We start from the raw sequence: 57130 nt of genomic DNA on the forward strand, positions 1-57130 counted from the left end.
AAGCTGGATTCATAGAGATACACTTCTTTCTATCTATCTTTATTATTGAAACGCTTTATTGTTTAAGTGTTAAATGATTTGAACAAGTCATTTGAGCAAAGGCGGATTATTTAGGATAATCTATATAGTTATTACACAGTAGTTCGTCAAACAGATTTTTATGTATAGATAATCAACTATACTCTCTATAAGCAAGAATGATTTAAAAGGCAGAATTTCATTTTATTTAAAGCAAATTCTGCCTTTTGGATAAGAAATAATTAAAAATAACGCATAATTCATCAAATATCATATTAATTAAAGAAATGAGAATTGAAAAGATCATGAAAAAAAATATAATTCCTATACTGTTAAGATATCTAAGTTTCGTAAGTCTGATTGCTGCGGGGATAGCTATCCTATTAAAATTCGAAAGAAATCTGCAAATCAGCTATTTTCAATTTAGTTTATTTTTGATCGTTTATTCCTGTTTGATCAACATCGCAAGAGAAAAAACAATTTCAAAAAACAGTTATTTATATCTTTCTTATCTAGTTTGTATTATATATGCCATATTTATTATTATCTTATGAACGCTACAAAGAAACGGTGAAATCCAGTGAATAAAAGTTGTTCTCAAAGACGAAACAATTCTTGAAATCTATGTTTCGAAAGAAAAGACAAAGCTTAGCACTGATCAATATATCAATGATCGGAAAATCGCGGATGAAATCAGACAAATAGTATAATCTATACTGAATGATCCGAGAGGTTTGATCTATGCTTACATTTTCTAAAAATAAGAGGTTTCTTTTAATCTTTTCCATAGTTTTTATATCTTTAATTGCTTATTGACTGGACCAAAGAAAAACGAGTGAAGATTCATGCCTTCGTTTTAATAACAGGTTAAAGATCAGGGAATTCAAGAAAATATCTCAAACTCCTGTACGAATTGACTATTCTACTCAATGATAGAAGCACCTTTCCAATAGCTTGAGAATTATAGCTTTTCTATTGAAGTTCGAAAGAAGCCAACAAGCGAACTATTATCAATTTAGTTTGTTTTTGATCGTTTTTTTCTGTTTGATCAATATCGCAAGAGAAGAAAAAATTTCAAAAAACAGCTATTTATACCTTTCCTATCTAAGTTGTATTCTATATACGCTATTTTTTATTTATGATTTAATCAGGAAGAACTAGACTCACATTCGAGCTCGAAGCACTTCAAAAATTGGTATCTTAACAATTGACAAACGCGAATAGGGAATAGTATATTATTTGAATGAAGGAGCGTGATTGAAATGGCAGATAAAGTCACATTAGTTTGTTCAGAATGCTTCTCGCGAAATTATTCCACGACAAAAAACAAGAAAGTCAATGGACAGCGTTTGGAAATGCGTAAATTTTGTCCAAAATGCGGTAAACATACGTTGCATAAAGAAACTAAATAGAGGAATTTGAAAATGAGTAAAACAAAAAAAGATTGGATGTTCTCCCCAAAAGGCGTCTTTGCGGAATTGAAACAAGTGCAATGGCCGACCTTTCCGGAATTGATGAAGACAAGCGGACTTGTGATTTCATTTACGGTCCTGTTCGGATTGTATTTCTTCCTTTGCGAAGTGATCTGCTCGAAATTCATCAGCTGGATCGTAGGACTTTAGCCAAAACGAGGAACCAACAAGCCGGTTCCTTTTTTTTTGAAGTCCATATATGATAAAATCGAAGAAGAATCAGAGTATAGTGATAGAAGGAGATTAGTACGATGAGTCAAGATGCAGAAAAGCTTTGGTACGTAGTGAATACTTACGCAGGACAAGAAAACCGAGTAAAAGAAAACCTCGAACGCCGTATTCAAACGATGGGATTGGAAGATTCCTTGTTCGATGTCGTCGTAGCGGAAGAAACGGTCACAGAATATAAAAACGATAAAAAAGTCGAAAAGACACATAACTTGTTTTCCGGGTATGTGCTAGTACAAATGAAGATGACAGACGAAGCATGGTATGTCGTTCGGAATACGCCAGGTGTGACTGGATTTATCGGATCGAGCGGAAAAGGCGCCAAACCATTCCCGATTTCGCAAGAAGAAATCGAATCTGTATTCCGCCGCTTAGGCAAGAGCGAACAAAAACACGAAGTGGATTTCAAAGTCGGCGATATCGTGAAGATCTTACGCGGCGGATTTGAAGATTCCGAAGGAGAAGTCACCGCGATGAACGATGAAAAACAAGAGGCGACTGTCATGGTCCTGTTCGCGAACCGCGAAACGCCAACCGACATCCCGTATGCTGATCTAAAGAAAGTAGAAGAATGATGAAAACGCTGCTTTTAGATCTAGATGGCACGATGTATCGCGGCACGCAGATCATTGAAAGTGCGAAAGCCTTGATCGACCAATGTGTTGAAAAAGGCGTCCCTTATCTATTTTTAACGAACAATTCCATGCGGACCCGTCAAGAAAACGCGCTCCATATGGAAAAGATGGGCTATGAGCATATCAAGCCCCAGCAATTTTATAACTCCGCTATGGCCAGCGCTCAATACGCGGCAAAACATTTTAAACAACGAAAAGCCTACTACATCGGAGCCAATGGAATGAAAGAAGCATTGGAAGAGTCTGGGTTCACGATCACAGACAAAATCCCGGATTTTGTGTTTGTCGGTTTGAACAAAGAAATGAATTATCATGATTATTCAAAAGGGTTGGCGCATTTGCTCCATGGCGCGAAGCTGATTGGCACCAACCAAGATCGGATCTTGGCCAAACCGGATGGTTTTGAGATTGGAAATGGCTCGATCGTCGCGATGTTCGAGTACGCTTCCAAGCAAGAAAGTCCGAAGATCGCCAAACCACATGCCCCTATCCTTGAATTATGCTTAGAAGCCAATGGCCTTACAAAAGAGGACGTGATTCTTGTGGGCGACAATTTGGAAACCGATATATCTTTAGGCTATAATAACGGTGTAGAAACCGTGTTTGTCGAAAGTGGTGTTCATAAAAGGGAAGACATCGCTTCTTTAGGCATCGAGCCCGATCATGTGATCTCGGATCTTTCGGAATTTCGATTCGAATGGCTCGAAAAATAAGCATGAAGTTGCTATAATAAGAAAGTTATTAGAAAGAGTGAATGAAAATGGAACAAACCCTAAATATAGTATTAATGGTCTTATCTGGAATTATTATTATCCTTACGTTGCTGCAAGGCGGTAAATCCGATGGTCTTTCAGCCGCTTTCACGGGAAGCGGCGATCTGAACCTATTCGCGGTAACGAAAGAGCGTGGACCAGAAAAAGTGATCAGTCGCATGACTTTAGTATGCGGAATCTTATTTTTCGCTTTGGTCATCGCGCTACAAATCGTTTAATTCAAAAAGGCCGAAAGGCCTTTTTTTCTGTATCAGGAGGTAAATTATGCATCAAGAACTCATAGAACTATTGAAAAAAGACAGTCCGATCACATTGAAGGAGATCCAAGAAAAACTCAAGCTCACTTCAAGCGAAGATATTCGAAATATGATGAACGAACTCAATGAATTGATCGAGCTGAAAGAAATATATACAGATCATCACCAGTATTATTACATCGACTCCGAAAACTATTTTATCGGCCGAGTCAAAGACGTTTCTAAATTTGAACTCGCGATCATCAATCCAGACGGAAAGATCTATGTAGAAAAGAAAAATGCGAACGACGCCTTCGATAAAGATGAAGTATTGGTCAAGAAATCGAAAAAAGGAAACGAGATCGTCCATGTCTTTAAACGCGGTATCGAAAATATCACTGGAACATTCTTCAAAGATAAAGAGGGATGGCGTTTCCGTTCCGATGTCGACTTGCATACGACATTTAAAGTAGTCAACCAAAAAGAGTTTTCGCTTTCCAATAATGTCAAAGCGGTCGTGCAGATCGTAAAATACGGACGACCTCTTGAAGTTAAGATCGTTCGTTTGATCGGTCCAGCCAACCAAGCGGGCGTCGATGTCACTGCCATTCTTTATGAAAACAACATTCGTCAAGAATTCCCTGACGAAGTCATTCAAGAAGTAGAAAACGTGCCATCCACGGTACAAAAATCCGATTTAGAAGGAAGGACAGATTATCGGGATCTGTATACGGTCACGATCGATGGAGACGATTCGAAAGACTTTGACGACGCGATCTCGATCGAGCGCACAAAAGATGGATATCGTCTATACGTCCATATCGCGGATGTATCAAATTACGTGAAAGAAAACGCACCCCTTGATCAAGAAGCGTATAAAAGAGGAACGAGCGTGTATGTCGTGGATCGATGCGTACCGATGCTTCCTTTCGAATTGTCGAATGGGATCTGCTCATTGAATCCAGATGTCGATCGCTTAACGCTCACTTGCGCGATGGACATCAACAAAGAAGGTGTGGTCACAGATTATACGATCACACCATCGATCATTCACTCCGACAAACGCTGCACATATGCCAAAGTCAACGCCGTTTTAGATGGCGACGAAGAAACGATCAAAGAATATGGCGAAGCCGTACCAATGCTTCAGCTTTTTGAAGAACTAGCTAAAAAGCTAAAAGCGCAGACCGACAAACGCGGCGCGATCAATTTTGCGACCAAAGAGCCAAAGATCGTCTTGAATAAAAAAGGAAAACCAGTCGATATTTTTGTGAAAGAACGAGGCTTTGCGGAACAAATGATCGAAGAAGCGATGATCCTAGCCAACGTTTGTGTTGCCAACTTCCTAAATTCTCAAAAGTATCCAGGCGTATATCGGGTCCACGAAAATCCAGATCCGGAAAAAGTGGAATCACTCTCTCAAATGGCCAAGATCTTTCATGTTCCATTTGAAGCCGATCTAAGCCATGTCAACGCTAAAGAGATCGAGCATTTCTTAAGCACGATCGATGACCAAAGCGTTCGTGATGTCTTATCGCTTGTCGCGCTTCGTTCGATGGCGAAAGCGCGCTACGACGCAAAAAATATCGGTCACTTCGGCTTATCGCTCGACGAGTATTGTCACTTCACTTCGCCAATTCGAAGATATTCCGATCTGATCGTGCATCGGATGCTTCGACGCTACGCATTCGATCACGAGCAAAGCAAAAAAGTTCTTGAAAAAGATCGGTTGAAGACCCAAAAACAAGCGGTCCATATCTCAGAAAAAGAACGGGACGCGATCAATGCGGAACGATTTGTCAATGACTATAAAATGGCGCAATACATGGAAAAGCGTGTCGGCGAACAATTTAAGGGCACGATCATCAGCGTCATGAATTTTGGCTTCTTTGTCGAACTCGACAACACGATCGAAGGACTCGTGCCACTGCATACACTCATGGACGACTACTATAAGTACGATGAAGGAACGATGTCCCTTGTTGGAGAAACAAACGGCAAGAAATTCCAGATCGGCGATACGATCGATGTGATCTGCACAGATGTCGATGTTCCAAAAGGACAAGTGACATTTGGAATCCTTCAAAACAGCACTCGAAAAGCGAAAGAACCATTGCAGTTTCCAAAAGAAAAAGATCGGAAATCAAAAGCAGTCAACTAAACCGGAACGATTCCGGTTTTTTTGTTTTGACCGATTTGGTATAGAATTTGGCATAGTTGGGTATTGATTTGGCTTCTTCACTGAAAGCGATTACAATGGGTTCAAGAAGAAAAGAGGTGGTCGAAATGACTAAATACAATGCTGGAAAAACTGTACTTGATCATGGATATCGACCTCTTTTTATGAGGAAATAACTGGAATGTCATTGGATCGTTCCAGTTTTTCTGTTTCTGATCATAAAAACGGGAGGAAATAAAAACAATGGATCAAAATTTCAACAAAGTATTTTGGGATGCATGTGCCAATGGCGATTTCCCTATGGTGTGCGCCCAAATAAAAACAGGAGCCGATGTGAATTATCAAAATGGAGATGGACGTTCTGCTTTGATGCGCGCGGCGAAACGCGACCGTAAAGATGTAGTCCAAGTCTTGATCGACAATGGAGCCGATGTCAACCTAACAGATAATAAAGGAAAGACCGCGCTGATGGCTGCCGCAAAAAAAGGAAACAAGACGATCTGTAAAGCGCTGATCGACGCAGGAGCCGATGTCAACGCAAAAGACGACAATGGAAGAACCGCGCTGATGCGTGCTGCTTTATTAGGGCAAGATCGTTGTGTTCAAACATTATTGGATGCTGGAGCGAATATCAATGAACAAGATGAAGCAGGCCGCTCGGCGCTGATGGAAGCATGCATCGCCTTCAAACGCGATACGATTGCTCTTCTTTTGGAAAGAAACGCGGATGTGAATTTATTCGACAACAATGGCTGCACCGCATTGATGCGTGCCGCGTATGGCGGCTATCCTTCTTTGATCGAAAAGCTTTTAGCCTTTGGAGCCGATAAAGATATGGAAGACAAGCAAGGAAATGTGGCTTTAAATTATGTAAGAGAACATTGCAGAGCTCAATTAGAGCCGCTCTTGAAATAAGGAGGAAAGAAGCATGAAAGACTATTTGAGTTCTGAAGTAAGAAACGTCAGCGTCGTAGGACATAGCGGAACAGGAAAAACTTCGGTTCTAGAAGCGATGCTGTATTACACGGATGCGACAGACCGTTTTGGAAAGACGAGCGAAGGAAGCTCTTTGATCGATTTCGACGCCGAAGAGATCCGTCGTGGACTTTCTGTCTATACATCGATCGTTCCAATCGAATGGGACGACTGCAAGATCAACTTTATCGACACGCCAGGCTATCTTGATTTTATCGGGGAAAAAGAAGCCGGGAATTCGGTAGGCGACAATGTATTGATCGTTGTCGACGCCAAAGATCCGCTGCAGGCTGGAACAAAAATGGCATTCAAAGAAGCGCAAAGCCAAAAGAAGCCGACGATCTTCTTCATCAACAAGCTCGATGAAGAACATACATCCTTTGAAAAAGCGTATACGCAGCTTCACGAAACATTTGGAAAAAGCGTCATCCCTTTTGAAGTTCCGATCATTGAAAACGGCGAATATGTCGGCACCGTCAATATCCTCCGCAATAAAGCTTGGTATCATCACGGACCAAAAGCATCGGATTCGATCGCTCAGCCGATCCCGGAAGAAATGATGGATGAAGTTTCAATGTATAAAGACCAGATCGCCGAAGCGGTCGCGATGGGTGATGACGAGTTGATGGAAAAATTCTTCTCAGGGGAAGAATTCACAGATGCCGAATTGACAAAAGGGGTTCGGATCGGGGTCCGTAACGGCGAGATCATTCCTGTCTTTTCTGGTTCAGCGATCGAATCACGTGGGATTGGCCGCTTAATGGATCTGATCGTCTCTTATTTCCCGACATACTCGGAAAAAGGAGTTTATACCGCGACGACGCCAAATGGAGTCAAAGTCGAGCTTCTAACTACAGAACAAGAAGTTTTGACCGCCCAAGTGTTCAAAACGATCGTTGACCCGTTCGTTGGACGCATCTCCTATATCAAAGTGTTGAGCGGAACACTCGCCTCGGATTCGAACGTGGTCAATGGAAACAATGGCAAACCAGAAAAGATCTCGCAGATCTTTATTATCAAAGGCAAGCATCAAACAGCGGTAGGAAAGCTGTTTACAGGCGATATCGGCGCTTTGACAAAACTGCAGAACACATCGACGAACGATACGCTTTGCGAAAAAGGAAAGCTGCTTTCAGCCGATCCGATCGTCTTTACCGAGCCGCTCTATGGCCAAGCCGTATTCCCGAAAACGAAGAACGACGAAGATAAATTGAGCAATGGGCTCAATCGTTTGCAGGAAGAGGATCCAACCTTCAAGGTCGTCAATAATAAGGAAACCAAAGAAACGATCATGTATGGCATCGGGGATCAGCATCTTGATGTGATCGTCAATAAGCTGAAAAATAAATTCAAAGCGGATGTCACGCTAGCCGATCCTAAGATCACATACCGCGAAACGATCACGAAAACAGCCGTTGGAGAAGGACGTCATAAAAAACAATCCGGCGGACACGGTCAATTCGGTCATGTCTTTGTAGAATTCGCGCCAAATCCGGATGTGGAAGAAATGGAATTCCACGAAAAAGTATTTGGAGGAGCGGTTCCTAAACAATACTTCCCAGCTGTCGAGACCGGATTAAGAGAAAGCACGAGTGAAGGAACTTTGGCCAACTATAAAATGGTGAATGTCAAGACCACCCTGCTCGATGGTAAATACCACGATGTAGACTCTTCCGAAATGGCTTTCAAGCTAGCCGCCCGCTTAGCTTTTAAAGATGCGATGAACAAGTGCCATCCGATCCTGCTTGAACCGATCATGAACGTAACGATCCGGGTTCCGGATGAATATACGGGAACGATCATTGGCGATCTCAATAAGCGTAGAGGCGCGATCATGGGAATGACACCGGATGAAAACGATCAGATCATCGAAGCGCAAGTTCCGATGGGAGAAATGGCTCGTTATTCTGTCGAACTAAGAAGCATGACGCAAGGCTTAGGAACGTATACGATCGAAATGGACCGTTATGATCCAGTTCCTGATTCCATCGCGAAACGGATCATCGAACAAGCGCAGCAAAAATAAATCAAATTAACGAGAAATCCAAAACAGATTTCTCGTTTTTTACGTTATAATGGAATATCGAGGTGGATCATGAGAACTTTTCAACATTTTTTATCGTACTATAAACCGTATCGCAAGATTTTTTATCTCGATTTGTTTTGCGCTTTGATGATCTCTGTCATCGATATTTTGTTTCCTCTGATTTTAGATTATCTATCTAATGATTTCTTTTTGCGGGGTGCCAAGATCATTCAAGCCGCACTTCCGTGGATCGCGCTTGGTTTGCTCGTGATTTATACCATACGTAGTCTTTGCCGCTATTATGTCTCCGCGCAAGGGCATATCATGGGTGCCTATATGGAAAGCGATATGCGGGAAGATCTCTTTGATCAATTCCAGCGTTTATCCTTTACCTATTACGATAAACACAATACCGGGATCATGATGTCGAGGGTCACGAACGACTTATTCGATATTTGCGAGTTCGCGCATCATGGACCGGAAAATCTATTTATCTCCTTGATCAAGATCATTGGAAGCTTCGCGATCATGTTTTATTTGAATGGGATATTGAGCATCGCGCTCTTGCTTGTCACCGTGTTGATGCTTCTGTTTTCCTATTCGCAAAACACGAAGATGAAACGTATCTTTATGGACAATCGCAAAAAGATCGGCGAGATCAACGCGAGCCTACAAGATTCTTTAGAAGGAGCCCGAGTCGTGAAATCGTTTGCGAACGAGCCACTCGAAAAAGACAAATTCGCCCATTCCAACGCTCGTTATCTCAAAAGCAAACAGGACAACTATGAAATGATGGGCTTCTATTACGGGGGAACGAATTTGTTTCAAGGCTTATTGTATGTGACGATCGTCGTAGTTGGCGGCTTTTTGATCGCTAAAGGAAAGCTTTCGCCTTTTGATCTAGCTACATTCGCATTATATGTCAATGTCTTTGTCGCTCCTTTAGAGGTCCTTGTCGAATTTACAGAAATGTTCCAAAAAGGATTTTCCGGATTTAAGCGATTTGAAGAAGTCATGGATGAAGATCCTGATGTCAAAAATGAGCCGAACGCGAAAACACTCGAGAACACAAATGGACATATCACATTCAAAGATGTTTCTTTCGCCTATGAAGAAGATAAATGCGTATTAGATCATGTCAATATCGATATTCCATCCGGGACAAAGCTTGCCTTAGTCGGCCCGAGCGGAGGAGGAAAGACGACGCTTTGTTCTTTGATCCCACGCTTTTATGATGTGACTCACGGAGAAGTGGAGATCGATGGAGTCAATGTGAAAGCCTACACGCTGGAATCGCTCAGAAAACAAATTGGTGTCGTTCAGCAAGATGTTTATTTGTTCAATGGAACGATCAAAGAAAATATCGCGTATGGAAAAGAAGGCGCGAGCATGGAAGAGATCGTACAGGCCGCAAAAAACGCGAACATCCACGATTTTATTTGCTCTTTGCCTTTAGGCTATGAAACACCCGTTCAAGAAAAAGGAGTTCGACTTTCGGGCGGACAAAAACAAAGGATCTCGATCGCGCGGATCTTTTTGAAAGATCCTAAGATCCTGATCTTAGACGAGGCGACAAGCGCCCTAGACAACGAGAGCGAGCGAGTGATCCAGAAGGCGCTTGACGAACTTTCAAAAGGAAGAACATGTATCACGATCGCGCATCGCTTATCAACGATCAAAAACGCGGATACGATCGTCGTGATCGATGACGAAGGGATCCAGGAAAGCGGCACCCATGAAGAGCTGCTCGCCAAAAACGGGATCTATGCCAAATACGATCGTCTCCAATTCGAAGGCTTATAAAATGAAATACGAGATCTTGAAGTCGTATTTTGGCTATCCTTTCTTTCGGGAAGGGCAAGAAGAAGCGATCGACGCCTTGCTGCAAAAAAAAGACGTATTGGCCATCATGCCAACGGGCGCGGGAAAATCGATTTGTTATCAAGTTCCTTCGCTTCTGTTTACGGGTGTCACGATCGTCATTTCGCCTTTGATTTCTTTGATGAAAGACCAAGTGCAGGCGCTGAACGCTTCTGGGATCCGGGCGGCCTATTTAAATGGGACTCTGACTTTTCCGCAATATAAAAAAGCGATCCAGCTGGCAGGGCAAGGAGAATACAAGATCATTTATGTCGCTCCAGAACGATTGGATCATCCTTTGTTTTTGAAGATGCTTTCTAAAATTGAAGTGAGTTTGATCGCGATCGACGAGGCGCATTGCGTTTCTCAATGGGGACAAAACTTTCGACCTTCCTATTTATTGATCAAATCCTTTATCGAATCGTTTCCTAAACGGCCTAGGATCGGCGCGTTTACCGCGACGGCCACGCATAAAGTGGAATCCGATATGATCGAACTATTAGGTTTGAAGAATGTTCAAACGATCAATACAGGATATGATCGGAAGAATTTGTTTTTTTCGATCGAACGACCAAAGAATAAAGAACAGCGCTTGTTTGAGATCGTAGAAGCGAAGAAAGATTCTTCTGGGATCATCTATTGCACGACTCGAAAAGATGTCGAGACGATCTGCCAGTCTTTGAATGCGAAAGGGATCAAAGTGACCCGCTATCATGCTGGCTTGAGCAGCGAGGAAAGAAGCGGAAATCAAGAAGCGTTTTTATACGATGAGATTCCTTGGATCGTGGCGACCAACGCTTTTGGCATGGGGATCGATAAATCAAATGTTCGTACAGTGATCCATTATTCAATTCCTGCCTCTCTTGAAAACTACTATCAGGAGGCGGGAAGAGCAGGACGAGATGGAGAAGAGAGCGAATGTATTTTGTTTTATAGCCCAAAAGATGAGCGGACGATCTTGTTTTTGATCGATCATCAAGAGTATGCGGAATCTCTTGATGATCAGGAAATTCAAACTCGACAAGAACAAGAAAAAGCTCGATTCGCGAAAATGAAAGGCTACGCCTTGACTTCGACTTGTTTAAGAGCGTATATCCTACATTATTTTGGACAGCAGACGCTTACTTCGTGCGATCATTGCTCGAATTGCACGCAAGAGCATGAAATGCTAGACGTTAAAGAAGAGACGTCTTCTTTTTTAAAGGCGATCTTAGAGACGAAAGAGAGATATGGGTCTCAATTGATCATGCAGATGCTCAAAGGCTCGAAGGCAGAAAAGATCGTCCGTTATCAGTTCGATCGGCTTCCTTCTTATGGCGCATTGAAAGAAAAGACACAAGATTTTATTCGCTCGCTTTTCTATTTTTTGCAGGAAGAAGGGTTGATCGAAATCGTGGAGGCGCCTTATCCTGTTTTAAAGCTTTCAAATGCGGGCTATCATTTTTTAAAGGAACCTGACGCCTTGTATATGCCGATCTTCAAAGAAGAAGAAGTTTTGCAAGAGAAAGAAGATGCGCTATTTCTTCAATTGAAAGCGTTGCGGATGCGCTTATCCAAAAAATTCAGGATCCCGCCCTATATGATCTTTCCAGATCGAACACTCAAAGAATTGGCTTTCAAAAAACCACTTAATAAAGAACAGATGCTGAAGGTCAATGGAGTCGGGGAAGCGAAATATAAAAAATTTGGTCGATATTTTGTTCAATTCTTTCGTTCTCAAGCACCAAAGGATTGATTTTTTAAAGGAACATTCCTATACTATTCGGGTAGGCTGAAGAATCGTGATCAAAAATGACACGAATTCGTGATTCGGCTGTACTCGATTTTTTTATACATCGCATCCATGGGAGCGAGAGTAGGAGGAAACATGAAAAAATCTAATTCTGTTAAAATGCTTACATTGTTCGCATTGTTTATCGCCATTGAGCTTATGATGCTCATGACGCCGCTAGGCTATTTGCGGATTGGTCCGCTCAGCGCCACCTTATTGCATATCCCTGTGATCTTAGCGGCGATCTTTCTTGGAACGAAATATGGAGCGTTGCTCGGCCTTTTGTTTGGATTGTCTTCTGTATGGAACGCGACGATGCAGCCAACGATCACGAGCTTTGTTTTTTCGCCATTCGTCACGATTGGCGGGATCTCGGGAAGCTGGACTTCTTTGATCATCGCGATCGTACCTCGCGTATTTCTAGGTGTCTTCGCAGGACTCTTGTTCCAATTCTTCCAAAAGAAAATGAATTGTTCATTGGCAGCTGGCCTTTCCGCAGGAATCGCGACGTTGCTGCATACGATCATGGTGCTCTCTTTGATCGTGATCTTCTTTGGCTCCGAGTATTCGAGCGCGTTAGGTGTGGCTCAAAACGCCTTGATCATGATGCTCGGATATACGGTGATCACAAATGGCGTGATGGAGCTTGTTTTGGCAAGCGTCGTGAGTGCGGCGCTCACAAAAGCGATCCCGATGTATTCAAAACAACCGGAGAAAGCGAAAGCATAATATCGTTGTTTAGTTAAGCTCTAAGTTAAATAGGACTTGGAGCTTTTTTTTGCTTTGACTAAGGAGTAAAGAAAATGAAGAAATCTAATTTGTTATATGATGTATGTAATCAAAACGAGATACCGAATCCCCAAATAAAAAAACATTTAGTTGTTTTGCCGAATTGATGAAGGATCTGAAATATCGCGAAATATAAAACGTCCCCACGATTCAATTCAAAAAAGATTTCAAGTCTGCATTGTATTTCTGCTTTTTTTTCATGAAAAAAGCTCTCAAGACAGTCACACTTTGTTTTTTTTTCGTGAGTCTGCCTTGAGAACTTATCGATTCCATAATTATTTATCAAACAAATCGTCGTTTAGATCAATGTCGAACAATTCTTCTGCTAGTGTATAGAAGAATTGCTGTTTTGCGCCTTTTGCCATGAATAAGATCGACTGGCTTGAATAGTTCTTCAGCTTCTGGTGGGCTTTCCTCAAGAAAAAGCCACTAAAGCACAATACGATTGGAAAAAACAAGAAGATCAGTCCACCCATGAAAGCGGAAACCCAATAATTGTGCGTGAAAGCCCAAGGAATATAACGCAACAACAAAAAGCCAAGACCTAAGCCAAGCAGACATAAGATCCAAGCAAGAAATGTGATATTTTGCTTGAGGCGGATCGCTCTTCCATCGATATAGTTTTGAAATTGGTCTTTTTCATTTTGACTCGCTTCATCAAGAGATAGGATCGGCATATTTAAGTGTTCTTCGAGCAGCGCTATCCAAAGCGAGCAGACGGGAAGGGAATTCTTTTTCATATCGATCGTTCGTATTTTTGAAAACGAACGCTTTTTTCGTTTGTACAATTCTGCCCTGCGTCCAAATTCATATAAATAAAGCCCATATTCCGCCTTCTTAGTTTTTAGGATATAGAGCGTGAGCGGATCTAACGTTTCCATGATCAATACCCCCTTTTTTTATATTATACTCCAAAGATGATTAAAATAGAAAAAATGAAAGCGCATGCTTTCGCTTTGGAATCGAATGCTTGTTTTTCATTGTCTATTCCTGTATTCAGTGCTAAAATTGAATTAAATGTAAGCGTATGAAAGCGCTTGATTTATAGGAGGAAAAACATGCTAAAAGGGATTGCGGCAAGTGCAGGCGTAGCGGTAGCAAAAGCGTATAAACTAGAAACACCTGTAGTTGTCATCGAAAAAAAATCAGGGAATCCTGAAGAAGAAATCAAAAAATTCGAGGATGCTTTAGCAAAAACTGTCAAAGACATCGAAGGCGTTAAGGAAAGAGCTGCAAAACGTTTGAGCGACGAAGAATTGGCTGTCTTCGACGCCCATTTAATGATGGCGGGAGATCCTGAATTCGCAAGTCAGATTAAAAATATGATCACGAACGACGAAGTCAACGCGGAATTCGCGGCGGAAATCGTAGCGAATCAAATGATAGAAATGTTCGAGGCGATGGACAATGATTATTTCCGCGAAAGAGCAGCGGATATCAAAGACGTGACATTCCGTTTGAAATGCAATTTGCTCGGTCTTCAAATTCCTGATCTTACAGCGATCGATGAACCAACGATCATTGTCGCGCATGATTTGACACCAAGCGACACGGCTCAGCTTAACGAATGGGTCCGTGGCTTCGCGACTGCGATCGGTGGAAAAACATCGCACTCCGCGATCATGGCCAACTCGCTCGAGATCCCCGCTGTGGTAGGATGCAGCGGAATCATGGAAGCTGTTTCTACAGGTGACATGATCGGGCTTGATGCTTTGGATGGCGAAGTGTTCGTCAATCCGGATCAAGAAACGATCGAAAGATTAGAAGCGAAAGCAAAAGCGTATAAAGAAGAAAAAGAAGCCTTGAAGATCTTGGTGAACGCGAAATCGATCACAACGGATGGACACGAAGTCGAGCTTGCCGGCAATATCGGTGGCTTTAAAGATGTGGAAGGTGTATTGAACAATGGCGGAGAAGGCGTTGGTCTATTCAGAACAGAGTTCTTATATATGGATAACGACCACTTCCCAACGGAAGAAGAGCAATTCGAAGCCTACAAACAAGTGTTGGAAGGAATGAAAGGAAAGAAAGTCGTTGTTCGTACTTTGGATATCGGCGGCGACAAAAAGCTTTCTTACTATACGTTCCCAGAAGAAATGAACCCATTCTTAGGGTATCGCGCGATCCGTCTTTGCTTGAAAGAACAAGATATCTTCAAAACACAGCTCCGCGCGTTATGCCGCGCTAGCGTTTATGGAAAACTTTGCATCATGTTCCCGATGATCGCGACGATCGATGAATTCAGACAAGCGAAAGCGATCTTTGAACAATGCAAGGAAGACTTGATCGCGGAAGGCGTTGCTGTTTCCGACGATATTCAAGTCGGTATGATGGTTGAGATCCCAGCCGCAGCCGTTTTGGCGGACGAATTCTCGAAATACGCGGACTTCTTCTCGATCGGAACAAACGATTTGATTCAGTATTCGATGGCGGCAGACCGTATGTCTGAAAACGTGGCGTATCTCTATCAGCCATACAATCCTTCGATCTTACGTTTGATCAATATGACGATCAAAGGCGCTCATAAAAATGGCAAATGGGTCGGCATGTGTGGCGCAATGGCAGGCGAGCCATATGCGGTTCCTATCCTTCTTGGCTTAGGACTCGACGAATTCTCAATGTCGGCTACGCAGATCTTAAAGGCGCGCAAAGTCGTGACTTCGCTCAGCTATGAAGAAATGCAAAAGCTTGCGGAGCATTGCTTGAATTTAGATTCTGCCGCTGAAGTGCTTGACTACGTCAAGAGCGCGGTAGACAAAGACTAATCACAAAAAAGATTAAAAGAGGGATCGCCCCTCTTTTTTCGTGGAAAGGAAGAATTGATGAAACTCATCTGGAAAACGACGATCCAATATAAAAAACTGCTCCTGATCAATTTTATCTCTGTGTTTGGATTCGCTTTGGCTGAACTAGGCATTCCGACATTGATCGCTCAAATGATCGACAGAGGAGTCAATCAAAAAGATCCAGCGACTCTGCGCTCCGATTTTATGATCATTTTGATCATCGCTTTTTTAGGCGTGCTTGGCACCTCGATCTTAGCTTTCACCTCCACACGGATCTCCACCAATGTCACCTACGATTTAAGAAAAAAGATCTTTGATCATTCGATGGGATTTTCTCATAGCGAAATGGAAAAATTTGGTATCGCCAGCATGATCACCCGCACCAACAATGACGCCTACCAGATCATGCTCTTCTTGAACACCATTTTAAGAAGCGCGATGATAGCGCCAGTCATGATGATCGTTTGCGCGATCTTGATCATCAAGACTTCGCTGCCGCTCTCCTCGATCATTTTTGTTACGATCCCGATCATCATCTTTGGCGTAATCTATTTTGCGAAAGTGACCGCTCCAATTTCTGAAAAACAACAAAAAGCGCTTGATTCGATCAACCGCATCCTGCGTGAAAATATGTCCGGGATCCGTGTGATCCGCTCATTCAACAAAGAAAAGGAAGAAGAAGCACGCTTTCAAAAAGAAAACGCCTGGTACACTTCTTTGAGCACGCGCTTATTCAAATGGATGTCTTGCTCCGAGCCCGTTTTCTTCTTTTTGATGAATCTCGCATCGGTCTTGATCTACTATTTCGCTTCGATCATGATCTCAAACTACACGCTACAAATTGGACAGCTGATCGCTTTGACCGAATATTTATTCCACGCCATGATGTCGGTCCTAGTCTTCTGCATGGTTTTCATGATGTATCCTCGAGCCAACGTATCCGCTAAACGGATCCAAGAAGTGCTCGATACAAAAATAAGTATCCAGGACCAAGGAGAGAAAAGCTTAAAGGAGGTCAACGAACTCACTTTCTCACACGTATCCTTTCACTACACAGGCGGCGAAGAGAAGGTGCTCGATGATCTGTCGTTCACGATCAAAAAAGGTGAAAAACTCGCCGTGATCGGCTCGACAGGATCGGGAAAAAGCACGCTCGTCAAATTGATCCCCCGCTTTTATGAACCAACCAAAGGCGAGATCTTGATCAACGACATCAATTATGAGCAATACGATCTGCATTCACTACGGAAACAGATCGCCTTCATGTTCCAAAAACCACATATTTTTAAAGGAACGATCCGTGAAAATATCTCTTTTGGAAGAAGCGACGCAAGTCGTGAAGAAATCGAAGAAGCCGCCACTTTAGCGCAAGCTAGATCTTTCATCCTAGAAAAAGGAGATGGATTCGAAGAAGAGATCGATGAAGAGGGAGCCAATCTTTCAGGGGGACAAAAACAAAGACTCTCGATCGCAAGAGCTCTGCTGAAACAAGCGAGCATCAATATTTACGATGATTCTTTCAGCGCGCTGGACTTTAAAACAGACGCTATGCTTCGAAAAGCGATCGAACCCCTTCAAAAAGATTCGATCTTCATCATCGTCGCCCAACGCGTAGGAACGATCCTGGATGCTGATCATATCCTCGTTCTCAACGAAGGAAAGCAAGTCGGATTTGGAAGGCACGAAGAACTTTTAAAGACATGCCCGATCTATAAAGAGATCGTCTTATCGCAAATCAGCGAAGAGGAGGTGGAAAAGTATGTCCAAAAAACTGCGCTTTCGTGAATGCCTCGAACATCTTTATCCGTATTTAAAACGACATCAGCTTAAATTGTGGATCGGACTTTTTCTTGTCGTGCTCATGCAAGTGATCTACGCCATCATGCCCAGCGTAGAAGGACAGATCACAAGCCAACTTCAATACGATATTATGTACCGCGACTCGCACATCCAGATGGATAAGATCGTTCATATTCTAGGGATCTTGCTTTGCATCTTTTTTGTGAAGATCACCTCTCAATTCGTTTCCGCTTTTTTCTTGACGGACTCGATTCAAAAGACGATGGAGGATATTCGACAAAGCGTTCAAGCCAAGATCAACCATTTGCCGGTCCAATATTTCGATCAACAAGAAACGGGAGATCTTCTTTCCAGGATCACCAACGATGTTGAAACGCTCTCCAACGCCCTCCAACAAACGCTCTCCCGTGTGATCGGAGCCGTATGTACCTTTTTCTTCGTGTCGTTTATGATGTTTCGGATCAATTTGACGATGACTTTGATCGTCTATTTGGCGCTTCCGTTGATCGCTTTGATCTCTTTTGGCTTGATCAAGCGTTCCCAGCCACTCTTTGACGCCCAGCAACAGTCGCTTTCGATTTTAAGTTCAAGTGTCAACGAGCTCTACAGCGGATTTGATGAGATCATGGCATACAACCAACAAGAGCAAGCAAAAAAAAGCTTCGATATCGCCAATGATGAAATGCGTAAAACCGGATTTCGGGCCCAATTCGCCTCCGGACTCATTTCGCCTTCGACTTCGCTAGTCACCTATATCACGATCGGCTGCGTTGCGTGGTATGGCTGCTTGCAAGTGTTGAGCGGAACGATTTTATTAGGAGAGCTTCAAGCTTTTATTCGATATATTTGGAATATCAACGATCCGATCGCGCAGCTATCCCAGCTCTCTTCGGCTGTTCAATCCGCATTTTCCGCGATGAACCGTCTATTTACTTTTTTAGCGATGGATGAACTTGAGGACAAAGAAGAGCTCGTTTTGATCCATGAAGTGGATACGATCGAATTCGATCACGTCCGCTTTGGTTATGGCGAAGAAGATTTGATGTCTGACATCTCATTTCAAGTTCATCGAGGCGAGCGGGTAGCGATCGTAGGACCTACTGGAGCGGGGAAGACGACATTGACCAATTTATTGCTTCGCTTTTACGATGTAAAAGAGGGATCGATCAAGATCAACGGAATCGATATTCGACAATTTTCCTATCATCAGCTCCGTGACCTGTTCGGACTTGTTTTACAAGATACATGGCTTTTTGAAGGAAGCATTTTCGAGAATTTAAAATATGGAAATCCAAAAGCCGATATGAGCGATGTCGTGAAAGCCAGCAAACAAGCCAATGTGCATCATTATATCCATACACTAAAAGGCGGATATGAGTCGATGATCAATGAGTCTGGATCCAATATTTCTCAAGGCGAAAAGCAGCTTTTAACGATCGCAAGGGCTCTGCTCAAAGATCCGCAGATCTTGATCTTGGACGAGGCGACAAGTTCAGTCGATACCCGGCTTGAAGCGCGCCTACAAGCGGCCATGGAAGAGGTGATGAAGAAAAGAACGAGTTTTGTGATCGCGCACCGACTTTCGACGATCGTTAATGCGGATCTGATCTTAGTGATGGAGCATGGAAAGATCATCGAAACAGGAAGACACGAAGAACTGCTCGCAAAAAAGGGCGCCTACTACACCTTGTACAACGCCCAATTTTCACAACAATAACTCTTTTCTCAAGAAAGCACTTTCGCCGCGTAGGAGCAAGCCGGGATGATCGTAAAACCAAGCTGTCTAGCTTTGTCGGCGACCATCAGCACGAGCTCTTTGGCAATACCGCGTCCGCCAAATTCTCTTTGCACTTCCGTATGCGTGATGATCCAATGATTTCCATCGACTTGATATTGACACAAGCCGACGAGCTGACCATCGTTGTACGCAGCGGAACGACTTTTCGTGCCCTCAAATACATAATTTATCATATCGGTCTCCTCTTTTTTCTAGTCTTATTGTACGCGAAGAAAGGCTTGGAAAAGATCGATTTGCTCAAAACAAATGAGGTTGAATTTGGGTATTTCGTGTGATAGACTAGTGGAAATGGCGATGAGTAAGAGGAGTATTTCTGTTCTTTTTTAAAGAGAGTTTTCGTTTGGTGCAAGAAAACAAAAAGGCGGAAAGAAGGTAGCTTATGAGCCGTTCTCTGAGCTGAGTAAGAGAATCCGTGTTCCGCGTTAAGGATCAAAGGCATTTGTTTTCGAATGCGAATTAAGGTGGTACCACGGCTAGCACGTCCTTAGGGATGTGCTTTTTTTTATAGAAAGGACAAGAAAATGTTAGAAACGAAATATGATCACAAAAAAGTCGAAGCAGACCGTTATCAAGACTGGATCCAAAAAGGCTATTTTACAGCAGGCGATTTGAGCAAAAAGCCATACTGCATCGTCATACCGCCACCCAATGTTACAGGAAAGCTCCATCTAGGACACGCGTGGGATACGACGATCCAAGATATTTTATCTCGCTACAAACGGCTACAAGGATTTGATGTTCTTTGGCTTCCGGGAATGGATCATGCCGGCATAGCGACCCAAGCCAAAGTCGACGCCCGCCTAAAAGAAGAGGGAATTTCCCGCTACGACATCGGCCGCGAAAAGTTTTTGGAACGAGCATGGGCGTGGAAAGAAGAATACGCTTCTACGATCCGCAAACAATGGGCCAAACTCGGCTTGTCTCTTGATTACACTCGCGAGAGATTCACGATGGATGAAGGCTTGAGCGAAGCGGTCAAACAAGTGTTTGTCGATCTCTATAACGATGGCTTGATCTATCAAGGAGAGAGGATCATCAACTGGGATCCAGAAGCGATGACCGCTCTATCCAATATCGAAGTCGAACATAAAGAAATCATGGGCTATATGTACTATTTCAAATACAAAGTCCAAGAAACAGGCGATACGCTGATCATCGCTACGACCAGGCCAGAAACGATGTTCGCCGACCAAGCGATCTTCGTCCATCCCGATGATACGCGTTATACCCATTTAGTTGGTAAACATGCGATCAATCCGGCCAATGGAGAAGAGCTGCCGATCATGGCGGATGATTATATCGACATGGATTTCGGGACAGCCGTGATGAAATGTACGCCAGCGCATGATCCTAACGATTTTCAGCTCGCGAAAAAATACAATTTGAAAATGCCGATCTGTATGAATCCAGATGGAACGATGAACGCTCTGGCTGGTAAATACGAAGGCATGTACCGCTTCGAGTGCCGAAAAGCGCTTGTGGAAGATTTCGAAAAAGCAGGTGTCGTCGATCATATCGAAGAACATCCACACCAAGTTGGACATTCGGAACGCACAGGTGCGATCGTAGAACCGTATCTTTCCAAACAATGGTTCGTTAAAATGAAACCTCTTGCCGAAGAGGTCCTCAAAAACCAAAATGGCGAGCAAAAGATCAGCTTCGTTCCTAGCCGCTTCAACCATACGTTTGAGCAATGGCTCGAGAACATCGAAGACTGGTGCATCTCCCGTCAATTGTGGTGGGGACACCGTATCCCGGCATGGACCAACCAAGACACAAAGGAGATCTACGTCGGGAAAGAAGCCCCAACAGAAGGGAAGTGGATCCAAGATGAGGATGTCCTCGATACGTGGTTCTCTTCTGCACTTTGGCCATTTTCTACGTTAGGCTGGCCAGAAAAAACAGCCGATCTAGAACGGTATTTTCCAAACGATGTTCTCGTGACAGGCTATGACATCATCTTTTTCTGGGTCGCGCGAATGGCGTTCCAAACTCGCTATATCATGAAAAACCGTCCTTTTAAGGATGTACTGATCCATGGATTGATCCGAGACAATCAAGGAAGAAAAATGTCAAAATCGCTAGGCAATGGTGTCGATCCGATGGATGTGATCGATCAAAAGGGCGCCGACGCTTTGCGCTTCTTCTTGACGACCAACTCCGCCCCTGGATTGGATCTGCGCTATGACGAAACGAAGATCGACGCTTCTTGGAACTTCATCAACAAGATCTGGAACGCTTCTCGCTACGTATTGATGCAGTTGGATGAAAATAATACTTCGTTCTCGAAAGAAGACTTGTCGATGGCGGATAAGTGGATCCTAGAAAAGCTCAATGAAACGATCAAAAGCGTCCGCCTCAATATGGATCGCTATGAGCTCTCGATCGCGGGAAACGAGCTCTATGACTTTATTTGGAATGATTTCTGTTCCTGGTATATCGAACTTTCGAAGCCGGCTCTCAAAAGCGAAAACAAGAAAGAAGCAGAGACGACAAAAGCCGTATTAGCGTATGTCCTTAAAAACATCTTGATCCTTTTATCTCCATTCACGCCATTTATCGCGGAAGAGATCTATTTGCAGCTGCCAGGCCATAAACAATCGATCAACCAAGAAAACTGGCCAGAACTTATCGAACTTGATTATTCTCTGGATGAAAAAGAACAAATGGAAATGCTCATCTCGGCAATTCAGGCTGTTCGCGAGATCAAGAACGAATACCATCTCAAGCCAAGTGCCGAGCTGTGGATCACATTGAAAACCCAAGATGGAGAGCTCGCCAAACTTGATGAGCACTTAAAAACGCTTCTTTCCGGAATGGCCCACGCGAGCATTGCTGACGATCTGCATACCGACGATGTATTGCAGCGTACGATCTCTCACGCCCTTCTTGAAGTGGCGATGAACGAGCTGATCGATCTTGAAGAAGAAAAAGCCAAATGGGAAAAAGAGATCAAAAAACTGAACGGAGAAGTGATGCGAGGCGAAAAAATGTTGTCAAATCCAAATTTTGTCAACAAAGCGCCAGCTCAAAAAGTCGAAGCCGAGAGCAAAAAATTAAAAACATATCAAGAACAGCTTCAGATCGCCCAAGACGCCTTAGCTCAAATCATGGAGAAAATGCATGGATAAGAACGGCGAAGCTTCTACGCTCGATCTTCTTTTAACGGTTCTTGCCAGGGTCAGAAAAATATGGAAAGACGAGCTCTCCGTCTATCCGTATTTAAAAGCGCGGGACTTGACGATATTAGATTGGGTGTATCACTCTAAAAGTCCGATTACGATGCAGGATCTCGCGACCCATTTACACGTCTCACCCGCTGCTGTGACCCAAATGGTCGCCAATTATGAAAAGCGGGGTCTGCTTCAAAAAGTTCCTAGTCAGATTGATCATCGAATGAATACACTCCAGCTCCATCCTGAGCTTGTCAAACGCATCGAAGGACAAAGACAACTCCTAAAAAAACAGCTTGAAAACTTCGAAGCCTTTACAGACCATGAATTTGATTTGAACAAGCTTTTAAGCAAGCTCGCCGAGTTTTTCGAGCAAGAAGATGAAAAAACAGATCCTCGACCTTAAAAGCACGAAGGAGCCGATGAAAGAGCTGTGCGTGCTTCTTAAGATCGATGAAAAAAGCATCCACGATCCACGTACGATTTTTTTAGAAGAGTATGATCCGATCGTGATCGAGGTACGGCATCGAAAAGAAGGGATGGAACGATTTCCTGAATTCACAGATTATTTAGAAGAGCTTTCTCAGAAATCGAAAACAGTCTTTATTATTTGGGGAGCGAAAGAAGAAGAAAGCCGGATCATGGAAGAATTGAGGCAAGGGTAAAAATATGAAGAATGTCATAGAATGGATCAAAAAACTCAATAAGAATAAAAAATTCAAGTTGATCATCTCGCTAGGAATGGTGATCATCAGCGCGCTTTTGCAAGTCTATATTCTGCAAGTGTTCATGGCACCATGCGATCTGATTTCTGGCGGATTTACTGGAATCGCGTTGTTTATGAACAAGGCGCTCAAGCTCATTCACATTGATTTCTCGACTTCGCTTGGAATCTTGTTGCTCAATATTCCAGCCGCGCTCTTGTGTGTCAAAGGGATCTCGAAACGCTTTGTTTTTTTGAGCTCTGTACAATTCACGCTCGTATCGCTCCTATTACAAAGCCTAGAATTCAAACCATTTTTTGATGATATGGTCCTTAATATTTTATTTGGCGGTGTCTTATGGGGCTTTTCGATCTCGCTTGCCTTGCGGGCTGGGGGATCGACGGGAGGAACCGACTTTATCGCGCAATATGTTTCCAACAAGATCCATAAAGGGATCTGGGATTATGTCTTTTATTTCAACTGCGTCATGTATGTTTGTTATGGATTTATGTTCGGATGGATCCATGCCGGATATTCGATCATCTTTCAGTTTTTATCGACAAAGACGATCTCATCGCTCTATCAACGATACGAACAAATGACGATCGAGTTCACGACTTCGCATCCGCAAAAAGTCATCGACGCCTTCATGCTCTCGTGTCGACATGGGATGAGCGTGATTGAAGCGTATGGAGCGTATTCGAATAAAAAGTTTTACATCTGCAAGACTGTCGTCAACTCCTATCAAGCGCGTGATGTGATCGAAGTCGTGCGTCAAGCCGATCCTAAAGTCATCGTCAATACGTATAAAACAGCCAACTTTTACGGCAACTTTTATCAACCGCCTCTCGATTAAAAAAAAGAGCGCGAGCGCTCTTAGAAAAATAGAGAAGCGATCATACCGCTTAGAACAGCGATGATCCATAAGATCAAGGCGATCGTCAAGATCGTCTTTTTCTTTTCCCCATATTGGAACAAGACTAGAAAACCAAGACCAGCATTCGTGATCAAGCCAGCAAGAAGCGAGCCAAAACTCAATTGACCTAGCGCGAAAAGCTGACATAATACAACAGTCGCCGCACAGTTTGGAATGAAGCCAAAAATCGACGCGAGAATCGGCTGCCATATGCTGTTTGTCAATAAGAACTTGGATAAGGTCGCCTCGCCGACGACATGAATCAAGATCGTAAAGACGAAAGTGACGATAAAGATAAAGAGATAGATTTTCACGCTCCGAATGAGCGCCGAGAGCCAAAGTGGATATTGCGGATAGCAACAAGGACAGCTCGATGCCGCCTGTTCATCCTCATCCCATTCCTCATCCTCTTCTTCCTCCATATCTTCAAAGCGTGCGATCTTTTGATGCTTGAAAATCAAACGATCCACAAAATAACCGGCAATGATCGCGATCAAGAACTTGCACACCAAGAGCAAACCGAGCGTTCCAAATAAGCGGGGCTCGGAAAGCAGGATTGGGATCGCTTCATCGCTGGTCGCGATAAAGACAGCCAATAAAGTCCCGATCGTAATGTTGTTCTGGACAAAAAGCATCGCCGCTAAGATCGAAAAGCCGCATTGCGGGATCAAGCCGATCAGAGCCCCGATCAAAGGACCATACTTTTGTAGAGCGAAAAACAAAGAATCGTCTTGATTGTCCTTTCGCTCGAAATACTCAATGATGCAATAGGCAATATATAATAATGGGAGCATGAGCCATGTGTCTTCAAAAGCATGATGCACCCCTTCTAGAATAAGTTCCAAGATATCCCTCCTCGTGCCAATTTTAGAGGCTCAAAGCCAAAAAAGCAAAAAAGAAGCTTTCGCTTCTTCTATTCGATAATCCCTGTTTCATCGTTGATTTCAATGTTTTTCTTTTCTAGCATGATCTGGGAGAGGTCTTTTAATGACGCATACAGCAAAGCGAAGATCGGAACCCCTAAGAACATGCCGATCACGCCAAAAAGCGAACCCCCGATCGTGACTGAAAACAAGATCCAGAATCCGGAAATGCCAAGTTTATCCCCTAAGATCACTGGCTTGAGGATATTGCCATCGATCTGTTGCAGTACCAAAATGAAGATCGCGAAGATCAGGGATTGCCACGGGTTGATCAGCAACAAGATCACGATCACCGGGATCGCTCCTAAAAATGGGCCAAAGATCGGAATGACATTGGTCACCCCTACGATAAAGCCGATCATCGGCGCATACGGAAAGCGCAGCAAAAGCATCACAAAATAACAGACGATCCCAACGATAAAGGAATCGAGCAAATTGCCGACGATATATTGCTCGAATACAGTTTTGGCGTCATGAGAAAACAAGGTCAAATAGTTGGCGATCTCTTTGGAAAAGATCGAGTAGTTGATCTTCTTGACAGCGCGGACGAGCGATTCTTTATCGAGCAAGATATAGAAAGCGGCCGCGATCGCGATGATGATATTCATGAGTTCTTTCACGAAACCAAACGAGAAATCGGCGATCTTCGGGATATAGTTCTTGATCCAAACGGAAATGCTTGGCAGCAAGTCGAGCTCGCTGAACCATTGTTCGATCGTTTCGGTCGAGATCTGTAAGTTTTTCGCTAAAAGCTCTAAATACGATTGGAGCGTGCTCGAATACTCTTGCACATTGCCCATGAATGTTTTAAGCGAATCGACAAGAGAAGGAACGACCATGCTCACGACCAATACGAACAAGCCGATCGCTAAAACGAAGATCACGATCTCCGATAAGATCCGCTTCGCGCTCGTTGGCAGCTTTGTTTTTCCCAGCACTTTTTCTTCAAAAGTCATAACGGGCTGATTTAATATAAAGGCGATCGCAAACCCAAGGATAAAAGGAAATAAAATATGAAAAAGCCGGCCGATGATCGAAAGGACACCATCAAAGCGGCTGATCAAAACAAACACGAGGATCGCGATCACAAGAGATGAAGAATACACGATGATCTTTCGGCGCATCTCTTTGGTGACTTCTATATGCATTTTAACCTCCACTTCTTTCCAAAATATAGTAGCATATTTTTTCGAAGAATGAACATTACGGACAATGGGATAGAAAAAAAGAATAAAACAAGCTACAATGCAAAGTATGGAAGCTATTTATCAAGGAACGATCTCATGCAAAGCGATCATTGAAGAAGCCAAAAGCGAACCGATCGCCCTCTATGTCGATCCTCTTAAAAAAACAAAAGATATCGCCTACATCATCGCCATCGCCAAACAAAAAAAGATTCCCGTCCTCTATAAAACAAGAAAAGAGCTCGATGCGCTCGCCTCTTCAAAGAGCCATGGCGGCATCGTTTTGAAAGCCAGGCCAAGAAGTTTACCTACGCTTTCAACACTTTCAAAAAAAGAAGGCATGCTTTTTTATGTAGAAGGAGTCGAAGATCCTTATAATCTAGGCAGTATTTGCCGAACGCTGTATGCAGCGGGCTGCAATCTGCTTATCCTGCCAAAACGCGATTGGACTAACGCCTATAGTACGATCTTAAAAGCAAGCGCTGGCGCATTTGAGCGATTAGAGATCGCGATGGCTAGCGAAAAAGAAGTCGTCGCTTATTTGCAGGAGCACCAAATTCCTTTATATTGCGCCTATCGGAACAATGCCCTTTCGATGGCTTCGTTCAGCTATGAAAAAACGAACTGTATCGCAATCGGTGGCGCGCTTCGCGGCCTTTCTAGGACGATCTTAGAAGCGAGCGATCAAAATTTATATATTGAATATGGACGGGAGTTCCGCAATGCTTTAGATAGCGCAAGCGCCGTAGCCGTATTCGCTTTCGATGAATTGAGCAAGGAGAAAAAAAATGAGAACCAATCAAGAAAAACTAGTTAAGATCGCAGTGTCTGGCACAGTCGATCATCCTCGTATCGGAGGGTATCGAGTTGGATACGATGGAAAAGGAAGGATCCCGATCGGAACAGGCGGGATCGTCTATTCGCATGCGATCGGCGATTCTTGCATGGATGTCGTTGGCGATCATATCGAACCTGGCATCTCTTTAGCCAATCCAAGTCCGAAAGAAAACCACGCCTTGGAGACTTTCGCTTGTCTAGGTAATGAAGTCAAAGTGCTCAGCGGCCCAAAAAAAGGAGAAAAAGGCTATGTGACTGGCACGCATGGAGGAATCGATCATACGATGGTCTACTTTCCAAAGGAAGTGCTGGAGGAAATGGATGGCAATGAAACCTTTTTAGTCAAGGCTTTCGGACAAGGTTTGAAGCTTCTCGACTACCCTAGCATCTATATGATGAATATCGATCCGAATCTGCTTGAAAAAATGCCGATCCAAGAACGAGAGGATCATATCGTTTGGCCAGTGGTCACGATCGTGCCTGCGTATTTGATGGGCTCTGGTCTAGGCTCTTCGACATTGATGGAAGGCGATTACGATATCATGACCCAGGATCCTAAAGCCAATGAACGCTTTGGATTAAACGATCTGCGCTTTGGCGATTTTGTCGCGATCCAGGATCATGACTGCACCTATGGACCAAACTATCAAGAAGGCGCTGTGAGCATCGGCGTGATCGTTCATTCCGATTCCTTTACGAGCGGACATGGACCTGGGGTGATGGTTGTCGCCACAAGCAAAGAGGGAAAGATCGAGCCGATCATCGATCACGAAGCCAACTTAAAGAAGTATATGGAACAATAAGCATTCATTCTCTACGTGAATGCTTTTTGCTTGTCGAGTGTTGTATAATAAAAACATGCCTTTTATCCAAGTATATGTAGAACCACTCGCTCTATCTTTGAATCAAATGTTCACCTATCATTCCAAAGAAAAATTAGAGCGAGGAATACGAGTCAAAGTTGAATTCAATCATAAAGAAATGGTGGCGATCGTCATGGGCGAATGCGAGAAGCCCACGGACTTTCAAGCCAAAGAGATCTTGGAAGTTCTTGATGAAAAACCGCTTTTGAACGACGAGCTCTTCGAACTCGCCGAATATATGAGCAATACGTATGTCGCCAGCAAAATGAGCTGCTTCAAAACGATGCTGCCTCCCTCTTTACGTGTTCAATCCAAAACAAAGCCGATCATCATGGAAGAATGGTTTGAACAAGGAGAAGGGATGTCTTCTTTAACACCAAAAGCCAAAGAACTCTTTGAAAAACTGCAGCCGATGCTTCCGATGCGCTCTTCTCTTTTCCGCAAACAAGCCAAGACCCATACGAAGCAGCTTTTAGAAAAAGGCTATATTCGCTCCATCAAGCGCGAAAAACAAGAAGAGATCGCCTCGGATTATGAAGAAGATCGACCTCCGATCTTAAGCGAGGATCAAGAAAAAGCGATCGAAACGATCAGAAACGAAGAAAATAGCACGTTCCTTCTTCACGGCGTGACAGGCTCAGGAAAAACGGAAGTTTTTTTACAGCTGGCCAAAGAGACGATCGAGCAAGGCAAGCAAGTGCTCTTTCTCGTTCCGGAAATCGGATTGACGCCATTGATGATCCAACGCGTCAAAGCCCGCTTCCAACAAAAGATCGCGATTTATCATTCTCAACTTAGCGCCTCCGAAAAATATCAGCAATACCAAATGGTCAAAAACAAGGAAGTGCAGATCGTTGTCGGGACCCGCTCGGCCTGTTTCATGCCCTTTCATGATCTAGGCCTCATCTTGATGGATGAAGAACACGATACAAGCTATAAACAAGACGCGATGCCAAAATACCATACCCGAGATATCGCCTTGTTTCGCAGCGCCTACCATCACTGCAAACTCGTTTTAGCAAGCGCCACCCCTTCGCTCGAATCGTATGCAAGAGCATATAAAGGTCTTTATACGCTTGTCGAATTAAAAAGAAGGATTGCTAAATCGATGCCAAAGATCGAGCTGGTCGATCTAAGGGAAGGCGAGGTAGAGGGTGGTCTTTCAAAGAACTTGCTCGATAAGATCCAAGATAGGCTCGCAAAAAAAGAACAAACGATCCTTTTGCTCAATCGAAGAGGCTATTTGCCGGTGATGAAATGCAGAAAATGCGAAGAGACGATCCTTTGTCCAGATTGTGGAATCGCCCTCTCGTATCATCGAAGCGAGAACACGCTAGTATGTCATTGTTGTGGAAATACATATCCTAACACGAACACATGCCCGAAGTGCGGCTCTCACGATTTTTATCAACATGGCATGGGAACAGAGAAGCTGGAAGGATCGATCCAAACCAAGTTTCCGGAAGCCAAGATCGTTCGCATGGATGCCGATACGACCCGTAAAAAAAACGCCCATCAAAAACTTTTGAAAGCGTTTGAAGAAGAGGGGGATATCTTGATTGGTACGCAAATGGTCGCCAAAGGCTTAGATTTTCCGAATGTCACGCTTGTTGGGATCCTGCAAGCCGATGCTGGACTTGTCAGAAGCGATTATCGAGCCAATGAAACGACGTATGAGATGCTCGAGCAAGCCTCTGGAAGAGCGGGAAGAGCCGATAAAGAAGGGGAAGTGCTTATTCAGACGTTCGATCGCTCGCACTATGTCATGGAAAGCGTGCTCAACCATGATTATCGGAAGTTTTTTCAAACCGAAATGCAGTACCGGCATCTAGGAAACTATCCACCCTTTACCTATATGGCAACATTGATTTTTTCTCACGCAGAACTTTCTCAAGCGCTTTTCGAGGCAAGGAAAGTCAAAGACGAGCTCAAAGAGCAACGGGTGCTCGGGCCGATCGAAATTTCGATGCGGCAGAAAAAAAAGCGCGTTCGTCTGCTTCTCAAAGACAAAAGTCAAGAACACTTGGAAACGACGATCTGGGCTTTGGCCCATCGTTATAAATCGAACGCTGTCAAACTCGAGATCAATATGCATCCATTGATGCTGGAGGAGTGATGATCATGGTTAGAAAATGGATCTTGAACGCATTGTACGCTGTTATCTTTGAACACGCGTATTCCAATCTCTATCTCAAACAAAATTTACATCAAGTCAAAGAAAAAGACCGCAAACTAGCGACCCAGATCTTCTATGGAACGCTGCAGAACTACCGCTATTGTGAAGCCATCTGGAAGCAGCACGCCAACACGAAGCAAAAAGTGCCTCTCAAGATCAAGATTCTTTTAACAATGTCGGTCTATCAGATGCTCTTTTTAAAAAAAGTTCCTTCGTATGCGATCATCGATGAAGCCGTCGAGATCGCTAAACAAACAAAAGTCCATACAGCCGGTTTTGTCAACGCGATCTTAAGGAAGGTCGAAAAGGATCCAAGCCTTCCAGAACAGGATCCTCAACATTCGCTCGCTCTTCGCTATTCGCTGCCGGATTGGCTTATCAAGATGTGGATCCACCAATATGGCGAGCAAAAAACAGAAGAGATCGCGAAAGCCTCCAACGCTTCGCTTCCCTTGAGTATCCGACGGAATTTGATCGATACTAGCGAAGATGAGATTCGCTCGCTTTCTGTGATGGAGCTTCTTCAAGACCCCATCTATCTCTATTCGGGTGGCGCGATCTATGAAAACCCTTACTATAGCCAAGGAAAGATCTCGATCCAAGACGCAGGCGCGTATGAGATCGTGCGCTTTCTCGATCCGCAAAAAGAAGAGCGGATCTTGGATACGTGCGCTGCGCCAGGAACAAAGACGATGGCAATCGCTGAGAGGATCGAAGGAATAGGAGAGATCACGGCTTTGGATCTGCATGCCCATCGAGTCCAGCTGATCGAAAACGATATCGAACGGCTGCATCTTCATAATGTGATCGCCCAACAACAAGACGCGAGCGATCTAGAAGGTTTTGGCTTGTATGATCGGGTGCTTTGCGATGTGCCATGTTCTGGTTATGGTACGCTTTCAAGAAAACCAGATATCAAACTGGAGATGAAGCCGGAAGACATGGATTCTTTGATCCCGCTCCAATACAAGATCCTAGAAGAAGGCGCGAAACACGTCAAATACGACGGGATTCTTGTGTATTCGACATGCACTTTGAACAAAAAAGAAAATGAAAAACAAATCGAGCGCTTTTTGAAGGCGCACAACGATTTTGAAAAGGTCGATGAGAAAACACTGTTTCCAACATCGATCCATAATGGATTTTATATGGCCAAATTAAAAAGGAAGGAAGACGTTCATGAAAAGCATCTATGATCTGAATTACGATCAAATGAAAGAATTTGCTCAAGATTGCGGGTGGAAGCCGTTTCGCGGACAGCAGATCTTTGAATGGCTGTATCGAAAACGGGTCGATTCGTTTGAGGAAATGAGCAATTTATCCAAAGAGACCCGAGATTTGCTGCAGCAGGAATTCGCGATCAATCCTCTCAAGCTCGTCAAAAAACAAACAGCGAAAGATGGAACGACGAAGTTTTTGTTCCAGACCGAAGATGGGGCGTTATTAGAAAGCGTGCTCATGTATTTTGATTATGGAAGAAGCGTCTGTGTCTCGTCCCAAGTGGGATGCAATATGGGATGTGCGTTTTGCGCGAGCGGATTGACGAAGAAAAAAAGAAATTTGACAAGCGCTGAAATGGTCGCGCAAGTGATGTATGTACAAAAGGAGCTCGACAAACAAGAAGAGAGACTCTCTCATATCGTTGTGATGGGAACAGGGGAGCCTTTTGATAATTATGACAACGTGATGAATTTTTTATCGACGATCAATCACGATCGAGGCTTGGCGATCGGCGCTCGCCATATTACGATCTCGACTTGCGGGATCGTGCCGATGATCTATCGATTCGCGGACGCAAAATATCAATATAATTTAGCGATCTCGCTGCATGCGCCGAATAATACGCTGCGCGATCAGCTCATGCCAGTCAATCACGCCTATCCGCTCGATACGCTCATGGAAGCGATCCGGTATTATTGTTCTAAAAACAATCGTCGGCTTACCTTTGAATATATCCTGCTTAAAGGGATCAATGATCAAAAGCAGCACGCCAAGCAGCTTGCCCATCTTTTAAAAGGGTTGAACGCTTATGTGAATTTGATCCCTTACAACAGCGTGGACGAAAAGAAGTTCAAAAGCGTCGATCACGAGGAAGCGATGGCGTTTTATGATCAATTGATGAAGGAAGGCGTCCGGGCGACGATCCGTAAAGAACATGGAAACGATATCGATGCGGCATGCGGACAGCTTCGCATCAAAGAAATTCGGAAAGGAAACGGGGAATGAAAGTTTGTGGGAACACCGATATCGGCTTAGTGCGCAAAAGCAACGAAGACGACTACTGTGTCACCAAAAATCGCAATGGTGATTGGCTAGCTGTTGTTTGCGATGGCATTGGCGGCAGCCAAGCCGGCGAAGTCGCGAGCCATATCGCTGTGAATTGTATTTATGAAGAATTCATGAAGGCGCCAGATCTTAGTAAAGATAAAAGAGTGAGCGTCTTCATCCAAGAAAGTTTGAATAAAGCCAACGACAAGATCTATACGAAATCGATGCATAATAAAAAACAAAGAGGCATGGGAACGACTTGTGTCGGGGTGATCATCACCAAAAAAGGTACGTATATTTTCAATGTCGGCGACTCAAGGCTCTACGCGCTCTATCCAGATGGATTCATTCAAATGAGCGAGGATCATTCTGTGATCGCTCAGCTTCTAAAAGAAGGCAAGCTCTCCTACGAGGAAGCAAAAGGCCACGCCCAGCGCAATACATTGACATCTGCCTTAGGCGTTTGGCGCGTCTATCGGATGGATCTGCATAAGATCGCCAACAACTATAAAGCGCTCATTTTATGTTCGGATGGTTTGCATGGATATGTCGACGATTCGGAAATCGAGGCAGTGCTAGCTTCTGAGATCTTTACGCTTCAGGAAAAGGTGAGCATCTTGATTTCGCGCGCGAATCAAGCGGGCGGTTTAGATAACTGCACGATCGTTATTTTAGAAAAAGAGGAGGGCGATCTGCATGATTGATGTGATCGGAAAACGGTACAAGATCCTCTTTTTGATCGGTCAAGGCGGCATGGCGGATGTGTATCTAGCCCAAGATCTCATTTTATCAAGAGAAGTGGCGATCAAGATCTTGCGTCAAAGCTTGGCCAACGATCCGATGACCCTCGTTCGCTTCCAAAGAGAAGCGAGCGCGGCATCAAAATTATCGCATCCCAATGTGGTGGATATTTATGATGTGGGAGAAGCGGATGGCTACCATTATATCGTGATGGAGTATATTCGTGGCCGGACGCTCAAGCAGCTGATCAACCAGCGTGGGGCGCTTGATTATCATGAAGCGATCTCGATCATGAAGCAGCTGACCTCCGCGATCGCCAAAGCCCACGCCAATCATATCATTCATCGGGATATCAAGCCGCAAAATGTATTGGTCAAAGATGACGGGACAGCTAAGCTGACCGATTTTGGGATCGCGATCGCCAACGACGCGGTCCAGCTGACCTACTACAATACCGTGATGGGTTCGGCGCATTACTTGGCGCCAGAAACGGCGCAAGGAAAAGAACCGAACGAACAGATCGATATTTATTCGCTTGGGATCGTGTTTTATGAACTGCTCACAGGGGATGTTCCCTTTCGTGGGAACACGCCTACAGAGATCGCGATCAAGCATCTTCGCGAGCCGCTGCCTTATCCGCGTCTTTTCAATCCGCAGATCCCGCAGTCGGTGGAAAATATCGTGATCAAGGCGAGTGCCAAAGATGTCAAGGAGCGCTATGAGGACGCTCGAGAAATGTTGTACGATCTCGAGCATTGTCTGGAGGCCCAATATTTGAATATGCCTCGAATCCAGCTCAAGCATCCTACGATCGATATCATCGAGATCAAGGATGGAGCGATCCGCACCAATCCTATCCAAAAGGAGGTCAAGCCTGTGGATCCCAAGCCAAATCCGCATTCGCTTTTGTTGTGGGGGGCCGGGATCGTTTCGAGCTGCTTGATCTTGTGTATGATCTTGCTTGTGAGCGGGATCGTCCGCTTTAAAGGGTTTTTAGGGTATGAAGAAATGCCGGATCTAATGCATATGCAAAAAGAGCAGGCGATCCTTGCCTTGCAGAACGCGCATTTTCAAACGGATCACATTGAATGGAAAGAAGTGGTCCAAGATGATATTCCTGCTGGAGAAATCTATAAGACAAGCATAAAGCCTGGCTCGATCGTAAAAGACGACGCGCCATTGATCGTCGAGATCTCCAAAGGGCCGAGCTTCATGATCCAGGATTATACGGGCTTGTATTTGGAAGATGTTCAAAGAGATCTTCAACAGCAAGGTGTCGAGCTGAATATGGAGATCGAATACAAAGGGGAACCAAACACGTATCCTGGCGTGATCTTAGAACAGAGCGGATTAGAGCCAGGAGACAAGATCGATCCTAGCGCCTATGAGACGATCCGCTTTGTCGTGAGCGAATATCCGACGATCATCATCCCGGATACGCTGATCGGTATGGATGTTTATGAGGCGAAAGAGTATTTGAATGGAGAAGGGATCGCGGTCAATTTAAGAAAGACATCTTCGTCTTCTTCCAATAAAGTGATCAGCGTTACGCCAAAACCAGGATCAAGCTACACGCAGGAAGGAACAGACAGCGTCGTCACGTTGTATTATTAACAAGTATGAAACAAGGAACAATTATTAAAATCATTTCCAATCAATATACGATCGAAAACGAGGAAGAAAAAGTGGTCGCCGCTCCGCGAGGAAAGATGCGGCGATCCAAGGCGCCAATGGTCGGCGATCATGTCGAATACGAAAAAGTGCAGGATTCGTATCGGATCTTGAAGATCTTGCCTCGAAAGAATCAGCTTCTTCGGCCAACGGTCGCAAATATCGACCAGGCGCTCGTGGTGACTTCATGCAAAGATCCAGATTTTTCTGAGCGCTTGCTCAACCGGCTGCTGTTTGTGGTCGAGCTCTCGAATGTGGAGCCGATCATCTGCATCACGAAGTGGGATCTAGCAAGCGAGCAAGAAAGAAAGACGATCGAAGCGTATCTTGCGATTTTAAAAAATTGTGGATATACGATCGTGTATTCATATCCAGAAAGCGATGATCAAGCGCTCAAAGCGGTTTTGAAAGATAAAGTGAGCGTGCTTTGCGGACAATCGGGCGCTGGAAAGAGTTCGTTGCTCAATCGGCTCGATCCTCGCTTTCAGCTGCAGACGCAGGAAATTTCAAAAGCGTTAGGAAGAGGAAAGCATACGACGCGCTATTCAGCGCTGCATGAGGTGGCTGGAGGACTTGTAGCCGATACGCCAGGCTTTTCTTCGCTTGATTTTTCAAATTTTGATTTGAAGCATCTAGATGCGCATCTTAAGGCGTTTTCGCCTTATATCGGTTCGTGCCGGTTTGCTGATTGCAATCATATCAATGAGCCGGATTGTCGCGTGAAATCGGCCGTAGAGGAAGGCAAGATCCCTTCGGCTTACTACGAGGATTATAAAGCGCTCAAGGAAGAGTCGCTCAATAGAAAGGTTTTTTAATGGAAAAGAATGAATTGGTCATTGCCCCTTCGATCTTATCGCTAGATTATGGGCATGTGGATGAACAGTTGAAGGCGCTGATGGATTCGAAAGCGAAATGGCTTCATTTTGATGTGATGGATGGCCATTTTGTGCCAAATCTCACATTTGGTCCGGATATTTTGCGAGGATTCAAAAAAGCGGCTCCTTTATTTATGGATGTTCATTTAATGGTGGACGATCCTGCTTTTTTCGCGCCGATCTTTATTCAAAATGGGGCGGACTTGATTACTTTTCATACAGAAGCGCTGAACAATGATCCTTCGCGCATCAAAGCGCTTCTTCAAAAGATCCATGAACTTGGTGCGCAAGCGGGGATCAGCGTGAAGCCGAAGACAAATATCGAACAATTCGCTTCGCTTTTAAATGATCTTGATCTTGTGCTGGTCATGTCGGTGGAGCCAGGATTTGGAGGACAGTCGTTCATGGAAGACCAGCTCGATAAAGTCCGTTGGCTGTATGATGCGCGCAAAGCGCAAGATCTTGGGTATCGGATCGAGATCGATGGCGGAATCAACGCTTCCACTTATAAAAAAGCGTTGCTGGCTGGCTGCGATACGTTGGTGGCTGGAAGCTACGTTTTTAAAAACGATATCATCAAAAGCATCGAAGGACTGCTTGAATGAGACCGGCTGTTTTAGTGACGCCTTTGGCCAAAACGATCCCATTTGTGGAAAACGCCATTTATGTTGGCGTCGACGCGGGGGTGCTGACTTTATTAGAGCAGGAATTTCCAGTCGAATTCGCGGTGGGCGATTTTGATTCGATGAGTCAAGAAGCGTATGAAAAGATCGAAAGCTTAGTCAAGATCGAAAAGCATCCGATCATGAAAGATGAATCGGATGCGCAGCTCGCTTTGCGTCTTGTCAAAGAGAAAGGTTGTTCGCCGATCTATTTGTGCGGCGCTTTGTCGAAGCGGATCGATCATACGATCGCGAATTTGCGGCTATTGATGTATCACTATCCTGATTTGATTTTATGGGACGAGAAACAAAATGTGTCTCTTTTTCAAAGAGGAAAACACGTCTTGAAAAACACGTATAAAAATGTCTCGTTTTTCGCGGTAGGAAAGGCGACGATCACCTTGGAGGGGTTTTTATATCCGCTCGAGCATCGAGAGATCGATGTTTCGGATATTTATACGTTGTCGAATTCAATCGTCGATCAAGAAGGTGTTGTCATCGTGGAGGATGGAGCGATTCTTTGCGTGATGAGCGATGAATAGGCAAGAAAGGGAGGAAGAGCATGCATGAAGTTTGGATGAGCGTGGTCACAGGGTTTATTTTGATCATTTCCGGTTTGTTTTGTGTATGTATTCCGAACCGTATCTTTTCGCTCATTTTGAATTTGAGCGTGATCTATTTTTTGATCAATACGGTGTATTTATTGTATTTGTTTTCGAAAAAAAGAAAGAAGATCGATTTGTTGTTCGCGTTCTTGTCGCTTTTTTTCGTTTTGTTCTTGATGGAATATAGGCAGTTTCCAGAATGGATCATCCGGGTCATGTTCGCGTCGTATTGTTTATTGATCGGGATCTCGTGCACCGTTCAAGTGGGGATTCATTATATCAACGGGATGAAAGGTTCTTTTTTCTTTCTTTTGCTTGGGATCGCCTATATTGGGCTAGGCCTTTTTCTTTTATGGTCCAATATGGTGACGACGGATCGTCTGCTGCAGTTTTTTGGTTTGTATTTTATGATCTTAGGCGTTCAATATTTGCATGATAGTTGGCAAAGCGTGCAGCCAGAAAAGAAGTATCGATGGAAGCGTTCGTTTAGGATCATGATCCCACCGATTTTCGCAGTCTTTATTCCGGATCGGGTCATCCAAGGGATCAACGCGTATTTACAGGAAGGTAAAACGATTGATTTGAGCGAATACAAAAGCGACCAAGAGCCGCAGCTCAAGGTGATGGTGCATGTCGGTCCGGATGGGTTTCAAAAGATCGGGCATATATGCTTCGCTTATAAAGATCTTGTCTATTCGTATGGAAACTACGATGCTCAATCGTTTCACTTGATGCAGACGCTTGGGGATGGCGTGTTTTTCAATGTGGAGCTCAATCAATATATCGCCAATGCGATGCGGGCGGAGAACAACTCGATTTTTGAGTACGGGATCTGTTTAGAGCCCAAAGAGCAGGCGCTTGTTGAGCGCGAGCTCAGGAAGCTGCAGGCTAATTCGTATCGGTGGTATTGTGAATTGGAGAAGACGGGCGATTATGATCATTTTTATCAATATGCCCAGGATTATCCGTGTCGGCTGCATTATCGAACGGGTGCCAAGTTTTATAAGATCAAGCAAGGCAAGTTCAAGACGTATTGGGTGTGCGGGGACAATTGCGCTTCGTTCATCGATTGGATCTTGGGGCAGCTTGGAAGCGATGTGCTTTCGATTCGAGGGATCATCACGCCAGGTTCGTATTTTGAGTTTTTAGAAACTGAGTATATGAAGAAAAGTTCGCCAGTTGTATACCGGAAGGTGCATCCGTGGAACAAGGAGCTGGCCAAGATGTATACAGGTTCTTATAAAAAGAAGCGGTTCAAGACGAGCTAGCTTCTTTTTTTCACGCACAAAAAAAAGAGGTTTCCCTCTTCGTTTTGTCTGATAAAGATTAGATCGCGTTTTTCTTTTTCAATGTTCTCAAGGCACGAGCGCTAATGCGAACTTTTGTTGGTTTTCCGTCGACCATGATCGTCGCGTTTTGAAGATTTACATTCCATTTACGACGAGTCGCGTGCATAGAGTGAGAACGTCTATTGCCAGATAAAGGACCTCTACCAGATATTGCACATTTTCTTGACATCTTGCTTGCCCCCTTTACTTTCAGTTGCACAATTGCCTTAACATAATAGCATCCTCTTTCACGCTTTTCAAGAACAAATTGTCATCAATGAAGGAGTTTGCTATAATCCTTATGAATGTGAGGAGTCTGTAAATTCATGAATGTTTCAACTGGTCTTTTAATGGCGTCGGGTTGTTTGCTTTCGCTTGGCTTGATGCTTCTGATCATGCCTTCGTTGATCGATTATTTGCATAAGATCAAATTTGGGCAGACGGAAAGAGGAGAAGGTCTTGAGAGCCATAAGAAAAAAAATGGCACACCGACGATGGGCGGGATCGCTTTTATCCTAGTTCCGACTTTTCTCTATATCGTGTATTCTTTATTTTCGCCTTTTAAGCTCGATATGAACACGGCCATTATTTTATTGGCGTTTGTCGGGTATGGGCTGATCGGCTTTATTGATGATTATATCATAGTGGTCAAAAAGGACAATGAAGGGTTGAAGCCCGGCGTCAAATTTTTGTTGCAGTCCATATTGGCTGTTGTTTTCTTTTTGTTGTATCGATCGACGGCTTCGACAGCTGTTTGGATCCCGATCGCGCATATTCAAGTGGATCTTGGTTTCTTTTATTTCTTTCTTGTCTTTATCATGTTTACGGCGGAAACGAACGCGGTCAACTTTACGGATGGGGTGGATGGACTTTGCGCAGGGCAGATGATCATCGCGCTGATTCCGTTTATCGCTTTTGCTTTCATGCAAGGAAAGATGAATGTGGCATTCTTGATCATGCTTGTCGTTTTCGCGCTTGTTGGTTATTTGAAGTTCAACTTGCATCCGGCCAAGATCTTTATGGGCGATACGGGTTCTTTGGCTTTGGGCGGTTTGATCGCGGCTGTTGCGATGGTCTTGAAGCAGGAGCTTTTGTTGATCGTGATCGGGCTTGTCTTTGTGGCGGAAGTGCTTTCGGTCATCATTCAAGTTTCGCATTATAAACGCACGAAGAAAAGGATCTTTCGTATGGCGCCGCTGCATCATCATTTTGAAAAGGGCGGTTGGAGTGAAGAGAAGGTGGTCACTCGCTTTTGGATGGCGGGTATTGTTTGTTCGCTGGTTGGTTTGATCATGGGGGTGATCTAGATGGAGAGCGTATTGGTCATTGGAGGGGCTCGCAGCGGTATTGCTGTAAGCAAGCTTCTCAAAAAGCAAGGGTATCATGTCGTTTTGACGGATATGAAGAAAGTGGATCGCGATGGTTTGGACGGGATCGAGATCTATGATGAAGGGCATCCTGATTTTTTAAAGGAGAAGGAGTATGCTTTTGTCGTGAAGAATCCGGGGATCCCATATTCGGCGCCGTTTGTCCGCTATTTCGTGGAGAAGGGCGTTCCAATCTATACGGAGATCGAGTTCGCCTATACGGTGGCGAAAGAGTTTAAGTTTGGAGCGATCACGGGCACGGATGGAAAGACGACGATCACGACTCTTTTGTATGAGATGCTCAAAGAGAAGGATCCTAGCGCGCAAGTGGCTGGCAATATTGGGATCCCGCTTTCGGAAATCGTTTTGGAGCATGCTGGCGAGTCGTTGGATGTGGCTTTGGAGCTGAGTAATTTTCAGCTTCTGGGCACGAAGACGTTTCATCCTAGCGTTTGCGCGGTGAGCAATCTAGCGCCGGATCACTTGGATTATATGGATTCTTTGGATGCGTATTATGCTTCGAAGATGAAGATCTATGAGAATTGCACGGAGTCGGATTGGTTTATTCGGAATGTGGATGATCCTTTGATCATGGAGTACGCGAAAAACATTCCTTGTCGAGTGATCGATTTTTCGCTGTCGCGTCAAGATGTGGATTTGTATGTCAAGGATGGCAAGGCGATGCTTTGGGATACGGTTTTGTTTGATGTGTCGGATCTAAAGATCGTGGGTTCGTTCAATTGTGGCAACGCGATGATGGCTTCTTGCATGGCGTATAAGTTGGGTGTTTCTTTGGAAAAGATCCAAGATGTGATTCGCTCGTTCAAGGGCGTGGAGCATCGGATCGAGTTCGTAAAGGAGATCGACGGGGTTCGTTTTTACAACGACACGAAGGCGACCAATACACATGCTGCTTGCGCGGCGCTTTCGGCGTTTGATTCGAATGTGATCTTGCTTTGTGGGGGAAAAGATAAGCATATTTCATTTGATGATTTGAAGCAGTTTGATCAAAGGATCAAGTATTGTTTTAGTTTTGGTCAGACAAAGGATCAATTTGCTTCGATCTTCTCGAGGCAGAAGAGCGTGGAAACGATGGAGGAGGCTTTACAGGAGGCTGTCAAGATCGCCGTTCCGGGGGATGTGATCTTATTGTCGCCGGCTTGTTCTTCGTTTGATCAATTTAAAAATTATGAAATAAGGGGAGAAATTTTCAAGGATTTAGTCCATTCATTGTAAAAGGAGGAAAATTCATGTCGTTTCTTCTCGACGTTCTAAAATCGATCGTTTTTGGGTGTGTGCAGGGGATCAGCGCGTGGTTGCCGTTTTCTTCGCGCGCCCATTTGATTTTGTTGCAGAGTTTGTGGCCGATCATGCCGGAATGGTATTATCGGATGTTTTTAGTTTTTGTCTCGACAGGTTCGGCGTTCGCGATCTTGGTGTTGTTTTATCGTCAGCTTTTTTTGAAGCGTTCTTTTTTTCGAGTTTGGAAATCGATCGTGTTGGCGAGTCTTCCGATCGTTGGCTTTGGGATGCTTCTTTCATATTGGATCGAGTCTGTTATGAGCGCAAAGTTTGTTGTGGCGATCTTATTGATCGCGTATGGGATCATTTTGATTGGTTATGCGAAGCATCCTGTGAGGGCGAAATATCATTCTTTTTATGAATTGGGGGCGAATGAGGCGGTTCAATTTGGTTTGGTGCAGTCTTTGGCTTTGTTTCCAGGCACTTCTTGGCTTGCTTCGGGTTTATTAGGTGGTCGTTTTTTGAAGCTGGAGCGCAAGGCGAGCTTGTTGTTTTCGTATTTGGTGTCGGCATGTTCGATCGTCGCTTTGAATTTGTTCCAGTTTTCGATGTTTTTCAAAGATGGATATCCGCTTAGTTTTTTTCAAGGGTTTTGTGGTTTGTTGAGCGCGGTTTGTTCGTTTATCGTAGGGATCTTCATTGTTCGTTGGTGGATGCGCGTTTTTGGCGAACAGTCTCTTCGGTGGGTCGGGTTTTATCGAATCGCGTTAGGGTTGTTCATGATCGTATTTTTCTATATTTTTTAGTCAGCGTGGCTGGCTTTTTTTTCACTAGAACGGTATACTAATATCATTATTTTAGAAGGGGAATACTATGGAAGATCAAAAGAATAAGAATTTGCCGCCTAAAATCGACGCGCAGAAGATGGAAGCTCAGCTTCAAGAGGAGAAAAAGAAGGAAGAAGCTTTTAATAAGAAGCAAAAGCAGAAGCGTTGGCTTTTGGTTGGCGGGATCATTGGGATCATGGTCGTGGCTGTTGTTTGTTTTGGTTTGTTCGTTTCGAAAGTGACGTATTCTGTCGCGGAAAGTATTGTCAATAATATTCCGGAGGAAGAGTTTCATGATTCTTCGTATCGTTTATTGAACGCGCCGGGTGAATATATAGCCAACGAGCAGCTTTCGATTGTGGAGGATCTTGAGGATCAAGACAAGATCGGCTTGATCAAGAAGGGCGAGTCTTTTTGGTGTGAAGATACGGCGTATGTCGATAGTAAAGAGGAGCTTTGGGGACAGCTCGGCATTGGCTGGGTCCTTTTGCGTGATCAAAATGGAAATTACGCGACGGAAAATGTGTTGACGAGTGTGGATTCTACGCCTGGAACGGCTGAGATCTTAAAAGACATACGGGTGTATTCCGATCCTTCGACAAAGTCTACAATTTTAAAATCTTTAAAAAAAGGCGATCAAGTGGAGATCGTTTCGGAGAAAGAAGATATAAATGGTGTAGAATGGTTTGAGTTAGAGGATGGGTGGATCTTGAAGACGGACAACGCGAAACGGATCGAATCAAGTCAAGAAGAGACGAAGGAAGAAAAGGAATCCAAAGAAACGGACGAGATCCCAGAAGATGAAGAGGGTATTCGTTACAAGGCGAAATACGATATGAAGGTTCGTGAGGAGCCAAGTTTGGAGGCGGAGCGCACTGGAACAGTCAAGTTGGATGAGGTCGTCGAGATCGTGGAGATCGGAGAAGACGAGGAGGGCGCTACGTGGGGCAAGATCCGAGATGGCGATTATGTCTGTTTGAAGGATAAGGACTATACGTATTTTGAAGAGGTGTCTGAATAGGCATCTTTTTTTGTTTTTAAGGATATTGTCCTAATAAGTTTAACACATAGTAGGGTTATAAAAAAAGAGAATCGCTTTAGAAATTATCAAAATATTGTGGGATTGTCTTGAAACGTTTTAAGTTTTTGGGTATAGTTATTTATGTTAGTAGAGTTCCTGCTGACAGGATGATTAGGTATTGATTCGCGTCGTACGAATCGATATACATCACGAGAGTACAGCATAAAACAAAGAAAGGAAGAGCTAAACATGAAATTGATTAAATTTGGAAGTGCTGCTTTGGCCGCTACTATGGCTTTCAGCGCTGCCCCTGTTTTCGCAGCAGACAACAGTCCAATTCAAGGCGATGTTAATAAAAGACCTGGCGTTACTGAAGCGACAGTAGATGGCATTAAAATCGAAGTGACTGATAGCGCGATCACAGACGAAAAAGTATTAGAAGTTGTTAACGACGAACAAAAAGTTAAAGATATTTTGAAAGAAAACGGTTATAAAGTACCTACTGGAGCAACTGTCGTTGTTCTTGGCGAAGGGGACTATAACTACGAAGTAAACGGAAAACCTGAAGAATTGAAAAAAGCCGTTGAAATGTCTTTCGACGCTGCTACCCTTGCAGCGAAAGATGGAGACCAAGTCTTTGTTCTTCACTTGAAACACGATGGTAAATGGGAAGTAATCTCTGCCGTTGTTGAAAAAGGCATCATCAAAGTGACTTTGGATGGTCTTTCTCCAGTTGCGTTCTACAAAGTTGTAGATGAAAAGACTGGTAAAGTCGTTGAAATCACGAAAGAAGAAGCAGCTAAAGCTGGTGTTAACACAACGACAGCTAAGGTTGAAAAGAAATCTCCTAACACTGGAATCTAATTATTCTAGTTCACAAAATTTAAGCTTAAATTTATGTACTCTGTGAATGTCCAAATAGTCGATCGATGAGAGTCGGTCGGCTTTTTTTTCAGAGTTGGAAAGGAAGAGACTATGCGTCGTTTTAAAAAGATCATGATTGGCGTTCTCATCGTCTTGTTGCTGATCGTATGGGGTGTTGGGGGCACTTATTTTTATTTGAACTATAAGGGTCAAAAACAGCTCAAGGAAAGCGAAGTACAGGATCGGGAAGGGACGTATATCACTTATCAAGGGAAAGAGTATCGGTATAATGACGATATGATCAATATCCTTTTTATGGGGATCGATAAAAAGGGTGGTATTGAAGAAGAGGTCGCGCCTGGTGTTCAAGGTCTGGCGGATTCGATCTTGCTCGTTTCTTTGGATACGACGAATGATAATTTGTTTATGTGGGCGATTCCGCGGGATACGATGGCTCAGCTAAGAAGAACGGATGAGGCGGGTAATTTTGCGGAACCTTTTGAAGATAAGATCACGCTTCAATATGGGTATGGAAATGGGGCTCAGGAAAGCTGCGAGCTGATGGAGGTGGCTGTTTCCAACTTGTTGTTCAAATTGCCTATTCAGCGTTATGTTTCGATCAATATGGATGCGGTTCCAATCGTGAATGATGCGGTTGGTGGAGTGAGCTTGACGGCTTTGGAAACGGTCGCCAATTCAAAGGGGATCTATTTTAATGAAGGAGACCAAGTTCATTTGATGGGTCAAGATGCCTTGAATTATATTCAAATTCGTGATATCAATCAGATTGGAAGCGCAATGGGACGTTTGAATCGTCAAAAACAGTATGTGGATGCTTTTTATCATCAAGCTTTGCAGGCTGTCAAACAAAACATTGGTCTCCCTGTTACCCTGTATAATGAATTAAAACCATATATGTATACGAATCTAACATTAGAGGATGTAACATATTTAGGAACGGAGTTTTTACAGACCCACTTTTCTATGGAGAATTTAAAGCAGATTCCTGGAGAAGCGGTTTATGATGAAAACTATCATGGGGGAAGGACGGTATTCCGGGTAAATTATGATGAGCTTCAAAAGGAGATCATCGATACGTATTATACGGAAGTGAAAGAGGATAATGAGGAATAAGGGGTTGTATTTTGTACCCCTTTTTTTATTTTCTCATATAGATTTATTCTTATATTTTATAATCATGCTTTTGTTTGAACTTGTCATAGAACATAACAATTTAGTTGAAATGCTTTTGAATTATGTATTATGGTTAATAAGAAAGAAGAAAGGTATTTATTATGAAGTCAATGGACCGTGAAGTAAATGAATTAGATTTTATAAATATAGTTTCCACAATAGGGGTTGTGTTTTTACATGTTAATAACTGTTTTTGGTCTTTTTCATCTACAGAAAGATATTGGGCAACAGCTAATGTGATTGAAAGTGTTTTTTATTTTGCGGTTCCTTTATTTTTTATGTTGTGTGGAGTTACTTTGATTGATTATAGATATAAGTATTCAACAAGAGACTATATTAAAAAACGATTTATAAAAGTTTTTATTCCTTATATTTTCTGGAGTATTATCGGTATTATATGGACACATCTTATATTCTCTACAAATCAGGGAGTGTTTAAGATATCTTTAAAAGAATTTATAAATTTATTACTTAGTGGTAATGGAATCAGATATTTTTGGTTCTTTATACCTTTGTTTATGATTTACATCTCAATCCCCTTTATAGCATTTCTAGAGCAGGATAAAAAACTAACAGTATTTAAGATTTATATCCTTTTTTATATAGTAATGAATGCTGCTCTTCCTTTTTTTAATAATGTGTTTCAGTTAGGCTTGAATTTGACTCAGTGGAGAATTCCGATTTTAGAAGGTTTTATGGTTTATCCTTTACTTGGATATGTGATCAACAATATTCAACTAACAAAAAGGTTTAGACATATAATTTATTTTATTGGCTTGTTTTCATTAATATTAATTATTTTTGGGACCTATTATGAATCAATTAAGATCAATGCAATCAATGAAATTTTCAAAGGTTATTTAAATTTACCATGCATTTTATATTCTTTATCAATGTTTTGCTTTTTAAGAGAAATATTTCCAAAAATTAAGAATAATAAAATGGTTTATTTATTTATAAAATGGTTACGTCCATATACATTTAGCATATTTTTAATTCACTTTTTCTTTTTAGATAGTATTGAACGTTTCCTAAGTATTGACCAGCGCTCTATTATATATCGATTAATAGGTCCATTTGTAGTGATAATATTATCGGTATGTTTTGCTTATATAATTCGATTGTTTAAATATGGTAAATTTATTCTCCCAAAATAATTTGATAAAATTTTGGAAATTTAATTATAGAATGGTTTAGATTATTTTAAATAATTTGTTTAGAGTTGTTTTTTTTAATGAAAACGAAATCTTGTTTTTATATGAATCAAAAGGAGAATTGAATGAAAGTAGTAATTTTAGCTGGTGGATTTGGAACGAGAATTAGTGAAGAGTCGTATTTGAAACCCAAACCGATGATTGAAATAGGCGAAAAACCGATTTTATGGCATATTATGAAGTACTTTTCGCATTTTGGTTTTAATGAGTTTATTATTTGTTTAGGATATAAAGCTCATAAAGTTAAAGAATTTTTTGATGATTATTATTTGTATACATCCGATATAGAATACGATTTTATTAATGGAGAAAAAAAAGTTCTTTCGAATACGGCTGAACCTTGGAAAGTAACATTAATTGATACTGGTCTTCATACTATGACTGGCGGAAGGTTAAAGAGAGTCAAAGATTATATTGGAGATGAGCCGTTTATCATGACTTATGGAGATGGTGTGGCAGATGTTGATCTTTTAGATTTGATTGATTTCCATAAAAAAGGGAATCGTTTAGCCACAATAACAGCTGTTCAACCTGGAGGTCGTTTTGGGGTGCTTGATTTAGCTAAAGATGGTCAAATCAAACGTTTTCGAGAGAAATCGGTAGAAGATGGTGGATGGATCAATGGTGGTTTTATGGTTCTAGAACCTCAGGTGCTTGATTATATTGATGGAGATAAAACGACATTTGAAAGAGAACCTTTAGAAACAATTGCTAGCGAAGGGAATCTAGATGCTTATAAACATTATGGATTTTGGCAATGTATGGATACGATGAAAGATAAACAGCAATTGGAAGAACTGTTTGAAAAAGGAGAAGCCCCATGGAAAGTTTGGCAGGATTAAAAAATTTTTATAAAGGAAAAAAAGTTCTTTTGACAGGACATACAGGATTCAAAGGATCTTGGTTATGTGCGATCCTTCATTATTTTGGTGCGCAAGTCGTTGGAGTTTCGTTAAAGCCAAATACTGTTCCTTCTCTTTATGAGGTTGGAAATATAGACTCTCTTGTTTATTCTTATATTTGTGATATTCGGAATTTAAAGGAATTACAGGAAATATTTGAAAGAGAACAACCGGAAATCGTTTTTCATTTGGCTGCTCAACCTATAGTGCTTGATTCATATACTGATCCTGTCTATACATATGAAACGAATGTGATGGGAACTGTTCATGTTTTGGAGTGTATTCGAAAAACATCAAGTGTGAAATCTTTTGTCAATGTTACGACTGATAAAGTCTATCAAAATAAAGAATGGGAATGGGGATATCGTGAAATTGATCGATTGAATGGATATGATCCATATTCGAACAGTAAATCATGTTCTGAATTAGTTACTGACTCATATACTAAGTCTTTCCTGAATGATTTAGGAATCATTGTTTCGACTGCTCGGGCTGGAAATGTGATTGGCGGAGGTGATTTTGCTAATTTCAGAATTATTCCAGATTGTGTGCGGGCCATGGAGGAAGGAAAGGAGATCGAAGTTCGAAATCCAAATTCCACTCGTCCGTATCAACATGTTTTGGAGCCCTTATTTGCATATTTAATGATTGCGCAATCCCAATATATGGATGCCGATAAAGCGGGAAATTACAATATTGGTCCTGATGAAACGGATTGTATCACAACTGGAGAATTGGCAACGATTTTCTGTGAAGAATGGAGAGATGGAGCTAAATGGCATGCGATTGATTATAACGCTCCACATGAAGCAAACTTTTTAAAATTGGACTGCTCAAAATTAAAAACCACGTTCGGGTGGAAGCCAAGATGGAATGTCAGAGAAGCGGTTCGAAAAACGGTAGAATGGTCTAAGTCGTATTTTGCAGGTGAAAATGTATTAGACACTATGCAAAAGCAGATTAAAGAATATATGAAGGAGGAATAATAAATGTTTAAGAATAAAACAGAACAGGAAGCAAGAGCGGAAATTCTTCAATTGGTTAGTGAGTATTGTGATGCTTTTCATAATCAAAATAAGGAATATCAGGAAGGAGATCGAATTCCTTATGCTTCTCGTGTTTATGATCATGATGAAATGGTCAACTTAGTCGATAGTTCCTTAGATTTCTGGTTGACTTCTGGTCGTTATACAGATGAATTCGAAAAGAAACTAGCAGAGTATTTAAATGTACGATTCTGTTCATTGGTCAATTCGGGATCAAGCGCAAACTTGCTTGCCTTCATGACGTTGACATCTCCTCTTTTGGGAGAGCGTCGTGTAAAACGCGGAGATGAAGTAATTACAGTTGCGGCAGGTTTTCCAACGACTGTGACTCCAATGATCCAATATGGAGCGGTGCCAGTTTTTGTTGACGTTACGATTCCTCAATACAACATTGATGTGACAAAGCTTGAAGAAGCGTTAAGTCCGAAAACAAAAGCGGTTATGATTGCCCATACCCTAGGAAATCCTTTTGATTTAAAGGCGGTAAAAGAATTCTGTAAAAAGAATAATTTATGGCTAATTGAAGATAACTGTGATGCTTTAGGATCTACTTATACGATCGATGGAGTAACCAAGCAAACTGGGACGATTGGCGATATCGGAACATCAAGTTTTTATCCACCACACCATATGACGATGGGTGAAGGTGGAGCTGTTTATACAAACAATCCGGTTTTAAATAAAATTGCCCGTTCTTTCCGGGACTGGGGAAGAGATTGCGTTTGTAATCCGGGACAAGATAATATGTGTGAACATCGGTTTGATCGTCAATATGGAGAGCTTCCATTAGGATATGACCATAAATATGTATATTCCCACTTTGGATATAACTTAAAAGCAACTGATATGCAGGCAGCAATTGGGTGTGCACAGCTTGAAAAATTTCCGTCTTTCGTTGAAAAAAGAAAAGAGAATTTTAGAAGAATGCGCTCTCAATTGGAAGGGCTTGAAGAATATTTGATTTTACCTGAAGCGGCTGAGAATTCTGATCCAAGTTGGTTTGGCTTTTTGATCACATGCAAAGAAGGCGTTGATCGTAATGCGCTCGTTCAATATATCGAAGATCATGGTGTGCAGACACGAATGCTTTTTGCAGGAAACTTAACCAAGCATCCTTGCTTTGATGAAATGCGTAAGAATAAAGAAGGATACCGTATTATTGGTGATTTGACAAATACCGATCGAATCATGAACGAATCGTTCTGGGTAGGATTGTATCCTGGCATGTCAGAAAAGAAAATCGATTACATGGCGAAAGTAATTAGAAACTATTTTGAAGAAAACTAACTTCAAAATAGTTTTCGTTTTGTAATGAGGAAATTTATGAAGAAACAAAAAGCTATTATTACCGGTGGGACCGGGATGATTGGAATTGCATTGATTCGATGTTTATTAACAAACGATATAGATGTAACTGTCATTGTAAATCCAAATTCCAATCGTCAATCCGTTTTAAACCAGTTTAACACGATTAAAATCGTACAAAAAGATATAAGTCATTTGAAAGAACTAGGTGATGTCTTACCTCATGATTATACGTACTTCTTCCACTTAGCGTGGATGGGGACATTTGGTGATTCTAGAAATGACATGTATCTGCAAACAAAAAATATTGAATATACTTTAGATGCAGTTAATTTAGCTAAGGCATTAGGATGTGAAGTGTTTTTAGGGACAGGATCTCAAGCTGAATATGGACCGGTAAAGGAAAAAATGAGTGCAGAAACTCCAACCAATCCTGTCACAGGATATGGAATCGCAAAATTATGTGCAAATAGAATGAGTCGGATATATGCTCAATCTCTAGGACTTCGCCATATATGGGTTAGAGTATTGAGTGTATTTGGTCCATACGATGGTCAGGGAACAATGGTTATGTCAGGGTTGAAGAATATGTTAGCCGGGCATGAAGGAAAATATACCAAAGGCGAACAAATGTGGGACTATCTTTATTGTGAGGATGCGGCTCAAGCGCTTTATAAGGCAGCAAAAAAAGGAAAAGACGGAAAAATCTATCCATTGGGAAGCGGTGAAGTAAAGCCTTTGAAAGAATATATTGAAATCATGAGGGATAATGTAGATCCCAATCTTTCATTAGATTTTGGCAGTGTTCCTTATTATCCTAATCAAGTCATGTATATGTGCGCTGATATTGAGGATTTAAAAAAAGATACTGGATTTGAGCCTGAACATACATTTGATGAAGGCATAAAAAAGACAATTCAATGGATCAAGGAAGGTGATTAAATGAAAAAAATCAGTGTTTTGGTTCCTTGTTATAACGAAGAAGAAAATGTCATACCAATGAGTGAGGCGTTGACAGTGTTGTTCAGAGAACAATTGCCTCAATATGATTATGAAGTTGTCTTCATTGACAACTGTTCGACAGATACAACTCGAGAAAAATTAAAAATGATATGTCGAGGGGATTCAAAAATCAAAGCAATATTAAACGCAAAAAATTTTGGCCAGTTTAATTCACCTTATTATGGCATGCTTCAAACGACAGGAGATTGTGTAATTTGTTTATGCTGTGATTTTCAAGATCCTGTTGAACTTATTCCAAAGTTTATAGAAGAATGGGAAAAGGGATATAAAATCGTTTGTGGTGTAAAAACACAAAGTGAAGAGAATAAATTCGTTCGCTTTTTAAGAACTTGTTATTATAAAGCAATCAAAAAAATGTCGGATGTAGAACAAATTGAACATTTTACAGGATTTGGTCTTTATGATCGCTCTTTCATTGAAGTTTTAAGGGATTTAAAAGATCCAACTCCATTTTTAAGAGGAATCGTTGCAGAATTGGGACCTAAAAGGAAAGATATTCCTTATACCCAAGCAAAACGCCGAGCCGGAAAAACTCATAATAACTGGTATAGTTTGTATGATGCTGCCATGTTGAGCTTTACATCGTATACAAAGATTGGATTGCGTATCGCTACTATCGGGGGCTTTATTATTTCGATGATCAGCTTTTTGATTGCGATCGTTTATCTCATTTTAAAGCTCATTCATTGGAATACATTCCAAGCGGGGATCGCACCGATTCTTTTAGGAATATTCTTCTTTGGATCATTGCAGCTTTTCTTTATTGGACTGGTTGGAGAATATATCATGAGTATGAACACTCGGATCATGAATCGACCTCTTGTGGTGGAAGAAGAGAGGCTGAACTTTTAAGGAGATGCTATGAAAGAACTAAGGATAAATTATAAATCAATAAGGCTTGGTTCTTTTCTGTATCTGTCTCTTCCTGTTGTGTTATTTTTTATAGGCTTTGTAAAATGGAACATTGCGCTTCCCGCGATTCTTTTTATTGGATGGATTGTTTTTAAGCTGGGAAGAGAAAAGGAAGACTCTCGATATGTAACGTTTAAAATAAATACTTTATTGATTGTTATTTTTATTTTTATTCTTTGGGCTTATTTTGGAGGACAAGGTGGATTATTTTATCAAACAAGTGATTGGAATGAACGAAATGCGATTTTTAGAGATTTGATTCAATTTGATTGGCCTGTTTACTATCCAAAAACAGATACGATGTTGACTTATTATATTGGTCATTGGCTTCCAGCAGCAGGTATGGGCAAAGTAATCAATATTTTATCTTCTAATCGTGTGCTCGCCTTTCAAATCGGAAATCTATTTCTTGCGTTATGGACTATTATCGGGGTTTTGTTTACTTACTTGTTGATGATAATTTATATTCAACCAAAATCAAAAAATTTAAAGTGGATTATTCTAGTCGTCTTTATTGGTTTCAGCGGTATGGATGTAATTGGATGTATTCTTGAAAAATGGAACTGGCAAACATTTATGGAATGGATGCATTTGGAATGGTGGTCGCCAGGCTATCAATTTAGTTCTAATACTACCGATCTTTTTTGGGTTTTTAATCAAGCTATACCAGCTTGGGTAGCAACCATGTTATTTTTGAATGAAAAATCTCCAAAACATTATGCATTCATCATTGGTTGTCTTTTGTTAGCGGCTACTTTTCCGGCAGTTGGCCTTGCGGTTTTGATGATTGGAAAATACATAGGCGATTTAATACGAGTGATTCATTCCAAATCGCAAAAAAATTTTTTAATAGAAACTTTATCTGTCTCTAATATTGGATCTGTTCTTCTTTTAGTTCCTACTATCCTTTCTTATTTATTGATGAATAGCGCTATTGGAAAGACGAAAGAGAATACTTATGTTTTGTCAGACCAGCTACATCTTACTTCAACAATGAAGGGATTGATAATCGTAATGAGTATTGTCGCATTGATTGGATTGATCTATATATGGATAAAAAGAAGAGAAGTGCAAAAACAAAAATCTTTAAGATTTATTTTAGGTTCATTAGTTTTGTTATTGCTTTTAATTGGGATGGTCATCACACATCCAGAGACTCGAAGAATTTATTTTGTTTTTTTGACTTTAGAATGTGGAATATATTGGCTTTGTTTAGCTCCAGATTTTGCAAACCGTTATTTATATTATTTAATCGCAGGAACTTTGTTAGTATTTCCTATGATTCATATAGGAACTTCCATTGATTTTTGTATGCGGGCATCTATTCCAAGTTTAATTATCTTGACCACTTTATGTGCCAAGAAAATATGTGACTGGATCTATAACGGAAAAAGATTTAATGGAATACAAAATGCAAGTACTATTTTACTCATAGGTTTTCTTTGTATAGGTAGCATTACACCTATCGTGGAAGTGGGAAGAGGAATTTACAAAGCAACGGAATCGGGGACAACAAGTCTTCAAGCAGATCAAATCAAGTCATTAAACAAATATCATGAGACAGGAAGAACCTACTATAACTTTGTGTCTGAAGATTATAAAAATAAGTTTTTTTATAAAAATTATGCAGTGTTGAGGTAGAAATGGAAGTGTAAAGTGAGGGAAATGATAAAAAAAGTGAATTGGCAAAAGCAGATAAAACAGTTATGGATCATTAATTTATTTTTTCTGATATTTTATATGAGTGCTATTTATAGTTCTAGTTGGAAAGTAGTAAGAGCCAATTGGATGATGTTAGAGGGAATTTTAATTATTGGAAGCATAGTTGCTTTATCTTATAAGCTAGGAAAATTTAAAATAGAAAAGAATTTCGAAATAGAAAAAATTATAAAAAAGAATTGGTTATTCTGCTTAATTTTTTTAGGAAGTATTCTTATTAGAATCTCTCAACTTACTGGTGGAATTATTTGGGATGCAGGTGAATATTATGGTCGACTAATTACTGCAACGGAAAAGTTTGACTTTTCGTTAACGGCTTTTTTGGATAATTTTAATTTAGCAAATCACCCTAATTATGGATATACCTTTTTCACAGGTATTGGAGAGTTTTTATTTCCTAGAAAAGTTTGGGGAGTGAATTTGGTAGTTTTAATTTTAACAGCATTTGCACTTGTTTTTTTATATAGAATATTTAACAAATATTTAAAACTAAATAAAACGACATCTTCTCTTTTGTGTGGTTTATTTAGCTTCTCACCATTAGTTCTTGGTACCAGTGGATACTATAATCCAGATTATGGAATTGCTTTATTTTTTATATTTATAATGTATTTTTTTCTCGAAAAAAAGTATATTTTATTTACATTTTGGAGTATTTGTTTTGTATTTACAAAAGAAGTTTCAGCGATTATATATTTTTTCTTTATTGTAGGCATTCTAATGGCGAAATTTCTCGAAAAAAAAGATGAAAAGGTTGGAAATAGTTTTTTTATCATCTTTAAGAATCCAGTTATATATATATCTATCATAGTTGGTTTGTTCTATCTTGGATATATGAAATATATTGGAGGAATAACTAAATGGAAACAAGTAGAGGGAGCTGGAAGTAATTTTACTTGGAATAACGATGGTTTTAATTGCTTTGGGTTTAATAGAGAATACGTAATCCTTAAGTTTCAGCAAATGTTTATTGAAAACTATAGATGGATTATTATTATCCTGGCTTTCTTTGGATGTTTACTGATTCTTCTCTTTAAAAAGAAATTGAATTTATCCGTCAATAAGTATTTACTTTTCAGTATTGTTTTAAGCTTACTTAGTTATATTTGCTTTAATTGTTTATATATTACATTTGCTTTAGTTCGTTATAATTATATATCTGATCTCTTAATTATTATAGTTTTAGGAATGATAATTAGTGAAATTTCAAAATTAAAGGCAAAAAACATTATAAATGGATCGCTGATAATGATTTGCGTTATTTTTTGTATAGAGAGTTTTGTAACGACAGATCCAATTTCTAAGGCTATTTATCCATTTGTGCCTACGAATTCTATTAGTATGATTTATCCCGGATACTTAGAAAAAGAAATTTATTATGGGGATAATTTAGTTTATAACAACCAATACTCTTTTCTTTCAAAAAGCTATAATCAATTTTTAAAAAATATAGAATATGATGAAAAGAAGATGGTGGCTTTTCCGGGGAACTTTGATGGTAGTCAGATAAACGGAAATGGCGAAATATATCAAGTAAACTGGGATAAAAAGAACTCAAGAAGAACGTTTGAGAATCTTTCTGATTCGGTAATTCCGATTAAAACGGAAAATTTGGAATCAATTCTTTCTATTAAAAAGAAAAAAGATATGCCAGAAGAAGTAGTAGTTCCTTTTATTCCTTACTTCTATTGGAATTTAGGTAAAAACGAAGTAAAAGAAGAAATGAAGAAAAATTATGAATTGATTTTAGAAGGAAAGACAGAAGGGATTCAAGGGAATATAGAATACCAATACTATAAAAAGAAATAGAGAAGAGAGAGGTAAATATGAACGAGTCAAAAACTTCTAAAAATGTAATCTATAATACCATAGGGACATTCTTTTATTTCTTTTGTCAATGGTTGACAACTATTCTTGTAGTCCGAATAAGTGGGTATAAAGATGCGGGTATTTTGTCGATTGTGATTTCTTTTACAAATATTTTTTATTTCATAGCTTTATTTGGCGTTCGAAATTTTCAAGTTACAGATATTAATCATGAGTTTACAGATCGGGATTATTTTGATTCGAGACATATTACATCTGGAATAGCTCTAATTCTTTTTGTGATTTCATTGTTTTGTATACGATTTAGTCATATAACAGTAATATGTTGTATTTTTTATATGATATTTAAAGTTTTTGAAGGATATACAGATGTGATTTTTGGGATTTGGCAAAATCATGATGGATATATTGAAATCTTGGTTTCCTATATTGGAAAAGGAATTTTAACGATTGCTGGTTTCTGTATTGGATTATATTTATTTAATTTGCCAATTGCGATTGCGATTCAAGCCCTTCTATATTTCTTATTTATTGCATTGTATGACGGGAATCAAATAAAGAAATTAGTAAATGATTTTGAAGTAAAGACAAATCAATCTAAAAAGATGCTAATTCCGTGCGTACCTTTAATGATTTATGGATTGATCGTACCTTATTTGAATTTTTTATCTCGATATGTGGTGGAATTAAAATTTGGAACAGAGATACTCGGTTATTACTCTTCTATCACAATGGTTTTTACCGTGATGAGTACATTAATGGGATCTATTTTTGTAACAGTACTTCCTAAAATCGCTTATTTATATCAGACAGGAAACTATAAAGAACTGAATAAGTTTATTTTGTTAGCAAACCTAGGAATTGTTGGATTTGGCGTTTTATGTGTAGGGTTAGGAATCGTATTGGGAAATTTCGTATTTTCTATTTTGTTTGGTAAGCAAATTCTTGATTATATGTATTTGTTAACACCAACAATTATTGCTTCTATAATCTTATCTTTAGTTTCTTTGACAAGCTCTATTATGATTTCTTTTCGAAAAAATCATTTAATGCTAATGATAAATATAATTGGTGTTGTATTGTGTACGTTGTTTATTTCATTTATAGTTGATTCTTTTAGCTTGGTCGGTGCTTTGTATGCATTGATTTTAAGTCTCGCTATTATATATATTATTTTATTTATAATTATTGAATTTGAGATCGCTAAAAAGAAAGGATACATCTAGTGAATTGTTTGAATTTAAGATCTATAGTAAAGAAAGGCGATTTATCTCTTAAAAAAAAGAAAGTTTTTTTTGGAATATTATTAGCTCTTTTTGTTATTCTTTATAATTTTATATGGATTGATAAAACATTTACAATGTCTGAAGGTTGGGCGCAATTCTATAACGGTTTACTTGATCAAGGAAAAATACCATATAGAGATTTTTATTTTCATCTGCCTCCTTTGAATTTATTGAATGATTATATCATATGGAAATTATCTTTTGGATACTTTATTATCTATCGAATGTGGAGATTGGCGGAGAGGATTCTAATTGTAGAGATAATGTATTATCTTTTAATTAAAAAAGTGAAACCTAGTATTGCTTTTGTAGGTTGTTTTATGGGTGCCGTATTTGGGAGTGCTACGGTATTTGATTTAGGAGGAGATTATAACCAACTTCAGCAATTGTTAATCGCTCTAATAGCCTATACTCTTATTAAATATATCGAGAATATAAAAATTCCGAAGAAGAAATATGGTTGGTGTATAGCAACAGGAATTATCGGCGGATTAATGTTTTTGACAAAACAACCATTAGTTTTAGCAAGTCTTGTTTGTTTTGGTATAATGATGGTTTTCTTATGGATTTTAAAAATTGATAAAAATATTTTCAGAACGATTTTTTTTGTGGTTTTAGGAGCATCTATACCGTTATGTATAGCAGGAGCATATCTTATTAATAATAATGCAATCCACGATTTTATTTATCAAGTTTTTCAAGATACTGGCTCTAAGGGATCGCTTTATGAAATTGTATTTGGAAGAATTTTAACGACTATAAAAAATAATATTTTTGGAATATTGAGTTTAATTTTTTGCATTCTTTCCTATTATATGTATATAAACCAGAATCAAATAAGAAAAAACTATGCATTCATGTTCGGAATTTTAGGAGGAATATTTGGAAGTTATTATATTTGGAATACAGGAGATGTAGCAAAAAGAGTTATATTGTTTTTTTTGTTAATGACACTTCTTGTTTCTTTTTTAACATTAAATAATATATAGATTATCCTAAATAATCCGCCTTTGCTCAAATGACTTGTTCAAATCATTTAACACTTAAACAATAAAGCGTTTCAATAATAAAGATAGATAGAAAGAAGTGTATCTCTATGAATCCAGCTT

The 57130-nt window shown here is 41.2% G+C and carries 50 protein-coding genes and 1 other annotated feature; of the genes, 45 read left to right on the forward strand and 5 right to left on the reverse strand.

Going from position 1 to position 57130, the window contains the following annotated elements; genetic code table 11:
- Positions 1-1280 precede the first annotated feature (1280 nt).
- From rpmG to BO225_RS05115, 11 genes are all read left to right on the forward strand, one after another.
- Positions 1281-1430 (forward strand): 50S ribosomal protein L33, encoded by a 150-nt coding sequence (gene rpmG, locus BO225_RS05065; RefSeq protein ID WP_076341188.1) that lies wholly within the window; start codon positions 1281-1283, stop codon positions 1428-1430.
- A gap of 12 nt (positions 1431-1442) precedes the next feature.
- Positions 1443-1640: a preprotein translocase subunit SecE gene (gene secE / locus BO225_RS05070; RefSeq protein WP_076341189.1), complete on the forward strand. Its 198-nt coding sequence runs from the start codon at positions 1443-1445 to the stop codon at positions 1638-1640.
- A gap of 101 nt (positions 1641-1741) precedes the next feature.
- Complete coding sequence (nusG, locus tag BO225_RS05075; protein ID WP_076341190.1) at positions 1742-2293, forward strand: transcription termination/antitermination protein NusG; 552 nt, start codon at positions 1742-1744, stop codon at positions 2291-2293.
- Positions 2290-3066: an HAD-IIA family hydrolase gene (locus tag BO225_RS05080; RefSeq protein ID WP_076341191.1), complete on the forward strand. Its 777-nt coding sequence runs from the start codon at positions 2290-2292 to the stop codon at positions 3064-3066. The genes nusG and BO225_RS05080 overlap by 4 nt, the downstream gene beginning before the upstream one ends.
- A gap of 47 nt (positions 3067-3113) precedes the next feature.
- The gene (secG, locus tag BO225_RS05085) at positions 3114-3344 is read left to right on the forward strand and encodes a preprotein translocase subunit SecG (protein ID WP_076341236.1); all 231 of its coding nucleotides are present in this window, start codon (positions 3114-3116) and stop codon (positions 3342-3344) included.
- Between the two features lie 46 nt (positions 3345-3390).
- On the forward strand, positions 3391-5523 hold the full coding sequence (rnr, locus tag BO225_RS05090; RefSeq protein ID WP_076341192.1) for a ribonuclease R: 2133 nt from the start codon (positions 3391-3393) through the stop codon (positions 5521-5523).
- A gap of 261 nt (positions 5524-5784) precedes the next feature.
- The gene (locus BO225_RS05095) at positions 5785-6456 is read left to right on the forward strand and encodes an ankyrin repeat domain-containing protein (protein ID WP_076341193.1); all 672 of its coding nucleotides are present in this window, start codon (positions 5785-5787) and stop codon (positions 6454-6456) included.
- A gap of 13 nt (positions 6457-6469) precedes the next feature.
- Positions 6470-8542 carry an elongation factor G gene (gene fusA / locus BO225_RS05100; protein ID WP_076341194.1) on the forward strand — a complete coding sequence of 691 codons (2073 nt, stop codon included), beginning with the start codon at positions 6470-6472 and terminating at the stop codon, positions 8540-8542.
- A gap of 69 nt (positions 8543-8611) precedes the next feature.
- Positions 8612-10345 (forward strand): ABC transporter ATP-binding protein, encoded by a 1734-nt coding sequence (locus BO225_RS05105; RefSeq protein WP_076341195.1) that lies wholly within the window; start codon positions 8612-8614, stop codon positions 10343-10345.
- Positions 10308-12137 (forward strand): DNA helicase RecQ, encoded by a 1830-nt coding sequence (gene recQ / locus BO225_RS05110; protein ID WP_158023789.1) that lies wholly within the window; start codon positions 10308-10310, stop codon positions 12135-12137. The genes BO225_RS05105 and recQ overlap by 38 nt, the downstream gene beginning before the upstream one ends.
- 132 nt (positions 12138-12269) lie before the next feature.
- Positions 12270-12902, forward strand: a complete 633-nt coding sequence (locus BO225_RS05115; protein ID WP_076341196.1) for an ECF transporter S component — start codon at positions 12270-12272, stop codon at positions 12900-12902.
- Positions 12903-13237: 335 nt separating this feature from the next.
- Here BO225_RS05115 and BO225_RS05125 read toward each other — a convergent pair whose 3' ends face one another.
- Positions 13238-13843, reverse strand: coding sequence for a hypothetical protein (locus BO225_RS05125; protein ID WP_076341198.1), 606 nt, complete (start codon positions 13841-13843; stop codon positions 13238-13240).
- A gap of 177 nt (positions 13844-14020) precedes the next feature.
- On the opposite strand from BO225_RS05125, the gene ptsP reads away from it, so the two are divergent.
- From ptsP to BO225_RS05140, 3 genes are read left to right on the forward strand one after another with little or no spacing between them, the layout of a single operon-like run.
- A complete protein-coding gene (gene ptsP / locus BO225_RS05130) occupies positions 14021-15727 on the forward strand; it encodes a phosphoenolpyruvate--protein phosphotransferase (RefSeq protein ID WP_076341199.1) in 1707 nt (568 codons plus the stop codon).
- Positions 15728-15784: 57 nt separating this feature from the next.
- On the forward strand, positions 15785-17533 hold the full coding sequence (locus tag BO225_RS05135) for an ABC transporter ATP-binding protein (RefSeq protein ID WP_076341200.1): 1749 nt from the start codon (positions 15785-15787) through the stop codon (positions 17531-17533).
- On the forward strand, positions 17508-19265 hold the full coding sequence (locus BO225_RS05140) for an ABC transporter ATP-binding protein (RefSeq protein WP_076341201.1): 1758 nt from the start codon (positions 17508-17510) through the stop codon (positions 19263-19265). The genes BO225_RS05135 and BO225_RS05140 overlap by 26 nt, the downstream gene beginning before the upstream one ends.
- A gap of 8 nt (positions 19266-19273) precedes the next feature.
- On the opposite strand, the gene BO225_RS05145 is transcribed toward BO225_RS05140, so the two are convergent.
- Positions 19274-19519 carry a GNAT family N-acetyltransferase gene (locus tag BO225_RS05145; protein WP_076341202.1) on the reverse strand — a complete coding sequence of 82 codons (246 nt, stop codon included), beginning with the start codon at positions 19517-19519 and terminating at the stop codon, positions 19274-19276.
- A gap of 112 nt (positions 19520-19631) precedes the next feature.
- Positions 19632-19835, forward strand: a binding site (T-box leader).
- Positions 19836-19867: 32 nt separating this feature from the next.
- On the opposite strand from BO225_RS05145, the gene BO225_RS05150 reads away from it, so the two are divergent.
- From BO225_RS05150 to BO225_RS05165, 4 genes are read left to right on the forward strand one after another with little or no spacing between them, the layout of a single operon-like run.
- Positions 19868-22477, forward strand: a complete 2610-nt coding sequence (locus BO225_RS05150) for a valine--tRNA ligase (RefSeq protein WP_076341203.1) — start codon at positions 19868-19870, stop codon at positions 22475-22477.
- Entirely contained in the window at positions 22470-22925 is a 456-nt protein-coding gene (locus BO225_RS05155) for a MarR family winged helix-turn-helix transcriptional regulator (protein ID WP_076341204.1), read from the forward strand. Before BO225_RS05150 ends, BO225_RS05155 begins: the two co-directional genes overlap by 8 nt.
- Complete coding sequence (locus tag BO225_RS05160; RefSeq protein ID WP_076341205.1) at positions 22900-23184, forward strand: hypothetical protein; 285 nt, start codon at positions 22900-22902, stop codon at positions 23182-23184. Before BO225_RS05155 ends, BO225_RS05160 begins: the two co-directional genes overlap by 26 nt.
- Positions 23185-23188: 4 nt before the next feature.
- Positions 23189-24079 (forward strand): YitT family protein, encoded by an 891-nt coding sequence (locus BO225_RS05165; protein WP_076341206.1) that lies wholly within the window; start codon positions 23189-23191, stop codon positions 24077-24079.
- Positions 24080-24099: 20 nt separating this feature from the next.
- Here the strand turns inward: BO225_RS05165 and BO225_RS05170 are convergent, their stop codons facing one another.
- Positions 24100-24984, reverse strand: a complete 885-nt coding sequence (locus BO225_RS05170; protein WP_076341207.1) for a putative manganese transporter — start codon at positions 24982-24984, stop codon at positions 24100-24102.
- Between the two features lie 68 nt (positions 24985-25052).
- Complete coding sequence (locus tag BO225_RS05175; protein ID WP_076341208.1) at positions 25053-26210, reverse strand: AI-2E family transporter; 1158 nt, start codon at positions 26208-26210, stop codon at positions 25053-25055.
- Between the two features lie 106 nt (positions 26211-26316).
- Between BO225_RS05175 and BO225_RS05180 the strand changes: the two genes are divergently transcribed.
- From BO225_RS05180 to BO225_RS05230, 11 genes are read left to right on the forward strand one after another with little or no spacing between them, the layout of a single operon-like run.
- Positions 26317-27063, forward strand: a complete 747-nt coding sequence (locus BO225_RS05180; RefSeq protein WP_076341209.1) for an SPOUT family RNA methyltransferase — start codon at positions 26317-26319, stop codon at positions 27061-27063.
- Positions 27035-27886 carry a DUF4438 domain-containing protein gene (locus BO225_RS05185; protein WP_076341210.1) on the forward strand — a complete coding sequence of 284 codons (852 nt, stop codon included), beginning with the start codon at positions 27035-27037 and terminating at the stop codon, positions 27884-27886. The genes BO225_RS05180 and BO225_RS05185 overlap by 29 nt, the downstream gene beginning before the upstream one ends.
- 55 nt (positions 27887-27941) lie before the next feature.
- Entirely contained in the window at positions 27942-30062 is a 2121-nt protein-coding gene (gene priA / locus BO225_RS05190) for a replication restart helicase PriA (protein WP_076341238.1), read from the forward strand.
- Complete coding sequence (gene rsmB / locus BO225_RS05195) at positions 30062-31318, forward strand: 16S rRNA (cytosine(967)-C(5))-methyltransferase RsmB (protein WP_083632097.1); 1257 nt, start codon at positions 30062-30064, stop codon at positions 31316-31318. The genes priA and rsmB overlap by 1 nt, the downstream gene beginning before the upstream one ends.
- The gene (rlmN, locus tag BO225_RS05200; protein ID WP_076341211.1) at positions 31302-32348 is read left to right on the forward strand and encodes a dual-specificity RNA methyltransferase RlmN; all 1047 of its coding nucleotides are present in this window, start codon (positions 31302-31304) and stop codon (positions 32346-32348) included. Before rsmB ends, rlmN begins: the two co-directional genes overlap by 17 nt.
- Positions 32345-33094: a Stp1/IreP family PP2C-type Ser/Thr phosphatase gene (locus tag BO225_RS05205; protein WP_076341212.1), complete on the forward strand. Its 750-nt coding sequence runs from the start codon at positions 32345-32347 to the stop codon at positions 33092-33094. Before rlmN ends, BO225_RS05205 begins: the two co-directional genes overlap by 4 nt.
- Positions 33087-34745, forward strand: coding sequence for a Stk1 family PASTA domain-containing Ser/Thr kinase (gene pknB / locus BO225_RS05210; protein WP_076341213.1), 1659 nt, complete (start codon positions 33087-33089; stop codon positions 34743-34745). The genes BO225_RS05205 and pknB overlap by 8 nt, the downstream gene beginning before the upstream one ends.
- 5 nt (positions 34746-34750) lie before the next feature.
- On the forward strand, positions 34751-35617 hold the full coding sequence (gene rsgA, locus BO225_RS05215) for a ribosome small subunit-dependent GTPase A (RefSeq protein WP_076341214.1): 867 nt from the start codon (positions 34751-34753) through the stop codon (positions 35615-35617).
- Positions 35617-36282: a ribulose-phosphate 3-epimerase gene (gene rpe, locus BO225_RS05220; RefSeq protein ID WP_076341215.1), complete on the forward strand. Its 666-nt coding sequence runs from the start codon at positions 35617-35619 to the stop codon at positions 36280-36282. Before rsgA ends, rpe begins: the two co-directional genes overlap by 1 nt.
- Entirely contained in the window at positions 36279-36881 is a 603-nt protein-coding gene (locus tag BO225_RS05225) for a thiamine diphosphokinase (RefSeq protein ID WP_076341216.1), read from the forward strand. The genes rpe and BO225_RS05225 overlap by 4 nt, the downstream gene beginning before the upstream one ends.
- Before the next feature lie 20 nt (positions 36882-36901).
- A complete protein-coding gene (locus BO225_RS05230) occupies positions 36902-38212 on the forward strand; it encodes a hypothetical protein (protein WP_076341217.1) in 1311 nt (436 codons plus the stop codon).
- 58 nt (positions 38213-38270) lie between these two features.
- On the opposite strand, the gene rpmB is transcribed toward BO225_RS05230, so the two are convergent.
- Positions 38271-38462 carry a 50S ribosomal protein L28 gene (rpmB, locus tag BO225_RS05235; RefSeq protein ID WP_076341218.1) on the reverse strand — a complete coding sequence of 64 codons (192 nt, stop codon included), beginning with the start codon at positions 38460-38462 and terminating at the stop codon, positions 38271-38273.
- 136 nt (positions 38463-38598) lie between these two features.
- Between rpmB and mraY the strand changes: the two genes are divergently transcribed.
- The 16 genes from mraY to BO225_RS05320 all read left to right on the forward strand — a co-directional run bounded on the left by mraY (position 38599) and on the right by BO225_RS05320 (position 57010).
- Positions 38599-39579 (forward strand): phospho-N-acetylmuramoyl-pentapeptide-transferase, encoded by a 981-nt coding sequence (gene mraY, locus BO225_RS05240; protein WP_076341219.1) that lies wholly within the window; start codon positions 38599-38601, stop codon positions 39577-39579.
- On the forward strand, positions 39580-40875 hold the full coding sequence (murD, locus tag BO225_RS05245) for a UDP-N-acetylmuramoyl-L-alanine--D-glutamate ligase (RefSeq protein ID WP_076341220.1): 1296 nt from the start codon (positions 39580-39582) through the stop codon (positions 40873-40875). It begins immediately after the preceding gene.
- 14 nt (positions 40876-40889) lie between these two features.
- Positions 40890-41687: an undecaprenyl-diphosphate phosphatase gene (locus BO225_RS05250; RefSeq protein WP_076341221.1), complete on the forward strand. Its 798-nt coding sequence runs from the start codon at positions 40890-40892 to the stop codon at positions 41685-41687.
- A 67-nt stretch (positions 41688-41754) separates the two neighbouring features.
- Entirely contained in the window at positions 41755-42729 is a 975-nt protein-coding gene (locus BO225_RS05255; RefSeq protein ID WP_076341222.1) for an SH3 domain-containing protein, read from the forward strand.
- 249 nt (positions 42730-42978) lie between these two features.
- Positions 42979-43593: a hypothetical protein gene (locus tag BO225_RS05260; protein WP_076341223.1), complete on the forward strand. Its 615-nt coding sequence runs from the start codon at positions 42979-42981 to the stop codon at positions 43591-43593.
- Between the two features lie 111 nt (positions 43594-43704).
- Positions 43705-44727 (forward strand): LCP family protein, encoded by a 1023-nt coding sequence (locus BO225_RS05265; protein ID WP_076341224.1) that lies wholly within the window; start codon positions 43705-43707, stop codon positions 44725-44727.
- 161 nt (positions 44728-44888) lie between these two features.
- The gene (locus BO225_RS05275; RefSeq protein WP_076341226.1) at positions 44889-45944 is read left to right on the forward strand and encodes an acyltransferase; all 1056 of its coding nucleotides are present in this window, start codon (positions 44889-44891) and stop codon (positions 45942-45944) included.
- Between the two features lie 122 nt (positions 45945-46066).
- Positions 46067-46843: a glucose-1-phosphate cytidylyltransferase gene (rfbF, locus tag BO225_RS05280; protein ID WP_076341227.1), complete on the forward strand. Its 777-nt coding sequence runs from the start codon at positions 46067-46069 to the stop codon at positions 46841-46843.
- The gene (gene rfbG, locus BO225_RS05285) at positions 46822-47889 is read left to right on the forward strand and encodes a CDP-glucose 4,6-dehydratase (RefSeq protein ID WP_076341228.1); all 1068 of its coding nucleotides are present in this window, start codon (positions 46822-46824) and stop codon (positions 47887-47889) included. Before rfbF ends, rfbG begins: the two co-directional genes overlap by 22 nt.
- A gap of 3 nt (positions 47890-47892) precedes the next feature.
- Positions 47893-49236 (forward strand): lipopolysaccharide biosynthesis protein RfbH, encoded by a 1344-nt coding sequence (gene rfbH, locus BO225_RS05290; protein WP_076341229.1) that lies wholly within the window; start codon positions 47893-47895, stop codon positions 49234-49236.
- Positions 49237-49272: 36 nt separating this feature from the next.
- A complete protein-coding gene (locus tag BO225_RS05295) occupies positions 49273-50196 on the forward strand; it encodes an NAD-dependent epimerase/dehydratase family protein (protein ID WP_076341230.1) in 924 nt (307 codons plus the stop codon).
- Positions 50197-51129 carry a glycosyltransferase family 2 protein gene (locus BO225_RS05300; protein ID WP_076341231.1) on the forward strand — a complete coding sequence of 311 codons (933 nt, stop codon included), beginning with the start codon at positions 50197-50199 and terminating at the stop codon, positions 51127-51129.
- A gap of 9 nt (positions 51130-51138) precedes the next feature.
- Positions 51139-52830 carry a hypothetical protein gene (locus BO225_RS05305; RefSeq protein WP_076341232.1) on the forward strand — a complete coding sequence of 564 codons (1692 nt, stop codon included), beginning with the start codon at positions 51139-51141 and terminating at the stop codon, positions 52828-52830.
- A gap of 24 nt (positions 52831-52854) precedes the next feature.
- Complete coding sequence (locus BO225_RS05310; RefSeq protein WP_076341233.1) at positions 52855-54717, forward strand: hypothetical protein; 1863 nt, start codon at positions 52855-52857, stop codon at positions 54715-54717.
- 17 nt (positions 54718-54734) lie between these two features.
- Positions 54735-55961, forward strand: coding sequence for a lipopolysaccharide biosynthesis protein (locus tag BO225_RS05315; RefSeq protein WP_076341234.1), 1227 nt, complete (start codon positions 54735-54737; stop codon positions 55959-55961).
- A complete protein-coding gene (locus tag BO225_RS05320) occupies positions 55961-57010 on the forward strand; it encodes a hypothetical protein (protein WP_076341235.1) in 1050 nt (349 codons plus the stop codon). Before BO225_RS05315 ends, BO225_RS05320 begins: the two co-directional genes overlap by 1 nt.
- The last annotated feature ends 120 nt before the right edge of the window (positions 57011-57130 follow it).

This window comes from Dubosiella newyorkensis (assembly GCF_001945605.1).
GTDB lineage: Bacteria > Bacillota_I > Bacilli_A > Erysipelotrichales > Erysipelotrichaceae > Dubosiella > Dubosiella newyorkensis.

Excerpts from the sequence above, each read along its gene's own strand:
- BO225_RS05205 (WP_076341212.1), top strand. The coding sequence starts at position 32,345 with ATGAAAGTTTGTGGGAACACCGATATCGGCTTAGTGCGCAAAAGCAAC.
- BO225_RS05165 (WP_076341206.1), top strand. The coding sequence starts at position 23,189 with ATGAAGAATGTCATAGAATGGATCAAAAAACTCAATAAGAATAAAAAA.
- rfbF (WP_076341227.1), top strand. The coding sequence starts at position 46,067 with ATGAAAGTAGTAATTTTAGCTGGTGGATTTGGAACGAGAATTAGTGAA.
- mraY (WP_076341219.1), top strand. The coding sequence starts at position 38,599 with ATGAATGTTTCAACTGGTCTTTTAATGGCGTCGGGTTGTTTGCTTTCG.
- BO225_RS05275 (WP_076341226.1), top strand. The coding sequence starts at position 44,889 with ATGAAGTCAATGGACCGTGAAGTAAATGAATTAGATTTTATAAATATA.
- rsmB (WP_083632097.1), top strand. The coding sequence starts at position 30,062 with ATGATCATGGTTAGAAAATGGATCTTGAACGCATTGTACGCTGTTATC.
- rfbG (WP_076341228.1), top strand. The coding sequence starts at position 46,822 with ATGGAAAGTTTGGCAGGATTAAAAAATTTTTATAAAGGAAAAAAAGTT.
- rsgA (WP_076341214.1), top strand. The coding sequence starts at position 34,751 with ATGAAACAAGGAACAATTATTAAAATCATTTCCAATCAATATACGATC.
- murD (WP_076341220.1), top strand. The coding sequence starts at position 39,580 with ATGGAGAGCGTATTGGTCATTGGAGGGGCTCGCAGCGGTATTGCTGTA.
- BO225_RS05160 (WP_076341205.1), top strand. The coding sequence starts at position 22,900 with ATGAAAAAACAGATCCTCGACCTTAAAAGCACGAAGGAGCCGATGAAA.
- BO225_RS05315 (WP_076341234.1), top strand. The coding sequence starts at position 54,735 with ATGAACGAGTCAAAAACTTCTAAAAATGTAATCTATAATACCATAGGG.
- rfbH (WP_076341229.1), top strand. The coding sequence starts at position 47,893 with ATGTTTAAGAATAAAACAGAACAGGAAGCAAGAGCGGAAATTCTTCAA.
- secE (WP_076341189.1), top strand. The coding sequence starts at position 1,443 with ATGAGTAAAACAAAAAAAGATTGGATGTTCTCCCCAAAAGGCGTCTTT.
- BO225_RS05150 (WP_076341203.1), top strand. The coding sequence starts at position 19,868 with ATGTTAGAAACGAAATATGATCACAAAAAAGTCGAAGCAGACCGTTAT.
- recQ (WP_158023789.1), top strand. The coding sequence starts at position 10,308 with ATGCCAAATACGATCGTCTCCAATTCGAAGGCTTATAAAATGAAATAC.
- BO225_RS05265 (WP_076341224.1), top strand. The coding sequence starts at position 43,705 with ATGCGTCGTTTTAAAAAGATCATGATTGGCGTTCTCATCGTCTTGTTG.
- BO225_RS05300 (WP_076341231.1), top strand. The coding sequence starts at position 50,197 with ATGAAAAAAATCAGTGTTTTGGTTCCTTGTTATAACGAAGAAGAAAAT.
- pknB (WP_076341213.1), top strand. The coding sequence starts at position 33,087 with ATGATTGATGTGATCGGAAAACGGTACAAGATCCTCTTTTTGATCGGT.
- secG (WP_076341236.1), top strand. The coding sequence starts at position 3,114 with ATGGAACAAACCCTAAATATAGTATTAATGGTCTTATCTGGAATTATT.
- BO225_RS05260 (WP_076341223.1), top strand. The coding sequence starts at position 42,979 with ATGAAATTGATTAAATTTGGAAGTGCTGCTTTGGCCGCTACTATGGCT.
- BO225_RS05115 (WP_076341196.1), top strand. The coding sequence starts at position 12,270 with ATGAAAAAATCTAATTCTGTTAAAATGCTTACATTGTTCGCATTGTTT.
- rlmN (WP_076341211.1), top strand. The coding sequence starts at position 31,302 with ATGAAAAGCATCTATGATCTGAATTACGATCAAATGAAAGAATTTGCT.
- rpmB (WP_076341218.1), bottom strand. The coding sequence starts at position 38,462 with ATGTCAAGAAAATGTGCAATATCTGGTAGAGGTCCTTTATCTGGCAAT.
- BO225_RS05250 (WP_076341221.1), top strand. The coding sequence starts at position 40,890 with ATGTCGTTTCTTCTCGACGTTCTAAAATCGATCGTTTTTGGGTGTGTG.
- priA (WP_076341238.1), top strand. The coding sequence starts at position 27,942 with ATGCCTTTTATCCAAGTATATGTAGAACCACTCGCTCTATCTTTGAAT.
- BO225_RS05305 (WP_076341232.1), top strand. The coding sequence starts at position 51,139 with ATGAAAGAACTAAGGATAAATTATAAATCAATAAGGCTTGGTTCTTTT.
- BO225_RS05185 (WP_076341210.1), top strand. The coding sequence starts at position 27,035 with ATGAGAACCAATCAAGAAAAACTAGTTAAGATCGCAGTGTCTGGCACA.
- BO225_RS05125 (WP_076341198.1), bottom strand. The coding sequence starts at position 13,843 with ATGGAAACGTTAGATCCGCTCACGCTCTATATCCTAAAAACTAAGAAG.
- rpmG (WP_076341188.1), top strand. The coding sequence starts at position 1,281 with ATGGCAGATAAAGTCACATTAGTTTGTTCAGAATGCTTCTCGCGAAAT.
- nusG (WP_076341190.1), top strand. The coding sequence starts at position 1,742 with ATGAGTCAAGATGCAGAAAAGCTTTGGTACGTAGTGAATACTTACGCA.
- BO225_RS05180 (WP_076341209.1), top strand. The coding sequence starts at position 26,317 with ATGGAAGCTATTTATCAAGGAACGATCTCATGCAAAGCGATCATTGAA.
- BO225_RS05175 (WP_076341208.1), bottom strand. The coding sequence starts at position 26,210 with ATGCATATAGAAGTCACCAAAGAGATGCGCCGAAAGATCATCGTGTAT.
- BO225_RS05310 (WP_076341233.1), top strand. The coding sequence starts at position 52,855 with ATGATAAAAAAAGTGAATTGGCAAAAGCAGATAAAACAGTTATGGATC.
- BO225_RS05295 (WP_076341230.1), top strand. The coding sequence starts at position 49,273 with ATGAAGAAACAAAAAGCTATTATTACCGGTGGGACCGGGATGATTGGA.
- BO225_RS05155 (WP_076341204.1), top strand. The coding sequence starts at position 22,470 with ATGGATAAGAACGGCGAAGCTTCTACGCTCGATCTTCTTTTAACGGTT.
- BO225_RS05225 (WP_076341216.1), top strand. The coding sequence starts at position 36,279 with ATGAGACCGGCTGTTTTAGTGACGCCTTTGGCCAAAACGATCCCATTT.
- BO225_RS05145 (WP_076341202.1), bottom strand. The coding sequence starts at position 19,519 with ATGATAAATTATGTATTTGAGGGCACGAAAAGTCGTTCCGCTGCGTAC.
- BO225_RS05105 (WP_076341195.1), top strand. The coding sequence starts at position 8,612 with ATGAGAACTTTTCAACATTTTTTATCGTACTATAAACCGTATCGCAAG.
- BO225_RS05255 (WP_076341222.1), top strand. The coding sequence starts at position 41,755 with ATGGAAGATCAAAAGAATAAGAATTTGCCGCCTAAAATCGACGCGCAG.
- fusA (WP_076341194.1), top strand. The coding sequence starts at position 6,470 with ATGAAAGACTATTTGAGTTCTGAAGTAAGAAACGTCAGCGTCGTAGGA.
- BO225_RS05080 (WP_076341191.1), top strand. The coding sequence starts at position 2,290 with ATGATGAAAACGCTGCTTTTAGATCTAGATGGCACGATGTATCGCGGC.
- rnr (WP_076341192.1), top strand. The coding sequence starts at position 3,391 with ATGCATCAAGAACTCATAGAACTATTGAAAAAAGACAGTCCGATCACA.
- BO225_RS05095 (WP_076341193.1), top strand. The coding sequence starts at position 5,785 with ATGGATCAAAATTTCAACAAAGTATTTTGGGATGCATGTGCCAATGGC.
- BO225_RS05140 (WP_076341201.1), top strand. The coding sequence starts at position 17,508 with ATGTCCAAAAAACTGCGCTTTCGTGAATGCCTCGAACATCTTTATCCG.
- BO225_RS05135 (WP_076341200.1), top strand. The coding sequence starts at position 15,785 with ATGAAACTCATCTGGAAAACGACGATCCAATATAAAAAACTGCTCCTG.
- ptsP (WP_076341199.1), top strand. The coding sequence starts at position 14,021 with ATGCTAAAAGGGATTGCGGCAAGTGCAGGCGTAGCGGTAGCAAAAGCG.
- rpe (WP_076341215.1), top strand. The coding sequence starts at position 35,617 with ATGGAAAAGAATGAATTGGTCATTGCCCCTTCGATCTTATCGCTAGAT.
- BO225_RS05230 (WP_076341217.1), top strand. The coding sequence starts at position 36,902 with ATGCATGAAGTTTGGATGAGCGTGGTCACAGGGTTTATTTTGATCATT.